General features: G+C 55.5%; 57 protein-coding genes (1 of these 57 only partly in view). 23 read left to right on the top strand and 34 right to left on the bottom strand.

Translation table 11 applies throughout. The features are described 5' to 3' along the window. Positions 1-74: 74 nt before the first annotated feature. A complete protein-coding gene (locus JJL52_RS18920; RefSeq protein ID WP_202054072.1) occupies positions 75-629 on the bottom strand; it encodes a hypothetical protein in 555 nt (184 codons plus the stop codon). Between the two features lie 372 nt (positions 630-1,001). On the opposite strand from JJL52_RS18920, the gene JJL52_RS18925 reads away from it, so the two are divergent. Beyond that, on the top strand, positions 1,002-1,205 hold the full coding sequence (locus JJL52_RS18925) for a hypothetical protein (protein WP_202054073.1): 204 nt from the start codon (positions 1,002-1,004) through the stop codon (positions 1,203-1,205). A 130-nt stretch (positions 1,206-1,335) separates the two neighbouring features. Here the strand turns inward: JJL52_RS18925 and JJL52_RS18930 are convergent, their stop codons facing one another. The 11 genes from JJL52_RS18930 to JJL52_RS18980 form a co-directional block, all read right to left on the bottom strand. After that, a complete protein-coding gene (locus JJL52_RS18930; RefSeq protein WP_202054074.1) occupies positions 1,336-1,848 on the bottom strand; it encodes a GNAT family N-acetyltransferase in 513 nt (170 codons plus the stop codon). Further along, the gene (locus tag JJL52_RS18935; protein ID WP_202054075.1) at positions 1,826-2,023 is read right to left on the bottom strand and encodes a hypothetical protein; all 198 of its coding nucleotides are present in this window, start codon (positions 2,021-2,023) and stop codon (positions 1,826-1,828) included. Before JJL52_RS18935 ends, JJL52_RS18930 begins: the two co-directional genes overlap by 23 nt. Positions 2,024-2,382: 359 nt before the next feature. Continuing rightward, complete coding sequence (locus JJL52_RS18940; protein WP_202054076.1) at positions 2,383-2,943, bottom strand: hypothetical protein; 561 nt, start codon at positions 2,941-2,943, stop codon at positions 2,383-2,385. 86 nt (positions 2,944-3,029) lie between these two features. Then, positions 3,030-3,680, bottom strand: coding sequence for a hypothetical protein (locus JJL52_RS18945; RefSeq protein WP_202054077.1), 651 nt, complete (start codon positions 3,678-3,680; stop codon positions 3,030-3,032). Positions 3,681-3,699: 19 nt separating this feature from the next. After that, positions 3,700-4,098 carry a hypothetical protein gene (locus JJL52_RS18950; RefSeq protein ID WP_202054078.1) on the bottom strand — a complete coding sequence of 133 codons (399 nt, stop codon included), beginning with the start codon at positions 4,096-4,098 and terminating at the stop codon, positions 3,700-3,702. 50 nt (positions 4,099-4,148) lie between these two features. Further along, entirely contained in the window at positions 4,149-4,559 is a 411-nt protein-coding gene (locus tag JJL52_RS18955; RefSeq protein WP_202054079.1) for a hypothetical protein, read from the bottom strand. A 40-nt stretch (positions 4,560-4,599) separates the two neighbouring features. After that, positions 4,600-5,490 (bottom strand): hypothetical protein, encoded by an 891-nt coding sequence (locus JJL52_RS18960; RefSeq protein ID WP_202054080.1) that lies wholly within the window; start codon positions 5,488-5,490, stop codon positions 4,600-4,602. Continuing rightward, on the bottom strand, positions 5,491-5,754 hold the full coding sequence (locus tag JJL52_RS18965) for a hypothetical protein (RefSeq protein WP_202054081.1): 264 nt from the start codon (positions 5,752-5,754) through the stop codon (positions 5,491-5,493). Next, the gene (locus tag JJL52_RS18970; protein WP_202054082.1) at positions 5,754-5,978 is read right to left on the bottom strand and encodes a hypothetical protein; all 225 of its coding nucleotides are present in this window, start codon (positions 5,976-5,978) and stop codon (positions 5,754-5,756) included. Before JJL52_RS18970 ends, JJL52_RS18965 begins: the two co-directional genes overlap by 1 nt. 124 nt (positions 5,979-6,102) lie before the next feature. Beyond that, the gene (locus tag JJL52_RS18975; RefSeq protein WP_202054083.1) at positions 6,103-7,020 is read right to left on the bottom strand and encodes a hypothetical protein; all 918 of its coding nucleotides are present in this window, start codon (positions 7,018-7,020) and stop codon (positions 6,103-6,105) included. Then, positions 7,017-8,090: a tyrosine-type recombinase/integrase gene (locus tag JJL52_RS18980; protein WP_202054084.1), complete on the bottom strand. Its 1,074-nt coding sequence runs from the start codon at positions 8,088-8,090 to the stop codon at positions 7,017-7,019. Before JJL52_RS18980 ends, JJL52_RS18975 begins: the two co-directional genes overlap by 4 nt. A 1,056-nt stretch (positions 8,091-9,146) precedes the next feature. On the opposite strand from JJL52_RS18980, the gene JJL52_RS18985 reads away from it, so the two are divergent. The 11 genes from JJL52_RS18985 (at position 9,147) to JJL52_RS19035 (ending at position 20,093) form a co-directional block, all read left to right on the top strand. After that, on the top strand, positions 9,147-10,688 hold the full coding sequence (locus tag JJL52_RS18985; RefSeq protein WP_236994371.1) for a multicopper oxidase family protein: 1,542 nt from the start codon (positions 9,147-9,149) through the stop codon (positions 10,686-10,688). A 605-nt stretch (positions 10,689-11,293) separates the two neighbouring features. Continuing rightward, on the top strand, positions 11,294-11,881 hold the full coding sequence (locus tag JJL52_RS18990; RefSeq protein ID WP_202054085.1) for a Maf family protein: 588 nt from the start codon (positions 11,294-11,296) through the stop codon (positions 11,879-11,881). Positions 11,882-12,982: 1,101 nt separating this feature from the next. Further along, on the top strand, positions 12,983-13,441 hold the full coding sequence (locus tag JJL52_RS18995) for a lecithin retinol acyltransferase family protein (protein WP_236994372.1): 459 nt from the start codon (positions 12,983-12,985) through the stop codon (positions 13,439-13,441). A 266-nt stretch (positions 13,442-13,707) separates the two neighbouring features. After that, complete coding sequence (locus tag JJL52_RS19000; RefSeq protein ID WP_202054086.1) at positions 13,708-13,932, top strand: hypothetical protein; 225 nt, start codon at positions 13,708-13,710, stop codon at positions 13,930-13,932. Between the two features lie 84 nt (positions 13,933-14,016). Beyond that, on the top strand, positions 14,017-14,352 hold the full coding sequence (locus JJL52_RS19005; RefSeq protein WP_202054087.1) for a phage holin family protein: 336 nt from the start codon (positions 14,017-14,019) through the stop codon (positions 14,350-14,352). A 401-nt stretch (positions 14,353-14,753) separates the two neighbouring features. After that, positions 14,754-16,217: a flavin-containing monooxygenase gene (locus JJL52_RS19010; RefSeq protein ID WP_202054088.1), complete on the top strand. Its 1,464-nt coding sequence runs from the start codon at positions 14,754-14,756 to the stop codon at positions 16,215-16,217. Between the two features lie 57 nt (positions 16,218-16,274). Beyond that, entirely contained in the window at positions 16,275-16,583 is a 309-nt protein-coding gene (locus JJL52_RS19015; protein ID WP_202054089.1) for a hypothetical protein, read from the top strand. Between the two features lie 28 nt (positions 16,584-16,611). Then, positions 16,612-17,211, top strand: a complete 600-nt coding sequence (locus tag JJL52_RS19020) for a c-type cytochrome (protein ID WP_202054090.1) — start codon at positions 16,612-16,614, stop codon at positions 17,209-17,211. 2 nt (positions 17,212-17,213) lie between these two features. Then, a complete protein-coding gene (locus JJL52_RS19025) occupies positions 17,214-18,707 on the top strand; it encodes a cbb3-type cytochrome c oxidase subunit I (protein ID WP_202054091.1) in 1,494 nt (497 codons plus the stop codon). Positions 18,708-18,831: 124 nt separating this feature from the next. After that, entirely contained in the window at positions 18,832-19,593 is a 762-nt protein-coding gene (locus JJL52_RS19030) for a glycerophosphodiester phosphodiesterase (protein WP_202054092.1), read from the top strand. 287 nt (positions 19,594-19,880) lie between these two features. Further along, positions 19,881-20,093, top strand: a complete 213-nt coding sequence (locus tag JJL52_RS19035) for a hypothetical protein (protein WP_202054093.1) — start codon at positions 19,881-19,883, stop codon at positions 20,091-20,093. Between the two features lie 324 nt (positions 20,094-20,417). Here the strand turns inward: JJL52_RS19035 and JJL52_RS19040 are convergent, their stop codons facing one another. From JJL52_RS19040 to JJL52_RS19085, 10 genes are all read right to left on the bottom strand, one after another. After that, positions 20,418-21,275 carry a sulfite exporter TauE/SafE family protein gene (locus JJL52_RS19040; RefSeq protein WP_202054094.1) on the bottom strand — a complete coding sequence of 286 codons (858 nt, stop codon included), beginning with the start codon at positions 21,273-21,275 and terminating at the stop codon, positions 20,418-20,420. A gap of 9 nt (positions 21,276-21,284) precedes the next feature. Next, positions 21,285-23,738 (bottom strand): heavy metal translocating P-type ATPase, encoded by a 2,454-nt coding sequence (locus JJL52_RS19045; protein WP_202054095.1) that lies wholly within the window; start codon positions 23,736-23,738, stop codon positions 21,285-21,287. Between the two features lie 247 nt (positions 23,739-23,985). Further along, on the bottom strand, positions 23,986-24,591 hold the full coding sequence (locus JJL52_RS19050; RefSeq protein WP_202054096.1) for a hypothetical protein: 606 nt from the start codon (positions 24,589-24,591) through the stop codon (positions 23,986-23,988). Between the two features lie 96 nt (positions 24,592-24,687). Next, complete coding sequence (locus tag JJL52_RS21480; protein ID WP_236994373.1) at positions 24,688-24,876, bottom strand: hypothetical protein; 189 nt, start codon at positions 24,874-24,876, stop codon at positions 24,688-24,690. Between the two features lie 345 nt (positions 24,877-25,221). Further along, positions 25,222-25,401 carry a heavy metal translocating P-type ATPase metal-binding domain-containing protein gene (locus JJL52_RS19060; protein ID WP_202054098.1) on the bottom strand — a complete coding sequence of 60 codons (180 nt, stop codon included), beginning with the start codon at positions 25,399-25,401 and terminating at the stop codon, positions 25,222-25,224. 310 nt (positions 25,402-25,711) lie between these two features. Further along, complete coding sequence (locus tag JJL52_RS19065; protein WP_202054099.1) at positions 25,712-25,909, bottom strand: hypothetical protein; 198 nt, start codon at positions 25,907-25,909, stop codon at positions 25,712-25,714. 296 nt (positions 25,910-26,205) lie between these two features. Continuing rightward, complete coding sequence (locus JJL52_RS19070) at positions 26,206-27,246, bottom strand: PanM family protein (RefSeq protein ID WP_236994374.1); 1,041 nt, start codon at positions 27,244-27,246, stop codon at positions 26,206-26,208. Positions 27,247-27,447: 201 nt separating this feature from the next. Further along, on the bottom strand, positions 27,448-27,720 hold the full coding sequence (locus JJL52_RS19075; RefSeq protein WP_202054101.1) for a hypothetical protein: 273 nt from the start codon (positions 27,718-27,720) through the stop codon (positions 27,448-27,450). 59 nt (positions 27,721-27,779) lie between these two features. After that, positions 27,780-29,540, bottom strand: a complete 1,761-nt coding sequence (gene dsbD, locus JJL52_RS19080; protein WP_202054102.1) for a protein-disulfide reductase DsbD — start codon at positions 29,538-29,540, stop codon at positions 27,780-27,782. Positions 29,541-29,943: 403 nt separating this feature from the next. Then, positions 29,944-31,251 carry a sulfite exporter TauE/SafE family protein gene (locus JJL52_RS19085; protein WP_236994375.1) on the bottom strand — a complete coding sequence of 436 codons (1,308 nt, stop codon included), beginning with the start codon at positions 31,249-31,251 and terminating at the stop codon, positions 29,944-29,946. Between the two features lie 151 nt (positions 31,252-31,402). Between JJL52_RS19085 and JJL52_RS19090 the strand changes: the two genes are divergently transcribed. Next, positions 31,403-31,723 (top strand): hypothetical protein, encoded by a 321-nt coding sequence (locus JJL52_RS19090; RefSeq protein WP_202054103.1) that lies wholly within the window; start codon positions 31,403-31,405, stop codon positions 31,721-31,723. 183 nt (positions 31,724-31,906) lie between these two features. Here the strand turns inward: JJL52_RS19090 and JJL52_RS19095 are convergent, their stop codons facing one another. From JJL52_RS19095 to ispG, 7 genes are all read right to left on the bottom strand, one after another. After that, positions 31,907-32,632: an SDR family NAD(P)-dependent oxidoreductase gene (locus tag JJL52_RS19095; RefSeq protein WP_202054104.1), complete on the bottom strand. Its 726-nt coding sequence runs from the start codon at positions 32,630-32,632 to the stop codon at positions 31,907-31,909. A gap of 25 nt (positions 32,633-32,657) precedes the next feature. Beyond that, positions 32,658-33,770, bottom strand: coding sequence for a GNAT family N-acetyltransferase/peptidase C39 family protein (locus tag JJL52_RS19100; RefSeq protein WP_202054105.1), 1,113 nt, complete (start codon positions 33,768-33,770; stop codon positions 32,658-32,660). 7 nt (positions 33,771-33,777) lie between these two features. Beyond that, on the bottom strand, positions 33,778-34,863 hold the full coding sequence (locus tag JJL52_RS19105) for a DUF2817 domain-containing protein (protein ID WP_202054106.1): 1,086 nt from the start codon (positions 34,861-34,863) through the stop codon (positions 33,778-33,780). A gap of 128 nt (positions 34,864-34,991) precedes the next feature. After that, on the bottom strand, positions 34,992-35,702 hold the full coding sequence (locus JJL52_RS19110; protein WP_202054107.1) for a retropepsin-like aspartic protease family protein: 711 nt from the start codon (positions 35,700-35,702) through the stop codon (positions 34,992-34,994). Between the two features lie 43 nt (positions 35,703-35,745). Then, on the bottom strand, positions 35,746-37,206 hold the full coding sequence (locus JJL52_RS19115; RefSeq protein ID WP_202054108.1) for a GTPase family protein: 1,461 nt from the start codon (positions 37,204-37,206) through the stop codon (positions 35,746-35,748). Continuing rightward, positions 37,203-38,465, bottom strand: a complete 1,263-nt coding sequence (locus JJL52_RS19120; protein ID WP_202054109.1) for a YcjF family protein — start codon at positions 38,463-38,465, stop codon at positions 37,203-37,205. The genes JJL52_RS19115 and JJL52_RS19120 overlap by 4 nt, the downstream gene beginning before the upstream one ends. 116 nt (positions 38,466-38,581) lie before the next feature. Next, positions 38,582-39,811: a flavodoxin-dependent (E)-4-hydroxy-3-methylbut-2-enyl-diphosphate synthase gene (gene ispG, locus JJL52_RS19125; RefSeq protein ID WP_202054110.1), complete on the bottom strand. Its 1,230-nt coding sequence runs from the start codon at positions 39,809-39,811 to the stop codon at positions 38,582-38,584. An 85-nt stretch (positions 39,812-39,896) separates the two neighbouring features. On the opposite strand from ispG, the gene JJL52_RS19130 reads away from it, so the two are divergent. The 5 genes from JJL52_RS19130 (at position 39,897) to hpnR (ending at position 46,540) form a co-directional block, all read left to right on the top strand. Continuing rightward, positions 39,897-40,625, top strand: coding sequence for a metallophosphoesterase (locus tag JJL52_RS19130; protein ID WP_202054111.1), 729 nt, complete (start codon positions 39,897-39,899; stop codon positions 40,623-40,625). A gap of 28 nt (positions 40,626-40,653) precedes the next feature. Further along, positions 40,654-41,553 carry a dihydrodipicolinate synthase family protein gene (locus JJL52_RS19135; RefSeq protein ID WP_202054112.1) on the top strand — a complete coding sequence of 300 codons (900 nt, stop codon included), beginning with the start codon at positions 40,654-40,656 and terminating at the stop codon, positions 41,551-41,553. Positions 41,554-41,669: 116 nt separating this feature from the next. Then, on the top strand, positions 41,670-43,643 hold the full coding sequence (locus JJL52_RS19140; RefSeq protein WP_202054113.1) for an acetoacetate--CoA ligase: 1,974 nt from the start codon (positions 41,670-41,672) through the stop codon (positions 43,641-43,643). Positions 43,644-43,787: 144 nt separating this feature from the next. Then, entirely contained in the window at positions 43,788-44,813 is a 1,026-nt protein-coding gene (locus JJL52_RS19145; RefSeq protein ID WP_202054114.1) for a multicopper oxidase domain-containing protein, read from the top strand. 182 nt (positions 44,814-44,995) lie between these two features. After that, entirely contained in the window at positions 44,996-46,540 is a 1,545-nt protein-coding gene (gene hpnR, locus JJL52_RS19150; protein ID WP_202054115.1) for a hopanoid C-3 methylase HpnR, read from the top strand. Positions 46,541-46,659: 119 nt separating this feature from the next. Here hpnR and JJL52_RS19155 read toward each other — a convergent pair whose 3' ends face one another. The 4 genes from JJL52_RS19155 to JJL52_RS19170 all read right to left on the bottom strand — a co-directional run bounded on the left by JJL52_RS19155 (position 46,660) and on the right by JJL52_RS19170 (position 50,849). Then, entirely contained in the window at positions 46,660-47,439 is a 780-nt protein-coding gene (locus JJL52_RS19155) for a hypothetical protein (RefSeq protein WP_202054116.1), read from the bottom strand. A 182-nt stretch (positions 47,440-47,621) separates the two neighbouring features. After that, positions 47,622-48,776: a PrnB family protein gene (locus tag JJL52_RS19160; RefSeq protein ID WP_202054117.1), complete on the bottom strand. Its 1,155-nt coding sequence runs from the start codon at positions 48,774-48,776 to the stop codon at positions 47,622-47,624. Further along, positions 48,742-49,644 (bottom strand): hypothetical protein, encoded by a 903-nt coding sequence (locus JJL52_RS19165; RefSeq protein WP_202054118.1) that lies wholly within the window; start codon positions 49,642-49,644, stop codon positions 48,742-48,744. The genes JJL52_RS19160 and JJL52_RS19165 overlap by 35 nt, the downstream gene beginning before the upstream one ends. Before the next feature lie 125 nt (positions 49,645-49,769). After that, entirely contained in the window at positions 49,770-50,849 is a 1,080-nt protein-coding gene (locus JJL52_RS19170; protein WP_202054119.1) for a tryptophan 2,3-dioxygenase family protein, read from the bottom strand. A 466-nt stretch (positions 50,850-51,315) separates the two neighbouring features. Here JJL52_RS19170 and JJL52_RS19175 point away from each other — a divergent pair, with 466 nt between their 5' ends. The 5 genes from JJL52_RS19175 (at position 51,316) to maiA (ending at position 56,400) form a co-directional block, all read left to right on the top strand. Next, on the top strand, positions 51,316-52,116 hold the full coding sequence (locus tag JJL52_RS19175; RefSeq protein WP_202054120.1) for a hypothetical protein: 801 nt from the start codon (positions 51,316-51,318) through the stop codon (positions 52,114-52,116). 498 nt (positions 52,117-52,614) lie between these two features. Next, positions 52,615-53,670: a 4-hydroxyphenylpyruvate dioxygenase gene (hppD, locus tag JJL52_RS19180; RefSeq protein WP_202054121.1), complete on the top strand. Its 1,056-nt coding sequence runs from the start codon at positions 52,615-52,617 to the stop codon at positions 53,668-53,670. After that, the gene (locus JJL52_RS19185) at positions 53,670-54,785 is read left to right on the top strand and encodes a homogentisate 1,2-dioxygenase (RefSeq protein WP_202054122.1); all 1,116 of its coding nucleotides are present in this window, start codon (positions 53,670-53,672) and stop codon (positions 54,783-54,785) included. Before hppD ends, JJL52_RS19185 begins: the two co-directional genes overlap by 1 nt. Beyond that, complete coding sequence (locus JJL52_RS19190; RefSeq protein WP_202054123.1) at positions 54,782-55,762, top strand: fumarylacetoacetate hydrolase family protein; 981 nt, start codon at positions 54,782-54,784, stop codon at positions 55,760-55,762. Before JJL52_RS19185 ends, JJL52_RS19190 begins: the two co-directional genes overlap by 4 nt. Continuing rightward, the gene (gene maiA, locus JJL52_RS19195) at positions 55,753-56,400 is read left to right on the top strand and encodes a maleylacetoacetate isomerase (protein ID WP_336885089.1); all 648 of its coding nucleotides are present in this window, start codon (positions 55,753-55,755) and stop codon (positions 56,398-56,400) included. The genes JJL52_RS19190 and maiA overlap by 10 nt, the downstream gene beginning before the upstream one ends. 209 nt (positions 56,401-56,609) lie before the next feature. Here the strand turns inward: maiA and JJL52_RS19200 are convergent, their stop codons facing one another. Further along, a protein-coding gene (locus JJL52_RS19200; protein ID WP_202054124.1) for a GxxExxY protein crosses the window boundary here: on the bottom strand, positions 56,610-56,769 show its end. Its footprint extends 221 nt past the window's final position; only the last 160 of its 381 coding nucleotides appear in the window; its start codon lies beyond the right edge, outside the window; its stop codon occupies positions 56,610-56,612.

Below are 56,769 nucleotides of genomic sequence, written 5' to 3' on the forward strand. Positions count from 1 at the left end.
GCTTCGGTCAGCCGACCGCCGACAAGCTGGATAACCGCGATTTCGTCCTTATCGATCATCGCCGCATGCCCCAATTAAGCCGCGGCCTCCGTTACCGGATCACGGTCCGGGTAAAGGGTGGTTCCGAGAAGAAGCTCCACATCGTACCGCGGCGCATCCGCCAAAAACTTTTGGACCGCCTCCATTTCGGCCTGAAGGCCGGCCACGAGCGCCTGCGAGGCGTCAATTTCGCTCTGGGGGACCGGTGGGGCGATGCGATCAATCTGATCCGCCGTGAAGTCCTTTTTTTGCAGTTCGGCAACCTGAAAGTCTCGCACCGAATGCTTGTGCTGCAGGGCCTTTTGTTCGCGTTCGATCAAGGAGGAAATCTCGGCCTGTCGTCTGGCTGCCCGGTTAATCAACTCGACCGGCCGGTTCTGATATTGGGCGTCGCCGCGATCGATCACGCTCTGGTTTTTCGCTCGGTTCTGGTCGAGCAATGCAATGAATTCTTGGGTTTCCGCCCAAGCGGACTCATCGTAGCCCAAGCTTTGCTTGTCGAGGCGCTTTAAGGCGCTGAGTGCCGGGGTGATGTTCGCGAGCGCGTGATGGGCGGCTTGGTATTCGGAAGGGGAAACGGATTTTTGCATGATGGCTGCCTGAAAGTTAAGTTCAGGTATAGCCTAACCCGTGCTTAACCGGGCTTTTAGCGCCGTTTTCCGATTCTGAAAGGGCGACTTTTGCGCGTTTACCGTAATTTTCGGGGGTGAAACGGGCCAGCGGTCCGAAACCCACGCCGGAACGGGTCTTGTGAAGCGTGAAGGGCTGAGGTTATGCGGGTCAAACCTGCCAATCGCCGGTTTGGAAACAGGGCGTCCGCGCCCGTAGGAATATCAGAAGCGGCTGATTTTGTTCAACTCGCCATGATGGCGAGCCACCGCGTAGCCGCCTGAAACGCCCCGAATGCTGAATTTTGCGCGGCCGCGACCGGTCACAGGGTGATAAAAAGACGGAGACCATCCATGATTTCAGAAATCGACTTACTGCAGGAGGACATTCCACGGCTGGAACAGAAGTTTGGCGCACATGACCCTTTTGTGGAGGTATTGAAAGCGCATTTGAACGCGTTACAGGATCAGGCCAAGCCGCCACCGCAAACAAAGTCACATCATCGCAGGTGGGCCAATTTTTTAGGGTTTCTCAGCCGGTGCAGGAAAGCACGTTAAAGCCGGATAGGCGGGATTCCGCCTATTGTTACAAAACAAGGACTTGGATGTGAGTTTGTAGCAGGCACAAAAAAACCGGCAACCTTTTTGGAATGCCGGTTTTGGGGTGTTTAATGCGCTTAGAAATGGCCTAAATGGTCATGAGGTCGAAAAACATTAGCCTCGTTTTCTCTGACGCGTCGCTTTCCAGCAGAAAGGAGAAGCCATTTTTCAGATAGAAATTTATGGTTCTCTCGTTATTGTAAGCGTCGACGATGATAAAGCGGCATCCCGTCTTATTACCCTCAGTGAACCAGAATTTGATGAAATCAAGAATGTCAGATCCAACGCCATTGCTTTGATGCTCGACAGAGGTCCCAAGCCTGCCAATTTTTACCGCGGGCAATGTTGAATAGCGCTTACTGCGGCTGATCCGCCTGCATAGCCGCTTAAACACAGATTTACTCATCAGTTCTCGCTTGACAGCATCGTTTGACACGCTGAAGAAAGCGAGCGTTTTGCCTGATTCAATCCAGGCGTATGTCACAGACACAAGCTCTTTGCAGGCTAAGCGAGAGTCTTTGAAAAAGAATTCGTTAAGATCACTGTCACCACAATCAAAGGTGGCATCACGTTCATCATCAATTCCCAGCCGAACCAGCACGATGACGCTCGTAATCTTCCATACCGTTTACCACGCGAAATTTCTTACCCGCCGCATGAATACGGTCGCGCTCTTCCTGGCTGATCTTTTTCCCTTCGTTTTCTTTCATCAGCGCGTCGAATCGACGCGCATCTTTGCCGGTTAAAATCGGCGTGTCTTTAATCGGTGTAGCCATCCCGGCCTCCCATGCTGGCATTATAGTAGTAGTTTTACCGGTGTTTAGAAGGGGTTTAGCCCTACTTTAGTAGTATAACAGACAGCTATAGATCGTAATAGTCAGCAACGCACAGTAACGAATAGCAATGCACAGTAAAACGCAAGAACCGGCACTTTCGGTGGCCATGGCATTTTATGGCGCAGAAGCAGCGTGCGATACCGAACAGAAAGTAACTCGAGGATAAGGCAAACTGTATTCCACCTCGCTCCCGGGGTTTAGCCGCTCATTGCATCACCTTGGCGGGGATAGCCTACCTATTCCTCGCCAGGACGCCCGGCAAGGAGGCCGGGCGCGGGCTATGGATGCGATCGTAACCACTACGCCAGCCGCTTTTCAGGCGTCTTCAGGAGATCAACTTTACTTCGGACGTAGACCAGGGCCGCCTGCAGCTGCTTGAATTGATCCTCAAAGCCGTCCATCTTGTCCGGGTGGGTTTTCTGCATGAGGGCTTTCAGATCCTTGATGACGGCCGCTTTTTGGAGTTCGTCCATCGGCTCTTCAAAAAAACGGTCTTTGAATAAGAAAAATGTCCCGTGTGCTTTTTCGGCAATTCGGCAGACGGCATTGACCTCTGCGATCAACTGGTTGCGTTCGCGGCCGTCGGCCATCTGCCAATACTTCACTTTCTGCGGCAGTCCTTGTTGCCCATAGGGCTCATCCAGCCGATATTCGAAAACAATCAGGCCCGCGGCATGCAAATCGCGGAGCGTGCGGTTAATCTGGCTGATGCTGACCGGCCGAGGCGCACCGTACCAGTTGTGATTATGCTCCAGCATGTACTGAATCGAGCTGGCCGAATAAGGTGGGGCGCCGCCGCAATCTTCGTTCGGTTCGGTCAAACATTTGATGATGACTTGTCGGTTTCGGGTTTGCTTCATGGACTTCTAATTGTATCAATGCGGGCTGCAACAATTTCTGATGGGCTTCTTGGCTTTCTAACTGTACCAATGCGCAAGACAACAACTTAAACGACCCTCAACTGCGGCGGCATCGGTTTAGCCACCGTCTGGCCATTGGGCAACTCCACGATTTGATACTGCCGCAGTGGATGGCCAAGGCTTTCTTGCACCATTTCTTGCAATAGATTATCTGCAAAATATTGAAGCTCTTTATTGTGTTGCATTGCACGAATGACTGCTTTCGTCACTGCATGATGCAGAACAGCGTCCTGACTGACACAATCGGCGGTGCTGGCGCCATCCTCGACTTTGTAAACGATCAACTCCATCAGGTTTTCCGCTCCATCCGCCAAAGCCCGCTGGACATGAATATGATGAGTGGAGAGCATTGCGCCATAAACGTGGACTGACGCCGGGCCGGCCTCGTCGAACTGCCGGATTAAATTAACCAAAATGTCCTGGATCTGATTTTGATTGGCTTGATTCTCTTTCAACGCATCTTGGAGCTGGCCAATGCGGTTTTGCCAGACTGAATGGCGGTGCTTGAAAAATGGATTATCGGCTGTCAGTTTGATCTGCCGACGGTGATGACGAACTTCATCGCGCCACTTGCGATTAAATTTAAGGTTTTTTCTGTAGACCCGTTTGAATCTAAGAATGAATTTCGCAATTTGCAGTTGGGTCATGTGTGGAGTGGTGTTGGTCATGTTATTCATGGTCGTTTTAGATTGGGTTTTAGATGTCTGAAGTCGTGGAAAGAAAGGTGGTATAGGCAATTTGATACACCTCCTGTTGAGATAACTTTGGGTTGGTCTTAAATATCTGATAACCAACAGATATTCTCGATTTTATTTCAGCATAATCCCTTTCTAAAATCGCGCTTTCATTTAGGGTGTCAACCATCAAGGCAAAGGCCTCGCTTTCCGTCAGGCCGTCCTGGCCACAAACAAATCCGTACAACACGCCAATTCGGATTTCTCGCTTTTTAATTTGTTTGATATAGGTTTTTATTGCTTCCAGTTCTTCCCGGGCTTGGCGTCTTTCTTCCGCCTGCGCCGCGGTTTTGCGTTGTTTGTAAAGGGTTATGGCAATGCCGATCAAGGCGCCGGCTATGATTGCGATAATAATGCTCATTCGTTAATCTCCATTAAAGTTTTTTGTTTGCATCTTTTTGGCGAACCGGCTCATGCAAGCCTGCCGTGTCTAGCCTTCAAACTCGTCGCCATCTGCAAAGCTTTTTGCCGGTATTTTTCTTGCTGCTCCGGATCGAGGTCACGATAGTCGTGCATTTCATCGATCACCGTGTTAAAAAACTCGATTTCGTCGCCCATCCAGAAAATTTGATCCTTCCGCGCAGCGATCACAATTTCCTTTTCCGCCGGCGTCAGCGTTGCAAACTTGCGCGCCAGAAACCCCAGGCGGTTTGCATAGGGCCAATCGACACCGCTCTTGACCGGCCGTTTTTTCTCACTGATATGCTCGGGCTTGAAAAGCCGTTGCCAGAAGTTCAAGGGTTTACTGCCCATGATGAATGGCCGCATTTCGAGCGTATCGGGAAAATATTTTTCCATGTACGCGAACAGGGAAATTTTCATTGGGTCGTCGCTATGGACAACTGGAGATCCGCCAGGGACGTTAAACATCTTTTCGCGAGCCATGGTATTTTTTCTCCGCGATCTTGACGAAGTTTTGCGCGTTGATGATGAAATCGAAATCCGCTGCCCAGACTCTGCCATCTCGGCCTGGCGGCGATCGGCCCATCAGGAACGCACTCTGCGCGATGAACGTGAAATAATTTTTCCAGCTGTCGAGTGTATCCAGTTCGTCTGACCATAGCGCCCTGATGCGCTGCTTCCTCGTCTCGGTGAGTTTGTAAACCTTGGGCAGTGCTTTCAGGATTTCGTGGTAGAGGTCGATGATGTCCTGATACGGCGGAGCGTCTTTTTTCGAATTTATCTTCACCACATTGCTCGTGCTCGGCCCAGGCTGAGCACATGTGCTGTTGTTTTCCTGATCCTGATCCTGATCCTGGTTCGGAAAGGGTTTAGCAAACCCTTCGGGAACCCCTTTCGAAGGGTTTGCTGAAGCCCCAATTAAGCCACCAGAGCTGATTACATGATCCAACTCATCAGGCACAAAGCGCGAGAACTTACGAACAGAAGCGGATACAACACTTAAAACCGGGGATGTCTTGGGTACTTGATCGATAAGCTTTATCAGCGATTTGGCTTGATTCGGATTCTCAATCTGATTAAAACGAAGATAATTCGTTATGCAAACCCATTGAGATGCTGAGTCAAGGGTTATGAAACCGCTGTCGGACAGTTCCTTTAACCCTTTCGAAACCCTTTCGAAACTCCAGTTGATATCAGTAGAAACATAACCGATAGGCAATCGAAACGCCCCCAGCATATTGGAATGCGGACCGGTTAAAAGATACAGCGCAAGCAACCTCCCATCTTCTGAAAGCGATGATGTATCAGGACTGGTCCAGAATGTTGAATGGACACGGCTATAGTCACGCATTTATGACTCCAACATCTCAGCCGCCAGCTTGCGGTGCTCAGGCGTCAAACGGTAGACACCCGGCCGGCACTTTTTACCGTCTTGGTCGATGACCTCAATGATTTCGCAGGTCCAGCGCCATCCGGCGCAGCGCAGGGACGCCATAAGTTGGGGAATGTTGTTTTGGCCGACTTTGATTTGAAGTTGCTTGACGGATTGACCGTCAGACGCCGCTAACGCCGCTAATGCGCGGCGCTGGCGGGGAGTTTTGATGATGGGGGTCATTATGCCCCCCCGTTTTTCCGCTCGATGCAAGCAAAAAATTCGGCCTCATCGATCAAAACCCTGCGTCCGACCTTCTTGAAGGCCGTCGAAAAACCATTGCTGTCTTTGTTGAAAATGAGATGACGCAAACCGCCCTCAGGCGGCCAGCTATGATGATTTTTCCAGTCTGGAACGGGGATCAGGCGAGTTGCGGGTTGTGTAGTCTTTGGTGCTGTTGTAGTCATAGTATGCCCATTCGATTCAGAATTGATGAATCGCCGCGAAGTGTTGTCACTCGCGGCTTGAGCAAATTATCGGGGTTAAAAAATAGGCTAAACGCTGACGGGCGCTATTTTCTGTTATTGGGGCTTATTGTCCGCTATTAGTAGTATATTTCGCCCATCGCTTGGCAAAAGCCGTCCGGCTTAATAGCGGAGCGCCGGGCATTTTTAGATAGTCTTCGCCATTGCAGGTACTGGTGGTGATTTCGTAACCAGCCGGGGGCTTTTCACATAATTTTCCCCATGCTTGCACCTCATTCGGCAATATTTTGAAGTCGGTATGAAAAGCCCGTGTCATATCATCGATTACCTGGAACCAGTCATCCTTACGGCTTGGTTCATTTAATAATCCTGAGTCAGCAATATCATTCTGCCCCAAATATGGACGCACCTTGCCGAATTTTGGATCCCCATCTGCTTTATCCTTTGGCAATGATTTTTGTTTTGCATTGATCCAATCATATAAATGTGATTCATTTGGTATATTTACCCCGTTCTCAGAGCAGAACTTAAGGTGTTGCTCTGGAGATATAAGCGGAATTCCGCGGCAAGAAAATTCTATTTTTAGTCCATCCGAATGAATTCCCTTAACTGACCATATTCTAGGTAAACCATTAATAAAAACCTGCTCAAGTATGCATACCGCTTCACATCCACAAAGATGTAACGATAGATCTTTTACATCACCAACCTTTAATCCTTTGAAAAATTTACCCCATCCAGAATCTGGCGTATGAGATGACGTCATTTCCTTTTCATTCGACCCTCCAACTAGATCGGACAAAACTCCATAACTCCAGCTATAACCAGCCGTAACATCATCAAAATCAAGTAATCCAGCACCTAGAGAATTTTCTAAAAGACTAAACAGTGCTCGTTTTTCATTTCTGCATTCAGCAAAATGAAGGTTGGCAATCTGTAAAATTGTTAATTTTTCCGGCCAATTATCTCCATTCAAACTAGCCTCAATCTGACGGGCCTTATAAAAAGCATATTTGTTTTTCATTTTGCTCCCTCACCAAAAATCTTGGCGTTCATTGATGCCACCACGTTTGAAACATGACCATCCGATAAGTGGGCGTAACGCTTGACCATTTGCAGCGTCTTGTGCCCCAGTATCTCGGCAATCTCAGCCAAGCTGGCGCCGTTCATGGCCAGATAGCTGGCTGCGCAGTGTCTAAGGTCATGCCATCTGAAATCTTCGATTTCTGCTCGTTTTACAGCGTATTCAAAAGCATCACTTAAATCGATTGGTTTGTTTTTGTGTTTGATACCGGGAAATAACAAATCAGTGTCAAGCCGTCTTACCTTGGCATGTTCCCGCAAAAGCTCAAGGCCATGGCCGCTCAATGGAACACGCCGTCTTTCTCCATTTTTGGTTTCATGGAGGACAATATATTCATCTTTCAGGTTTACATCCTGCCACTTCAACCCCATCAATTCCCCTTGCCTCATGCCTGTCGATAGCGACAGAGTGACGCACAGATAAAGCCAGTTATTCTTTGATTTTTTACAGGCATCCAATAATCTCCGGCGCTCATCGTCATCCAAGAAGCGAACTCGGCCCCGCGCTTCCTTAGGCTTTTTCACTTTTCTTACTGGCGAATCTTCCAGCCATTGCCATTCGTTCACGGCAATAGTGAAAGCATGAGACAGAGCCGCCATGTATCGCACTACAGTCGCTGGGCTGCGCTGTGTTCCCCGATAAGTAATACCGCCAGCCAATTCATCGCGGTATTGCACGATCAAAGCCGGCGTGATGTCGGACAGCAAATAGACCCCCATTCGCTCTTTCCACCATTCAATCTGCATTTTCTGCCTAAGTTCTTGCTTAGGCTTGGTCGGCAAAACATCTTTGATATAACGGTCTGCAAGATCGGCAAATGTGTGCTTTTTAGCTTCAATAGTTTTGAAGTGCCGTCCGTCCCGGATTGCACTTTCAGTGTCTTGAATCCACTTTTTTGCATCGGTCAGCCGTTTGAAGGTGGCTGTCTGGCGGGGTTGTCCCCGGAGCCTTATTTCTACGGTATATCGGATTGAACCGTCTTTAGCAGTCCGCTTGTGAATGGTTGCCATCATTGCCCCCCTGGGAAGCAATTCGGCTTTTTTGATATGATGTGCCTAGCCATTGCTTAACCCGACTCGTTAAGTAATTCGGTTAGGGCTTGTGGGTGTGGGTAGCACCTCCAAGCCCGCGTTTTTTCTAGGCTTGCATTATAATCTTTTGTCGCAATTTTGTCGCACTTGACCCCAAAAATAGACAATAAAACCCAACAATAGACAATACGTAATTAAACTAAGCAATTGATATTAATATTGTCATTTATTTTTAATTGTTGTGATTTTTTGACATTTTGAGACTTAAAATCCCTCGGTGGCAACACCGTGCCGGTTCGACTCCGGCCCGACCATCAAATTCAAGGACTTAGGTTTTTAACCAAGTCCTTTTTTATTGTCTTATTGTTTTTGAGGGACTCTAATGGGACACCTCTAATAAATACCGCAACACCTCCCAAAAATTGGGTCGGTTTTTGCCGAAAAATTTCCATTCCCCGCACCGGTTAAGCAGCTAAACTCTTGACTTGACCTCATTCAAAACTAGCCCCAACTGTTTCAGATAGTGATCATCTCAGCCCGATCCTCAACTACCTTTCGCCTGTGATTAGAGTTAGTGTCTGTTCTAATTTACTAAACGGACACTTCAACAATATCCATGCTCATTCAAATCGAACAGCGCTGATGTTGTAAATGATCATTAACCGATTCCGATCGGTAAGGTAATCGGTAACCCAGGACAGACATCGGCATAAAGCACCACCAGGCAATCAAAGTCCGGTGTGTGTTTGGTTCGACCGATTCTGGGGCGAATTCATCTAGCTATACCCATCCTGCCAAGGACAATTTCGTCTAATACAGAGCATGCAATCTATCACGCCATTTGACACTTCATTTGATTGAAAATTGTGTCATTTGCCGCAGTTACTCTAGGAAAAAACCGCTGGCTTATCAGGCTATTCCTTGAAATAAAATACAAATTAGTTTATGGCCTAATTATTGCGCTTCGTTGTCATCGGTATGAAACAAGCCTCTTTGGCTCACCGAGTTAATTAAAACAACAACCACGGAGTCAGCATGAAAAATTTGGCAGTAATTCGAACGGTGTCTGTTCTTACAGGTGTAATCGGCGCATTGGTTTCCCCTCATGTCACCGCAATGGGTATGGGCGGTTGCATGATGGGCTGTACCTCTACTGCTACGATCATTGATCCACCGCGCGGTGCTGCGTTTTCAGACCCCCAAGTGATGCAAAACATCTCTTCAATACAGGGAATTGTAGAAGTCAATCTGGAAGCTAAAATCGCGCCGGTTAATATCAACGGAACTGTCGCCAATCTGCAAACGTATAATGGCGCTTACCCGGCCCCAACCATTAAAGTCAAAAAAGGCGACTTGCTGAAAGTCCATTTCAAAAACTCTCTGCCAGATACAGGTTTGAATATGATGGGCGAACCGCGCGCCGATACCAATCTGCACACTCATGGTCTGCACGTCTCGCCGGAAGGCAAATCCGATAACGTCATGCAACGCTTCGGCCGCACTCAAAGCTTCGATTACGAATACGATTTAGACTGGCATCCGGACGGCAACCTGAATTGGTATCACCCGCATGCCCACGGCAATGCCGCCGAACAAGTCTGGGCCGGACAGGCGGGCGCGCTGGAAGTGGATGACGAAACCCCGGTGCTTTCAGGCTACGAGACCCATATTATGGTGCTCAAAGACATCAGTTTGAGCGGCGGAGCACCGGCGGCTCATACCGGCAGCGACTTCATGAACGGCAAGGAAGGCGATACCATGATGGTCAACGGCAAGGTCAATCCTTTGTTGGCTATGCGCCCAGGCCAAGTGCAACGCTGGAAGATCGTCAATGCCAGCAACGCGCGATTCTACAAATTGAGTTTAGCCAGCCATAACCTGAATGTGGTCGGCACCGACGGTGGTTTGCTCGACAAACCTTATTCGCAGAGTACGGTGCTGTTGTCGCCGGGCGAACGCATCGACGTATTGGTTAAAGCCTCGACCACCAAGGGTTACTACAAATTACTGGCACAGCCTTATAACCGTGGTGCGGGGGCCTCGGCCACCCAGCAAATCACGCTGCTGACCGCCAACATCACCGGCACCAGTTTGATTCAAAGTTTGCCAACCTCGGTCAATCCCAATGCAGTACGTGTTGCAGTGCCAGCCGGTGCTGTCACCCGCAACCTGACGTTGTCCATGGGCATGATGGGTGGGGGAATGATGGGAGGCATGGGCATGGCGACCATCAACGGCATTGCATTTTCCGAAACCAATGGCGTAATCGATGCTTACACCATTCCGTCGTTATTAAATACCTATGAAGTTTGGAACATCTCGAACCAGAGTATGATGGATCACCCCTTCCATCAACACGTTAACCACGCGCAAGTGATTTCGATCAGTGGCGGCGACTCGGCTTACAAAAGCCTCTATACCAACACTCCGGCCTGGAAAGACACCGTTATTGTGCCGGCCATGGGCAGCATCAAATTGCTGGTGCCGGTCAAAGACTTTACCGGTATGACCATGTTCCACTGTCACATTCTTGAGCACGAAGATATGGGGATGATGGGCATTTGGGACATTCAATAACGCCTATCTGGCCTACTTCATACATCACTAGCAATATTCGGAAATTTAGAGCATTTTCGTTTTGGGTGTCCGGTCATCCGCAATGCCGCAAAGTTAGGGGAAACGCGTCATTCCGGCAGGGCGCAGTTGCCGAATCCACAAGCCAGGGACGGCAAGCTTTAAGGCATCCCTGCAGTCTGGATCTCGGCAATCCTTGCCGAGATGAGGGGGCTGGACTTAACGGCATGATCTCCCTAGAGGCGATATGGAAATGCTCTAGATGCCGATAATTTGTATTGAGGTAGGCCGACGCCTTCACTTTTCTCGTTTCACCCTGAAAATGTCATTGCTGATTAACCCATGATGACAACACTGTACCTCATGGAAAATAATCATCATACTGCTTAAATGTCTTCAGATTAGGAAAAAGTTTTTTGCTTATTTCAGGCTGTCAGGTTATTCCATGGAACCGGCCTTTCGGATTTAAATTTTTGATTGATTGGAAAGCTTAAATTGACCGATCCAAGATGATCGGCCGTATTTAACAACTGTAAGTCGAGCTTGAAGCTTATTTCTGAAATGCCAGATTGGTTTCAGATTTCTATAATTTTTAGATACTTATCATTATGACTACCGCCATTAAATTGGTCCTTGCATCGAGTTCGCCGTACCGCCGCGAATTATTGAAAAAACTCGGTCTTCCTTTTGATACGGCTAACCCGGATATCGATGAGACGCCGCTGCCCGATGAAGCGCCACTGCAGACCGCCATGCGTTTATCGCTGCAAAAGACCACCGCACTGGCGCCTAAATTTCCGCAACACCTGATTATCGGCTCGGATCAGGTGGCGATGCTGGAAGACAAACCGCTAACCAAACCCGGCTCCCGCGAAAACACAATTGCGCAATTGGCGGCCGCCTCGGGTAGAACGGTGCACTTTTATACCGGCGTCTGTGTCTACGACAGCCGTAACGGGCAACATCGAGTCGACTGTGATCATTGTGCCGTGACGTTTAGAGTGTTAGCGCGAGAGCAAATCGAACACTATGTCGATCTTGACGAGCCCTTTAACTGCGCGGGCGGATTTAAAGCGGAAAATTTAGGTATTGCCTTGTTTGAGCGAATCGAGGGTGACGATCCGAATGCGTTGATCGGTTTACCGTTGATCAAACTGATCCGATTGCTGGAAGCCTTCGGCGTCAAGGTGATTTAACTTCGGCTCCGGTTCCTATATAAACAAGTCCGTCATTCCGGCAATCCCTTCCGTGGCAGGCTCTGCCGGACAAATCCGCCGGAAGCGGGTTTGCATTGACCCTGTCGGGGGGCTAGGCAGGATAACTCCCGCATAATGGCCATATACGGTAGATCAATTGTAAGCCGAATAAGGTCTTGTACCCTTTTCACTGCGAGGCGTGGAGGCTGCCGGGTCACAGGCATACTCTCTGGACGCTGCCTCCCCGATACGAGTGATTTCCCGGTCTGTTGGCGCTTGATCAAGCTGCTGTTTTCAAAAAGATTGCCGCAAGATTGCCGCGCACCGGGCGCCTCTCATCCTTCCGCTGCCAACGACGCTTAGCAGTCAGCCTATAAACTATTTCTAATAAAGAGAATCTCTAAAAATACCGATAAAAGGTAAAATATGGCAAGCCAACCCCGCTTCGGAAACAAGCGATGACCGCCCAGCAAGATGACTTTTTCGGTTCCCTTTTCGAGCACCGTGACCAGCGCCTCGACCGGTTGGGTAACACGCTTGTGGAACTGGACGCGAATATCGGCTGCGAAGCCTTCCGCCCGTTATTAGATCGACTCGAACCAAGATGCGAAAACCGTCAGCCGGCAGGAAGCCCTGGGACGTCATCTTGATGCTCAAAGTGTTAACCGGCTTCGAAATTGTTCCACTTATTCATGAAATAGGCGTCCAATTTTTTCAAATATAAATCAAACAACTGTCATAAAAGGGATTTTCAAAGTTACCAGTTCGCCAAGCACTGGAAAATTTCAATTCTTGTTAACAAATAAGCCACTGGTTAGGCGAACGAAGTGGATCGTTAACGATGGATACGCTTCAATACATTGTTCAGCTCGTGCTTCTTACTAACCGGATCATTCTTGCTCCAAAACGATAGCCGTAGCACCCTTTCTCAGGTAAACTATTGATCCGGCAAAGCTATTTTGATGGACTGATTAAATCAGCTCAAGCGCATGGAGCCTGCTTTTATCCGTTTTGCAATGGCGGAAAAAGCGATTGCCCCGTTTAACGATCCGTTCAATCATCCGCCTGTTGGAAAATATTGTGCCCTATCGTGCGTTTTTAATGCCCATTTACAATACGGTCGAAAGCATTATCGACGGATGCCGCAATAGAGTCGTCCCCGAAATTGGAAGCGTGCTCTATTGCGATCTGGCTTTTGGCTATATGGATCATTCCGGTATTTATATCGGCGATAACAAAATCGTCCATTTGACGCGATACGGGAAAATTCAAGTCACCACGCCCAAAGGTTTCATTAACGGCGGCACGGCGATCCATATCTATGTGTCGTGCCGCAACGGCATTTCGACCGGCTCTTATGTTTCCGCGGAACGGGCCATCTCGATGGTCGGCGCCTCAAGAAGGTACCATGTGTTGCTAGACAACTGCCATCAGTTCACCTGCGGCTGCCTGACCGGCAATTTCGATAATACCGACAACTATCTGTGGGTGCTGAAGAAAAGGTCCGGCGAACATTTAAGGGCCAATACCTGGCGGTATTGGAATATTGACCTCTTTTAAGGGCAAGCGGGCGTTTTCGGGCTCGCGAACCGCAGCTTCACCCGTATTCGAGCGGAGCGCCGGCCGCTTGGCCTATCCCTTTCAAAATCTCCACCTCCTCTGGGTGCGTTAACGCACCGACTCGGCAGGGTTTTACGTTCAGAGTATTTCCAGACTTCGGTCCGCCCTTTAAAAACACGCTCGCCAAACCTGCGCATTAGCCCAGGTAATTCGCCCCTTTACATGAATCGGATTTCAAGCTTTTTGCCCTTGAAGAGGTAATGGATATGAATAGGATTTCTTCTTCATTGCTACCAGGAAAATTGATATTGGCGGCTTCGAGTACTTTAGTCTTATCAGGCTGTCCGCTCACGGTAAACCTGAACGTGGCGACGGATAAACCCCTTGCGCTCAACATGATTGTCGACAAACCGATCAATGTAAAACTCGATGCCGGGGTTGCCGTCACCAAACTGCCGCCCGTAAGAGTCACCATGGGTAAAAAAGATTAATATAGTTGTAGAAGAAGCATATCGGTAAAGGGAGGGATTTTTTCCTGCCGATTTCCTGTTCGAACCTAAAAGGAGGAGGTAGTTATGATGGCATTTCTGGCACACCTGATCCTGACGGCAGCCTTGCTGCTGCTCGTAGCCCACTTTGTCCGCGGCGTTCAAGTGGAAGGCTGGGGCGCGGCGCTGATCGGCGCGCTCGTTCTCGGCATCGTGAATGCCGTCGTACGGCCGCTGATGGTCGTGCTGACCCTGCCCTTTACGATCCTCACCTTCGGGCTTTTTCTTTTAGTGATCAATGCGTTGATGCTATGGCTGGTTGCCGGACTCGTGTCCGGTATCCGTATCGAAAGTTTTTGGGCCGCCTTGATGGGAAGCGTGCTGCTGACGCTGCTCAATCTCGCGGTTGAAATCATCTTGTAGAAAAATGGACGGAACAGCCGAAGTTATTGGTGAGCGTTAGTTCCTGATCATATCCCCGCCACCCCGCTCCGCCTTGGCCGCCCAGGCTGCCCGCCCAGGCTGCCGGCCGACCGTCCACTCCGCGCTGCCGTATCCGATACCGATCCTCACCGATCCGTAAAACACCCTCAACCGTATTGTAACCCTTAGCGTTTACCCCTCGTTGCGTCGATTCCCGAGCTATCGGCATTCCTTTACTCAAATTCGGAACCGTGAAAGGTTCACCGGTATTCCGCTTTCATGGCCTCTCTGACTCTTTCATTCCCTGCCCCAAAAAAGACCGTCATATTTTTTTCCTTGACGGACCAGGTTCACGACAAGTTAAACTGATGATTCATCAGCGTAATTCTACCTCTTCATTTATGAACGACATGACAAAAATCAAAAACATCGGCATTATCGGCGCCGGCGTATCGGGCCTGGCCGCCGCCCGCTTGTTGAGCCGGGCAGGCTTCGAATGCGAGATTTTCGAAAAGGGCGACAGCGTGGGCGGCGTATGGTCGGCAGGCTATCACACCTTCGGCCTGCAAACTCCCAAGTCGCTTTACGAAATTCCGGATTATCCGATGCCGGACAGCTATCCCCGGGTTCCCAGCGGAGAAGAACTGCAGGCCTATTTCGAAAATTACGCCAAAGACTTCGGCATTTTCGACAAAATCCGCTTCCATACCGGCGTCGACAACCTGCAGCAACACGCCGACGGCAAATGGCGCGTCGAATTTACCGATCAGCGATCCGGACAAAAAGGAGAGAAAACGTTCGATTTTATTGTGGTCGCGGCCGGACTTTATTTCGATCCGTATATCCCGGACTATCCGGGCCGAGAGAACTTTCAGGGTGATGTCCTGCACACGGTCGACTATCGCTCGCCCGCTGCGGTGACCGGCAGAAAAGTGGCGGTCGTCGGCTTCGGCAAAAGCTCGCTCGACGTGGCCGGCGAGGTCGCCAAATTCGCCAAGGAAACGACCCTGATCTACCGCAAGCCGCATTGGCCGATACCGATGGACATCTTCGACCTGCTCGACGTCAGGCGCATTTATCTGACACGCCTGGCCTGCGCTTTTTTGCCGCTCTACCAGCGCCCCGAACCGTGGGAGAAGCGTCTGCATGATTCGTTTTCCTGGCTGGTATCCGCTTTCTGGCGGTTTACGGAGGCCGTAATCAAACTCCAATACCCGCTCAAGGCCAGTAATACGCTGACGGACGAACCGTTTGAAATCGATATTTTCAATCTCGATTTTCTGCCCCGAAAGGAGGTCTATCAACTGATGCGCAAAGGCGCCATCCGCAACGAGCGGACGACGATCAAGGCGTTCACGCCCACCGGCCTGGAACTGGAAAACGGCGGCCGAATCGACTGCGACGCGGTGATTTTCGGCACCGGCTACCGCGCCGATACCGCCTATCTGCCGGAACGCTTCAAGCAAACGCAGGAAGCGGACGGCGTTTATCTGTACCGGCACATCATCCATCCCGACATCAGCAGTATGGCGTTCATCGGCCGGGCCGCAACTTTCTCCAATTCACTGACCTCGCATCTGGCCTCGGTCTGGCTGGTCCATTGGCTGACCGGGCGGTTCCAGTTGCCCGACAAAGCGGCAATGCTGGCGGAGATCGAGTCGATGAAGCAATGGAAGCGGAGCTTCATGCCGGCGATCAGCTGCCGAAGCACGGTCATCAAGCTGCACATGATCCATTATCACGACGAATTGCTGAACGATGCGGCGCTCAATCCGCGCAGAAAACCCAATAAACTCGCCGAATTCCTGCAGGACTACCGGCCAAGCGATTATAGGGAAATCTTAAATTCGATCGGCAATACTTAACTTTTCGCAGTTATTAGTGTTAAATAACCGCTGCCGACTGACTAGGAGAAACAAAACATGGTCGAACCGGTGGCCTTGTCCGATTTTTTTATCGGTTTTTTCAGCGGTGCGCTGATTATTTTGCTTGCGGCGCTTTATGCGGCGCTGTTCGCCTGGGAGAAACTGCAGGGCGGCGCTGGATTCCGCTACGGTTCCTGGCTGGCCTACGGGCTCTTGCTGGCCTGCGCGGCGGTCTTCGCGAAAGTCCTGCATCTGGAAGGGCACTGGAAAATCCTGACCGTATTGATGGTCGTCGGCTATTGGTGGATGCCGCGTTTGATATGGCGCTTATGTGCGGCCACGCACGCGCATGAGTCCGGACGATAACTCTAAAAAATAAAAAATCGGAGGCGTTATGAACGAACCAATTCCCTTCTGGGCTTCGGAAGCGTTTTGGAAAAAAACCGCAATCTGGGTCACGTCAGGCTCTTTCGTCCTGTTGATCCTGCTGACCTTCGACTCGCTGGCGAAAATTTCCGCCGGCGGTTCGAGAGTGCCGGCTTACAGCGTCATCAACAAGGACATCAGTTACCGCTTCGACAAACAATTGCAACGCTACCAGCCGGTGGTGCTCGGCGACGCGCCGCTGTTCGGCAAAATGCTGAACGAAGCCGAAGCGGAGCAGCTGGTGACGCTCGGCAAGAAAACCACCCAGGCGAAAAACTGCATGAATTGCCATACACTGCTCGGCAACGGCGCCTACTACGCGCCGGACCTGACCAAGGCCTGGCTGGACCAAGCCTGGGGCGGCGCCGGGCATGAGACGGCGATGGTGCAGTTTCTGCTCGATCCGGAAAAATACGCCCGCACCTACGGTTCCAACCGAAAGATGCCGAACCTGGGCATCACCGAGGAAGAAGCGCGCGGCGTCGTAGCCTTTTTGAAATGGATGTCCGCCATCGACACCAACGGTTTCCCGCACAACTTTAAAGCCATCGGCGCAGAGGAGGAATGATCATGGCAATGCAAGCGTATCAACAGAAAGCGGCCGGTTTAGCCGCGGATTTACGTTCCCGTTACGCGGTCTTCATGGCCAACTCCCATTTGACCGGGGGACAGAAACTGGCGGTGCACTATTTTACGGCGGCCGTCGTCCTGTTCATGGCGCAGCTGCTGTTCGGCCTTTTGGCCGGCCTGCAGTTCATCTGGCCGGGATTCCTGTACGAAATCCTCGACTTCAACGTCAACCGGATGGTGCACATCAACGCGATGGTCGTGTGGATGCTGTACGGCTTCATCGGCTCGGTCTACTGGTTTCTGGAGGACGAAAGCGGCGTGCCGGTCGTCGGCCTGAAATGGGGCCAACTGGCATTCTGGGTGCTAACCGGGGCGGTCGCGGTGGTGGTGCTGGTATACCTGCTGGTGCAGGTCGGCAGCGGCAACGACACCTCGCTCTGGTTCATCAACGAGGGCCGCGAATATATCGAAGCGCCGCGCTGGGCCGACATCGGCATCGTGGCGGTGATGCTGGTATTTTTCTATAACGTCGCGGCGACCTTCGCCCAAGGCAAATGGTCCGGCATCGCCGGCGTGCTGACGCTGGACCTGGTCGCCCTGGCCGGCCTGTACCTGGCCGGGATGTTCTACGCCACCAACATCAGCGTCGACCAATACTGGTGGTGGTGGGTGATTCACCTCTGGGTCGAAGCCACCTGGGAAGTGCTGGTCGGCTGCATCATGGCCTGGAGCCTGATGAAACTGCTCGGCGTACGCCGGCAGATCGTGCAGACCTGGCTGTACATCGAAGTCGCGCTGATGTTCGGCTCCGGCATTTTGGGCCTGGGCCATCATTATTTTTGGATCGGCACGCCCGAATACTGGTTCACGATCGGCGGCTTTTTCTCCGCCCTGGAACCGATTCCGCTGGTCGCGATGGTGGTGCATTCGATTTACGATTCCGGCGTACATAACTTCAAAAACAGCAATCATCCGGCGCTGGCCTGGATCATCGCGCATACCTTCGGCAACTTTTTGGGCGCCGGCGTCTGGGGATTCATGCATACCCTGCCGCAAATCAACCTTTACACGCACGGTACGCAATGGTCCGCTTCGCACGGCCATCTCGCATTTTTCGGTGCCTATGCCACGATCAACATCGCCTTTTTCTATCTGGCCGTCCAGCAGGCGCGCGGCAATTGCTGGATGGGCGGCGGACTGGCGGACGGCTGGCGCTGGAAATCGGCGCTGGCTTTGCTCAATCTGGGCGTGATGGGCATGACCGTCGCGCTGCTGATCGCCGGCTACGAGCAATCCTTCATCGAACGCGCGGTCGAAGGTTCGACCTGGACGGCTTATTTCGACGCGCAAAACCATCCCTGGTTCGTACAGGCGATGGTATGGCGGGTGATCTTCGGATTGATGACGATCGCCGGGGGCGGCTTGCTGTTCTGGGATTTGCTGGCGATAGGCAAAACCGAGACGAGAAAGGCCGCGGTGATTAATCTTGCGTGACCGTTTTGATGGGCGATTCGGCCGGCAGTTGCCGGCCGCTTTTTTCTGAGCTTCGGTAAAGTTTCCCATCTTCGGAACCGTTTACCGGGTTTTCGAAAAGCCGGAGGGAAAATCCGCATCATAAATGGAGAATCCGATACAGCTACCGATCATCGTCCGGCGTCCGTTCAGGATCATCGCCCATCGCGGCGCCTCCGCCTATGCACCGGAAAATACCCGGGCCGCTTTTCAATTGGCGGTTGCGATGGGCGCCGAAGACATCGAGCTGGACGTGCAACTGTCGGCCGACCACCAAGTGGTCGTCTGCCATGATCCGACACTGGAACGCTACGGCCATCCGGGACGGATCGACACCCTGAGCTGGCCGCAATTAGCGCAGTTCGACATGGGCTCCTGGTTTTCGCCTTATCTTTTTCGCGGCGAAAAGCTCTTGAGGCTCCGGGACCTGTTCGAAACGTACGGAGCGAAAATCACCTACCATATCGAGCTGAAAGGCGCCTCGGATCCGCTTCCTCGGCACGTGTGCCGGCTTATCGCAGACTTCCAATTACAGGGCCGCACCGTCATTACGAGCTTCTCCTTTGAGGCATTGCAACAAGTCAAAGCGATTTCCCCTTCTTTACGGCTCGGCTGGCTGATCCGGAATATCGACGAGAATGCATTAGCGAAAGCCCAGGCACTTGAATTATTCCAGCTCTGCCCCCGCGCCGACCTGCTCACCGATCAAGCGGTAGGCCTTGCCCATACCGTAGTCCACGAAGTCAGGGCCTGGGGAATCCACGGAAATCGCGAAGAAATCCTGGCGTTGATTCTAAAAATCCTCGATATAGGCTGCGATGGCACAACTCTCGACTGGCCGGACTGGATTTTACATTCCGCCCAATAAAGATTCGGGGGATCTTGGCCTCCCCAAATTTTTACTCGACAACGGCTTTCCGTCGTTACTGCGTAGACACCGAAACTCATCATTCGGCAATCCGATCATTTTGGCAGGGAATGCGGCAAATATGTCATTGCATAAAAATTTCCGAAGCGTATAGTGATCTCCACCATAATTCCTTATCGGAAAAATCGGGAATGCGATTTGACAAGAACTGTCGACCGGATCGGCGACAGCCTAGTCAGCCCGCTGGGTTTGGATAAATTTTCACTGAACGAACCGAGGCATTACCCATGAAAACGACAACCGAATACGGCCTAATGCTGGACGAATTTATCGAACGGAGTGCCCAAATCGATAAACTGCTGGCAAAAAATCCGCAAAGCGCGGAGGTCAAACAAGAACTCGAAGCATTGCGTACCAAGCAGAGAGAAACCACCCGGATACTGGAAAAATTGGAAGTATCCAGCAGCAGCATTTGGGAAAACATCGGCTACGGAGGCTAAGCTCCGCAGCCGTTAAATTAAGGATCTGGTCGATCATCACTTCCCCACCTGTAAGTTTTGTGCATTGGGTTACACCCCAGGACACAAGCTGCCGTAGGGTACGCTCGACTGCAAGGGTGCAGGAGATACGAGCCCAAGGAAGGGCGAGGTAGATCGCGTCGGGAACAAGCGATCGAGGGCAACGCATGGAGCAATTGCCGAGCGTACCTTTTCACTCTCTATGGTACGCACAGCGTACCCTACGGCGGAGCTTGAAGGAAGACGTTTTAAAAAGCTGCATACTCTCATTTAGCTGGAGTCACGGCCGGAAAAGCGGTCATACAGCTACATATTCTGAATATTGCCGACCAAATCGCCGAAATACGCGACCAATTGGTGCAAATAAGCCATCAGCTTGTTCACCCAGGCCTGCAGCATGATGTAGTGGTTATGATGCTTGAAATTCTGGTCCAAATAGAAGCTCAAGCCCCGGTAGAAGGTGTTGATGCCCATCACCACCATGATCATTGCGGCGGCCTTGTACATCATCCCGCGAAGGCCTGCGTTGATCCTGCCGAAAGCCAGGCTGATGAATAGCATCATGGGCAAGGTGCCGGCGCCGAACGCGAGCATCAGCGAACCGCCGCCGAGAACGCTCGGGGCGGTGGTCGCCTTCACCGCCATCGCGAAGGTCAACGGGCACGGCATCATGCCGTTCAATAAGCCCGCCAGCAGCGCGCCGCCGAGGGGGCCTTGCCGCCGGGAGACCGCATAGCCTTTGCGCAGCCATTGCAAGGGCAGCAGGCGCAGCGAGCCTTGCCAGGGCAGCCAGCCCAGAATGCCGAAAGCGAGCCCGGTCACCACAAGGCCGATCAGCATCTGCAAAATGCTCTGAATCTTGCCGAATACTCCGCCCGCCACCAGCACCACGCCGAGCAGCGCGGCGGCGACGCCGATGAGGCCGTAAACCGAGATGCGTGCAACCTGATACGACAGATACGGCCAATACGAGCGTTGTTTGCCGGCGTTCATGAAATAGCCGGACACCAGGGCGCCGCACATGCCGAGGCAATGGCCGCTGCCCAAAAAACCCGCGATGAAGGCGAGTGTATAATCGAAACCGCCGGCTGCAGATGCGGCCTCCGCCATGCCCTGCATCGCGCCGTGTCCCATCGCAGCGTGATCCATCATCGAATGATCCATGCCGAAAACCTACTTTTTACTCAAGCGCAGCGAATTAAGGACCACCGAGAGCGAACTTAATGCCATCGCCATGGATGCGATCATCGGATTCAGCTTGCCGATCGCCGCGACCGGAATCGACACCGTGTTGTAGCCGAAGGCCCAGAACAGGTTTTGCTTGATGATGCGGATCGTATCGGTGCTTAATTCGATCGCATCGGTCACTTTACCGATGTCGCCACGGGCTAGCGTCATATCGGCCGACTCGATCGCAATGTCGGTGCCGCTGCCGACCGCAAAGCCGACGTTCGCGGCGGCCAGCGCCGGCGCGTCGTTGATGCCGTCGCCGATCATGCCGACCTGTTTGCCTTCGGCCTGCAGGCGTTGGATGATCGCAAGCTTCTCCTCCGGCTTCGCATTCGCAACAATCTCGACGATACCGACTTTGCGGGCGATAAACGCGGCGGTCTTTTCGGTGTCGCCTGTCGCCATCACGGTTTCGACGCCGAGCCGGTGCAGGCGCGCGATCGCCTCGGCCGCATGCTCGCGCGGCCGATCGGCGATCCCGAATACGGCTGCTTCCTGATGATCGACCGCCATGTACACCGGCGTCTTGCCCTGCTCGGCGAAGCCTCCGGCCGCCGCTTCCAGATTCCGCACATCGATCTGGCGCTGACGCATCCAGGCCAGGTTGCCGAGCAGCAGGGATTTGCCGTCGACGTCGGCTTCGATGCCGCGGCCCGGCTCGCTGTAAAAGTGCGAACATTCGGCCGGGCCGATGCCCCGTTCGTGAGCGTATTCGACGATTGCTTTGCCGAGAAAATGCTCGGAGTTGTGCTCGGCGGAGGCGGCCAGCATCACGATCGTTTCCTCGCCGAAGCGCGAGACGTTCGACAGATCGCTGACTTTCGGCCTGCCTTCGGTGATCGTGCCGGTCTTGTCGAACACGATCACATTCAGTTTCGCCGCCACTTCCAGGCTTTCGCCGTTGCGGATGTAAATGCCTTTCTTTGCGGCCTGGCCCGTGCCGACCATGATCGACGCCGGCGTCGCCAGACCCAGCGCACACGGGCAGGCGATCAGCAGCACCGTAATCGCATTGCCCAGCGCCAGGCCGAACGGCGCGCCCAAGGCCAGCCAGCCGGCAAAGGTCAGACCTGACACCGCCATCACCGCCGGCACGAATACCGCCGAAATTTGATCGACCTGTTTCTGGATCGGCAGTTTGGCCGACTGCGCCTGATCGACCATGTGCACGATGCCGGCCAGCACCGTATCCATGCCGACCGCGATCGCGCGAATGCGCAGCACGCCGTTGCCGTTCACGCAGCCGCCGATCACTTGATGGCCGACGTCTTTGATCACCGGCAGGCTTTCGCCCGTTACCATCGATTCGTCGACCGTCGAGATGCCCTGCACGACTTCGCCGTCGGTCGGAATCTTTTCTCCGGGCCGCACCAACAAAATGTCGCCAACGGCAACGCTTTCGACATCGACGGCGATTTTAAGACCGTCCCGGATCAGCGTCGCGGTCTGCGGCTGCAGATCGACCAGTTGTCGGATCGCCTCGCCGGCCTTGCCTTTGGCGCGTTCTTCGAGATAACGGCCGAGCAGCACGAACACGATGATCGCGGCCGCCGCTTCGAAATACATGTGGCCGCGGCGCTTCAGGAATGAAGATAAACTGAAGGCATAGGCCGCACCGACGCCCAACGCGATCAACGTATCCATATTCGCCGCCCTGTGCCTGGCGAGCCGGAAAGCCTTGTCGAAAAACGGCTTGCCGGCGCCGAACACGACCGGCGTCGCGAGCGCGAATTGCAGCCAGTGCAACGGGCGCGACTTGGCCATCGCCATGCCCAGGATGATCACCGGCGTACTCAGCGCCGCCGACCACAAAAAGCGCCGCCAGGCCGAGCGGATGCGGGCTTGCTCCTTTTCGATCAGCTTCTTGCGCTGTGCCAGGGTATCCATCGGATAGGCCTTGTAGCCCAGGCGCGCGACTTTTGCCGAAACCTCGTCCCGGTCCAATTGTCCCTGCACAACCAGCGTTTCGGTCGCAAAATTCACGCTGGCCTGCTTAATCTTCGGGTCGCGGTTAAGCACCATTTCGATCAGCAGCGCGCAGGAGGCGCAGGTCATGCCCTCGATCGCCAGATCGACTTCCCTCATTTCGTTCGAGAAATCGATCTTTCGACGCGGACCGGACGATCGGGGCCGGCTGGCCAGATTGCCGAGCACCGTATCCAGCATCACCAAGAGATTTGCCTTCGGCAGACGGTGCGAATCGAACTCGATCACGACCGTGCCCAGCGCGGGGGTGGAACGCGTCTTTTTGATTTCGGCGCGCTTTTTGAGCAGAATTTCGAGGATGTAACAGCGCTCGCCGTCCTTTCTCAGCATGGGCGCTTCGATGCGGACCCGTCTTTGCAGTTGATGCAATACTCGAAAATGTTTATAGGCTGGCGATGCGTCAGGGCTCATGAGTCATTTCCATACTTGTTTTCAGTTGCTTAGGATTTGGTCAGTCATCACTTTCCCCCCTGGTTCCCCGCCGAGCGCTCATTGTGACACCCCCTTTACAGCTTGTTATGCCCCAAAGGGCACAACCCGCTGTAGGGTACGTTGTGCGTACCATGAGGAGCTTGAAAAGATACGCACAGCGTACCCTACAGCTGAAGATAATTACGGAGGAACGGGTTTTTAGCCACATCCTTAGGAAAAAGCGCCCTTACCTCGGCCGGCGCGAGCGCATCAACAGATAAATCATATAAAACACCGCCATCCATTCGTAGCGGTACTTCAGCGGCCGGGGAATCCACTCCTTGGTGATATGATCCCAGTGCAACCGGATCAGAAACAGCACCAGCACGTCATTCAGAAAATCGATGACCATTTTTTCCGGATCCTTGAAAAATTTACCGGGCTGGGTGAGCCCCTTGCCGACGATCTTCGCCGCCTGCAAAGTTTCCCTGGCATCGTCGTATTTCCGGCCGAACCAGCGGAAGGCCTGCAAATTTTTGAATCGGGTGCCGACGCGCTGCCTGGCGGCCTGAAGGGCTTTGGGCTTGGCCGCGGCCAACACGTCTTTCTCCAGGTCGCTGACGATCCGGAATAACAATCGGCACAAACCCACGAAATCATGCACCGTTTCCTGATAACGGATGACCAATTTTTTCTGGCTGCGATACACCTGAACCCGGTAAATGCCGTCCACCGCCAGCAGTCTTCCTGTCAACGCTTCCGCAGCCCCTGCCGTACAGAACGCCGAGGGTATTTCAAAACGAACGTGTTCCGAGCCCCGATAGCGCAAAATAAACTCTTTTTGAATAGCCATAGTCAAAAACACCCGGATAAAAAACGGGTGATTCCCGAACCCGGAGAAATCACCCGTTTCTGCGAAAATGGGGAAGGAAAAAAGCCCTGCGCCGGCTCAGCTCTCTTCTTTGGTTTCGGCGACGATGTCTTCCAGGTTTTCTTTTTGCTGCAATACAAAATCCTTGCCGGAATCGAGCGCCTTGTTAGCGGACGCGATGATTTGCTTGCGGTATTTGTATACATAAACGCCGGCCACGACGCCGGCACCGAATACCAAAACGGGATATTTCGCTAATTTGCTCATCAGTTTTGCTCCTGTGTGAACGGTAACGGAAGCCATTGAGCCTTTCATAATTTCCTTGCCCATGGAATCCTTTGCTTTACTCATTTCCTTCATCATGTCTTTGCCATGTACGTGCGCCATCACGAGACTCCTCTTGAATTGAATCCAACCTCACCGCTCAGACAATGCCGCGCGGCAAGGAGACAAACGGTTTAAATTTTGTTTTGCTGAAAAATCTTTATTAGGGATAAGAAACCCTGAATCTCGGTCTAGCGCCGATGTTTATCCGGAGAACCTGAGCGCGAAGATTTTTGGCCAATCCAAACCTGGAATTTCGCCAAGTCAGGCTCTACCTTAAAGAGCGTTTCAACCGTTGGGATCGGCCTCGTCGGCCGCATTGAGGGCTTCGTCTTCATGCAGCACCTGGTAGATGCCCATACACCCCTCGCAGCAAAACGCTTTGTCCCCGTCTTTCGTGCGCCACTTGAAATCTTGGTTCAATACCGGCAACCCGCAAAGATCACAGGCTTTATCGTTTTCGCTCATGATAATATCAATTTATTATTGGGTATGAAAATGCTACTAAACTCGGCAACGAGGCGCAATGTATTTATAAAAATTCCGAGGGGAATAAAAAAACCGATTCGCCGAAACCGTTGCGGAGGGCGAATCGGGCGAGTATGTATGACGGTGAAGAGCGGACGGATAATTCGTTACACGGGCTGCCACCGCCTCCCCATCTTCCGGCAGCTTATCTAATCAACCGGCGCAGGGGCTTGTTTCAAGCGTTAGCAGTATAGCACGGCCGCCGACTGCGCCTCCTCAATCGGCGATTTCGGCCTCCGCAGTCCGAATATTAGCGTCTGATCGCCTGATTCCCGGCTTTCATCAGCGCCATCCTGAGCGCACCGGTCAGACTTGCGCCCAAGCCGATGCGGGTTGCCAGAGCGGGAATCAAAATCATCGATGCCAATGCCAGGCCGGTTCCTACCAATAAGGCGCCGTTGCCGCCGGAAGGCTGTGAGATGGTGTGTTGTGCTAATTGTTGACTCATTGCTGCGACCTCCAGGGAGTGGTTCTCCTTTATTAGAGGCACAATCAATGCCAAAACTTCAAGGAAATTCCAGATTTTCGAGCCGTTTGGCGCAAATACCGTAATGCATTGATTTTACTATCTCTAATACCGCTCTATCCGAACCGGCCCCTTGCCGCCGTCCGTTATCGTTGCCGGATGCCCGCTTCTATTGGCTGCTTTTCCGCTGCCGTTATGTGATCTAACCTATTCGGGCTGCGTTAAATAACATAGTTTATTTAACCCTTGAAAAGTCAGAGTTGAAGACTGTTATCCGTTCAAACAGTTAACCGGACTTTTGCAAAACCGCCGTTTTCGGTCCGCAAGTTGGTTACCTGCCCTTGATAAATCCGCGCGGCCGCGCCGAGGATGCGGTCGCGGTATACGAACAGCCGGTAATCGGTCTTGAATGCCTGCCGAGGCGCGCCCGGTGTCATCGACGGTGGAATCCGGCGCTGGAGCAACGTGTCCTCCGGATCAAGCTCGGCCAGTTTATGCCGGGTCAGCTTTTCGCCCACATACACCCCCCGGCTTGCATAGCCGGTATCGGGTTTGAACACCCATTGCTTACGGGTCCGCCAGGCCTCCTCGGCCGTCAATTCCCTTAACAGCAAGGTTTCGGGTATCGTCTCCGTCAGGATCGAAAGCTCCGCCTCCGAAAGCCCGAAGCCGCGCATGAGGGCGGACCGGCACCACAGCATCATCCGGCGCTTGTCCGCCAGTAAACCGTAAGCGCGGGGATTCGGGCTCAGGCACACCTGCTTTTTCAGATAGGCTTCGCGTATGTGATCCAACGGGGAAGCGTTCAAGTAAAAATCGCAGTGCCGGTTATAAATCATTTCGACCGGCTTGCCGCCGAGAGCAAGTCCGGAGGCTTGCGCTTCGATGGCTTCGGGCGGAGCGATCACCGCCTCGATGCCGGCTTTTTCGAACAGTAAGGCGAAAATCCGCATTTCGGAATACAGCGGTTGCCCGGCCGGATTTTCGTCGAGAATCACGATCCTTTCGGGACACACCGCCGCATTCCTCCGAAAACGGCCATAGTCGTCACAAAAGGTTTTAAGCAGCTTCGACCCCACCCGCTCGGAAAATTCCACTGCCATAGGGTCATGGCTCAGGTTTGCGTACCATATCCCGCCGGCGTTGGTGTTCACTTCGATCAGCTTCGGGCCCGTTTCGGATAAATGAAAATCATACCCCATCATGACCGCCTGATTGCCCGGATCGAAGCGGGCGCTGGCCGGCAACAGGCTTTCCAGATAGTTTCGATAGCCGGCATTTTCGCTCAACTTGTATAACAGGCGGACAACGTTGATCATGCGCCTTAAATCCCGTCGGGATAAGTCGGCGGGATAAGGACTGATAGGCAATGAAGAGGGGGACATACCTGTCGACAGGAGGGCGATCAATAAAGGAGAAAGGTGCGCATTCTATCGGAATATACGCGAACGGGTTCGGGAAGTTGAGGCCGGCCGGATTCAATCCGGGGCAGACGAAATATTAATAAACCAAGTCCGGCCTCATGGATCCTCGGACTGGAAAGGCAGCAGGTTTTTAGATTGATGCTGAATCTGTCTGGCCGTGCGGATAATCTTTTTACGGTGCCGGTGCGCATACGCGCCTGCCGCCATCCCGAGGCCAAAGACCAGCAGCGGGTAGCGGGCGGCGCGATGGATCACCTCGGTGGCAATCTGGGTGCCGACCGTAATCAGGCCCAATTTGATCAGCGCGCCGGTTTTGGTGCCGGCATCCTCTTCAGTGAATATCTCTTTTTCGTTGCGTTCGCTTTGCATGCAGTTTCAGTTCCCATAATTGATGATTGCCAAAATGTATGGCGACAGAGAGCGATCGCCTAGCCGGCAAACCGCTTGATCTGCGCCAGAAAGGCCTCGCTGTCCATATAGCCGACGATCCGCAATGATTTTCTTTCCCGCCGGTCCGGGCCGAAGAAAACGATCGCCGGAGGCCCGATCAGGCCAAAGCGGCCCAGCAGCGTCCGTGCCGCCGCGCCTTCCTCGGTCACATCGGCCTGAACCAGCGTTAATGCCGACAATGCCGCCCGTACCCTGGGATCGGCAAACGTCGTGTTCTGCATTTCGAGACAGGTAGTGCACCAGTCGGCATGAAAGTCGAGCATCAGCCATTGGCCTTTCCGTTTCGCCTCGACGAGGCGTTGCTCCAAATCGGCGGCAGTCTCGACTTTTTGGAAGGGCAGCGGTTCGACCTGGCAGGCAACGGCGGCCGTGCATAAAAATCCCAAATAATCGCGTTGCGGCCGGGTTAGGATGCCCACCGCCAGCACAATGCCGTACAACAAAGCCAGAACGCCAAAAGGCTTCCAGAGTTTTTGCCGGGCAAGGTACAGAAACGGTACCATGAACAGTACGCCCCACAAAACCGGCATGACCGAAGTCGGCAGAATGCGTCCCAGCAGCCACAGCGAAACGGCCAGCAGCCCTATGCCGAAGACAATCTTGGTCGCATGCAGCCAGGCGCCGGCACGCGGCAGCCATTTGCCGGCCGACGCGCCGATCAACAGCAGCGGCAGGCCCATGCCCAAACCCAGCGCGAACAGTGCACTTCCTCCCAACAGCGCATCCCCGGACCGGCCGATATAGATTAAGGCCCCGGCCAAAGGCGCAGTCACGCACGGACTGACCGTCAGCGCCGACAGCATGCCCATGACGATGGCGCCGAGCCAGTTGCCCCGCCGTTGACGGGAACCGAGAGAGGCAAGGCGGGACTGGATGAAAACAGGCATCTGCAGCGTGAACAGGCCGAACATCGACAGCGCCAGAAACACGAAGAGAAGGCTGGTCCCGACCAGTATCCAGGGCTGCTGAAAAAAGGCCTGCAGATTTTGTCCGAACAGGCCTGCTAATACCCCGAAAACGGCATAGGTCAGCGCCGAAGCCAGCACATAGCATAAGGACAGCATAAATGCGCGCCGCATGTTCGGTTCGGCGCGGTCGCCGATGACGATGCCGGAAATGATCGGAATCATCGGAAACACGCAGGGTGTAAACGCCAGGAGCAGTCCGAAACCGAAAAAACTCGCCAAGGTCAGTCCGAACGGATGCGCGGACAACTCTGCCGCAATGCGGTCGGGCTCCCCGAAGCCCGAGAAAGCCCCGCTCGCCGGCGCGGTAGCGCCCGCACCGGCCCTGTCCGCTTCCGGCAGGTCGAAAGCGAGGGTCTTTACGATCGGCAAATAACAGACGCGCGCTTCCGCACAACCCTGATAGCTCAGGTCGATCAGCAAGCGCTTCGCCTTGGTATCCAACCGCCTGAGCGGCAGCTCTACCGTCACCTTGCCGCGGTAAATTTCGACTTGGCCGAAAAACTTGTCCTTTTTGGCCTCGCCCTTCGGAAATTGCGCTACGCCCGTCTCGATGCCGGCGGTTTTCGAAGCGAATTTAAACTTATGCCGGTACAGATAATGGCCGTCGGCAATCGACCAAGAGAAGGTCAGGGTTTCGGCATCTTTGACCGCCGAAGTCAATACGAAGGCGGTTTCCGGATCGGGCAGCCCGTCATCGCCGGCCGCAAAAACGGCGGCTGCCGGCCACAGCCAAAGACAGCACAGCAGAATGGAAATATACAGTTTTTGCATGCCTTGTTCTTTGCAATTAACTCAGAGGCAGCTCACCACACCGTTCCCCGGATCAGGCCGCGCTCACTACAGCTATATGGGCGGCAGGCCGGCTCGATGCGGCGCGAGAAATCTAGAATCCTGCGTAAGCTCTACATATTTAAAAACTTGGAAGGACTCTCTATGACTAAAAAAAGCACGATACGTGCCGGAGGCGAAATCGGATGGAGTTTCAATTTGTTTTGATTGAGTGCTGTCGGGCGCCGGCACAAAACTATGTCATATGACGCACAAGGACGTGTCATATGACGCATACTCATGCGGATTCGAGAAGGCAAGCAGCAGGCAGGCTATCGGAGCACCGGGAAGTGCCCACATTTTTTTGCAATAACCCTTGGCAAGCCTGTCGTTCTCTCTGTCGTCTTTATCCGCGCGTAAACCAGCCGCGAAAATAGGACACGATACCTCGCCATACCGCCTCGAACTCGCGGACTAGCCGCTCCCCGTCGGGCCCTTTGTCCGCCTGCGGCGCCGGTTGCGCTGCCGGAGGGGTTTCCGCCGCCAGCGCTGCTTTCGGCGCCGGCCGGTCATCTACGACAATGAAGGTGCCGGGAATCATACCCATCCAGCAGCTCCAGGGCACGACCCCGCTTTCCTTCGGCGTGAATTCGACGGTTTGTTCTCCCGCATGCAGTTCGATCTCCAGGCCGTACTGCGGCACCACGATCGCCTTGTTGCATTCGTTCAATTCCTTGCCGTCGATCACCCATTTCACAGGTACGCCCTTGCGCAGGGTGAATTTGTTCGGCGAAAAACGGTTTTTCAACACATCCATACGGATGATTTGCTCCTTGCCGCTCAGCGGGGCTTCGGCTACGGTCGGGGCCAATTCTTGCGCCACGCGCGCCACCAGCGTGTTGAAATCCGCGCCGCTGCCGGTCACCGCCAGGCCGCGGTTCAACATGATCGCACCCAGGGCCATGACGATCGCGCCGGATGCTTTCAGCAGCTTGGGCGTCAGGTTCTTCGACAGCAGACTGGTGAGGAAGCCGAAGCCCAGCAGCAAAGGCAGCGTGCCGACGGCGAAAAAGAACAGGATGCTCGCGCCGCCAGTAAAGCTCCCCGTGCCGGCCGCCATCACGTACATCGCCTGTAGAGGGCCGCAAATAATCATCAAACCGTTGAGCAGCCCGATAAAGAACGGATTGTGGTGTTTGCGGTATTCCTTGCCGATGAAGCGCATCAGGGCCGGCGGCATCTTGAACTGGAAATGCCGCAAGACCGGGAAGACTTCCAGCATGTGCAGGCCGAACAGGATCAGGAATACCCCCGCGGCAATGCCGACCGCACCCTGCGTCCTGGGCGTAAAGGCGACGAACGAGCCGAAGGCGCCGAACAGCGCGCCGATCAATGTATAGGAAAGGGTTTTGCCGACGCCGTAGAGCAGGTGCGAAGCATACGACTTGTAGCCCTTGCCGGCGTTTTTTGCGGTATAGCCGACGATCAGCGGCCCGCACATGCCGACGCAATGGAAGCTGGTCAAAAATCCGACCAAAACCAGCAGGCCGTAACTCATATCGCGGCCGAGTTTGGGCATGTCGGCATGATCCATGAACCAGCTGTCGAGCCAGAGAATGAAAGCGATGCCCGACAGCGCCAGCGTCACGGCAAAGGCTCTTTTGAAAAACGTGCGCCAGGGATGCGGCGCCGGGAGTTCATGGACGGTGTTCATAAGCGGCGTTATTGTCTATGCATTCGATAAACCCGTATGCCCCGGCACGGCATGGGGGCGTGCTCGCCAAGCCGAGCGTCGAACCACTGGTGCAGTGCGAGGATGAGTGCCGAATTTGGGCTGTGTAGGGCCGTAGGATGTGCTGAACGAAGTGAAGCGCATCGTTCGCGATGATGGGCTTCGTACCTCAGCCCATCCTACCGTGCTGGAAAACCACCTGCATCTGATCGCCCAATCGCCCAACTTGCCGGCCGAAATCGCCAGCTTCAAATCATGGACCGCCAAACGCCTGCTCGAAGTGCTGAAAGAACAAAGGGCCGAGCACGTCCTGAAACAACTGGCTTTTTATAAAAAGACGCATAAACACGACCGCGACTATCAGGTCTGGGAGGAAGGCTCGCATCCCGAGCAAATCCAAAAGCCATGCGATGATGCTGCAAAAAATCGAATACATCCACCAAAATCCGGTTAAACGCGGTTATGTCGACAATCCTGTGCATTGGCGCAATTCCAGTGCCCGTATTTACGCCGGCGAAAACGGGGTATTGAAGATTAATAGGGAATGGTAAGGGTAAAGCGCGACGCTGGCGCGTCTTCTCTGCATTCCCACGCAGCGCGTGGGAACGAGAACGAGGCGAAAGCCTCCGGACGAAAATCAATATTCCCAACCGCCCGAAACCGGAATCAGCGCACCGGTGATAATTTCAGGGCTGTCGTAAATCAGCCAGGCGACCGTTTTGCCGATTTCCTCAGGTCTAACCGGCCGGCCGTAAGGGATCTGCGCGGCCATCGCTTGCCGTTCCTCGGCGCCGATGTCCTGGTCTTCGGTCAGGCCGGGACAGATCGCATTGACCCGCACCTTATCCGGCGCCAGCGCCGCCGCCAGGCTTTTGGTCAAGGCCGCGACGCCGGTTTTGGCGGCCGAGTAGCCGGCCGACATCGGCCAGGGCTTGATGTTGTCGACACCGGAAAACGCGAAATTGACGATCTGGCCCCGGTTAAGCCGCAACGCGTCCAGCGCGTAATGGCAGGTATGAAAACAGCTGTTCAGGTTCAGGTCGATGTCGGCCAGCCAGTTCTCGGGCGTGACGTCCAGAATGTTTTTGTAAACGTAAGGGCCGACCACGTTGATCAGCCCGTCGAGCCGGCCGAAGCGCTCCAGCGCATGGTCGATCAGCGCCTTCGCATTGTCGGGCCGGGTCAGATCGGTTTGATAAAAGCTATACTCGCAGCCTCGGGCGTCCAGCCAGGCGGCCAGCGCGTCGGCTTTTTGCCGGTTCCCATGATAATGCAGAACCAGGCAAGCCCCGCGTTCGGCCAGCGCCTGGCAAACGGCCAGGCCGATTGCCGAGGTGCTGCCTGTGATCAATAGCGTTTTCATTTTTTACTCACCCAATAGCGTTTGCTCACTCCGGCCAAAGAATCACCGCGGTGCGCAACCGGTTCTTGCCGAAACAGGACATCCGGTCGAAATCGTCCCGCGCGATCGGCACGAACTGGCAGTCCAGCTCGCTCCGGTGATCCTCCTCGGGATCGGGATCGTGCATGTACAGGCAGGTCTCGTCATAGCCGCTCATCACCACCCAGTGCGGCGCTTTTTTCCGGTCCAGCTGATAGGTGCTGATCAGGATCACCGGAATCGCGCCGCTATTAAAGGCCGCGATCAGGTCGTTCTGGGTGACGTTCGCATAATGGATCGGAATGTCCTGCGCTTCGGCATCGCGCTTGAACGAATTGTCGACCAGCTCCAGTATCTGCTTCTTCTCTTCACTGCGCACGCCGTCGATGAACAGCGTCTCAAGCCGCCGGCTGATCCAGACTTCGACCCGGAAGGCGCGCCGCTTCGCCGCCAGCGCCAGGCCGATAGGATGGCAGCCGCCGTGGCCGGAGGTCATGAAGATCGTCGTCGCTTCGCGCCACAGATTGATCTCTTCCTCGCGCGAAGGCTGATACGCGTCGTTCAGCCCGTGCATCGCCATCATCAGGGAGGCGGGGCCGCAGGTAAACGGGGTTGTTTGCCGAAGCCAGGGCACGGGTTTATGCTGCCAGGTGTCATGATAATGGCGGATCGTTTTCTGGAAGCGGATTGCGTCCTTGTGGTCCTCGTAATAGTCCCGGTAGAGGCCGAACTGCTGGAAGCCCAGCCTTTCGTAGAGGCGGATCGCGGACGTATTGTCGACGCTGACTTCGAGCCTGAGATACAGTCTGCCGCTGTCGAGCGCGGCCTGTTCGCCGGCCGCCATCAGCATTTTCGCAATACCGGTACCTCGGAGCCGCCGGTCGACCGCCAGCGAATAGACCCGCGCCAGCCAGGTGCCGGGATGGTAGATAATCAGGATATAACCGGCAACCCGGCGCTCGACCTCGGCGACCAGCAGCGCCCGATGCTCGGCCAGTATCCAGTGCCGGAAACTGCGGCGGCTCAGCCGGTCGGTTTCGAAACTGTCGTTTTCGAGTTTGACGAGGCCTTCAAGATCGTCGAGATTGGCCGGCCGGATCAGGATTGCTTCGGTATTCATCCGCCTGTCATCCTGCAAAAGCCTGTGCGATTACCTGACGGGCACGGAACAATACCATTTCGCGCCAGGCCCGGTCGGCCGGGCAAAAATGCTGCAGCATCACCGCGCTGTGCCGCCTGCGCAGTTCGATCGGCGCCGGTTCGGCCCATAATTGGTGATCCCTGAGCAGCACCTCGAACAGCCGGTCGGTGCTGTAACTGCCGAATTCGAGCGTGACATAGCAGCTGCGCGCGTTCATGATCTTGTGCCAGGCATAATCGAGCAGGCCGGATTTCGGCACCGAGCTGGACGTGCCGAGCAAAGGCAGCGTAACCGAATCGCCGTACAGGCGCACCGCCTCCGCGGTGCCGGCGCTGTCCGGTTCGTGGTCGCAGATGATCTCGCCGTAGCCGTACGCGCCGAGGCCGGTATGCAGATCGATCACGCTCAGGTCGCGCTCCGGAAGCGAATGGACTTCGAACAGTCGTTCGATCACCTGCCGCCCGTGGCTCGGCTTGGCGCCGCCGTAAAAAGGGCCTTTTGGGTCGTGATACTGGCCGGCGCTGACGGCTTTTTCGAGCGCAATTCGGCCGTGGCGCCTTTCAAAATCGGCCAGCCATTCCCGCCTTTGTTCGGGATCGTCCAGAAAAAACGCCTCGCGCAGCTCCCTATAGCCGTCATTTTCGGGCAAGGGCTCCGAAAAATCGACGAAATTGCGGTTCAGGTCGATTCCGTCCGCGTCGCAGCGCCGCCGCCAGGCATAGCCCCAAGGGGTCAGCGCATGAACGACCAATAACGCGGTCCGCGCCGGCAGCGCGATATCGCCTGCGGCCAGCATCTGCAAATGGTCGATTTGTATCGCGCTGCCCGCATAACCTTCGATACCGTGCGTGCCGCCGAGCAGCACAATGACTCTGTCGGCTTCCTGCGGCCCGATCCAGACGCCGTCGGTAAACAAGGGCTCGCCCTCGGGGCCGGCGCCGGCACACGGGAAAGCCCGATGCCCGACATCCGGCAATCCCGACAGCAGCGCCAGCCAGCGCGCTCTGGCAGCGGCATAGCTTTGAGGAAAAATCTCCGTACTCAGCGGCACCAACGGTAAACGGTAAGACATGCAATCCGCAGCGATTTTCAGTTTCGAAGGCGTTATCGTATCACGCCGCCTTGCCGCCTTCCTACCCGAAGCCGGTCTCATGACTTAACGGCAGGACAGGGCCGGCTTCTCCGCAGGAAAAGCACGGACTATTTCCTGATCAGCGTCACCAGCCGGGACTCGTTATCGATCATCAATTTATAGCGTCCGAGCGCGCTCATCCCCAACAGGCTCTGATGGTTCAGCAGCGTGTCGTCCACGAACGCGGCTTCCACGTTTTCGAGATGTTCTCCCTCGATCCTGACACCCCGCAACTTACCGACCAAGGCATCCACATTACCGTTCGCCGTCTGCATGACCCGCGGAGCCAACGCAGTTTCATCCATACCCAGCTTCGCAATCATCGAAGCCGGCAGCACCATCAGGTCCGCGCCGGTATCGACGATCATCTCGAGAGGTTCCCAATAATCGCCGCGGCCCGAAACGGCAAGCGAAACGATAAAGTGCCCGCCTTCGAAGCGGGCCGGCAGCACGATCCGGCCGCTGTCGGTTTTCTGTTTTTTATTGATGATCACGACTTTTTCGATCTTTCCTTTGGTATCTCTCGTGATCGCATGATTGTAGGACGACAGGGCCTTTTCGAGCTGCTGTTCGAGGCTGCCGCGCGCCCGCACTTTCGGTTCGTCGCCGATGTTGTCCAGGCCGACAATCTGAATCTGCATTTGAGTTTGCAGGGATTCGAGCTGGCCGTATAAGTCTTCGCCATTGTCGGCTTCCTGCGCCTCGACGCTCAGCGCGACGGCAACGCAAAGCGCGCAAACAAGTTTTCTGATCGGATGGAGATAAAATGATCGGGTCATGAACAATGATCGATTGTATGTGAAAAAAGACGTGCGCCTTCCCTTACCGTATGCCCAGCTGTCCCAGCAGCCGCATGATTTTTTCCTTACGCTGTCCTTCGGACAAGGTGCGCAGGTATTGAGTACGCAGGCTCTCCGGCAGTTTTTTCACCATGCCGGCCAGCACCGCTTCGATATTGTATGCCTCCGCCGAGGCCGCCAGACAGACCGGCAGGCAATCCTCGGGCGCCACCTGCAGCGATTGCGCCACCGAACCCACCGCCTCCCGAATGCTTCTAGCCTTGACGTTGTCCGGATTGTCGATGTCATACGGCGGCTGCCATTCCCGAAAAGGCCGCAGTTGATCGATATGGGTAACGACGGCCAGCACCGGAGGCATCCGCCGCTCCAGATGGGCGCCGTACCAGTTGCGCAATTCGCTCAAGAAACGGCCGTCGGCCTCGCGTCCGGCCTGCACGGCCGAACAGACCACGAGCACCAGATCGAAATTGCCGAGCTGCCGGCCGCTCTTGCTAAACCGGAAATCTTCTTCGCCGTAGCCCGGACTGTCGTAAAGCAAGACTTCGTCGATGTCCGGATGCCGGAGTTTGTAAACCCGCAATTCGTCGGCGACCGGCAGCACATCCACGGTGGTTTTGAGTTCGCCGAGCAGTGCGTTGATCAGGCTGGATTTGCCGGCATTAGTCTGGCCGGCGACCAGCACCCGCAAGGGGCGTTGGGGCAAGGCGCTTTCTTCCGGTTCCGGGCCGGGCGCCACCGACGAAGGCGGCAGCAGGTGGCCGCTGTAAAGCCCGATCGCATAATAACCGATCTTTTTGACGATCGTCTGCAACAGCCAGCGTTCCAGCAGGCCTTTCGGGTAATCCGCAATCTTGCCGGTAAAAAAACGGCTCAACTCGGCAGGGATCGCGGTGAAAGGCGAAGCGCCCATCGCCAGCGTGCGGCGCAGAAAGTCGATCTGCCGGAATTTTTGCCGCCATTTCCAAAGCTGCAATCCTTCGCGGACCGTGATCAGATGGCTGAACGGCACTTTTTCGTCCAGAAGCTCCCGCATATCCCGGCAGACCTGCTCGACGATGTACAGAATATTGCGCAGCGGCACGTCGAGTTCGGCGTGCCCGGTTTCGGGACGGAAATGTGCCGCCACTTGAACGATCACGCGCCGGGCAAGACCGGTCAGCCGGTCCGGATCGGTCAACGGGTAATCGGCAGGATTCAGTTCCTTGGCCAAGGCATCGATCTTGTCCCAGATTTCCTTCGCGGCCGGCGACCAGCGGTCGTCCGGGTCGACGCCGGGCAGCGCCGGCGGCACCGGCTCGTCCTGCTGCAATTTCCGGCTCAGCAGCCAGGCGATGCCGTAGAGCGACACCAGCACCGGCGCCGCCTGCAGCAGATAATGCTGTTGCCATAGCCAGACCACGCCGAGAACCACCAGCGCCAGCCAGGGCAAAACGATCATTAGGAACAGAATGAACAAGAGTATCGGCGTTTTCATCACTTTCATTCGGGCGCCTGCCGGCCCTTGACCGCATCACGCAGCAACTCGCCTCCGCGCATGAACTCCTGTTTGAACATCGCATTCAACGCTTCGGGACTCAGCGCTTCGCCTTGCTTCGTGTGACTGAAGTAAAAGCACAAAGTTTTACCCAGCGCATAGCTGACCGCCGCGGTATACAGCCCCGCCATGCCAGCCGCGACCGTCTGTCCGTAATAGGGCACCAGTTTCAACAGCTCGCGTCCGCCCATGCCCGACAACACGCCGAGGCCGATCGCGCTGACGATCTCGCTGATGCTTTGCTTGGTGAGAGGTAAACCATAGACACTGGCGATGCTGTGAAACATCTTGCCTTGCAGGATCACCACAGTGCCCAGACTGGCGACCGGCAGCGGAATCGCCGCCGCGCAGCCGGCCAGAATCGCATAGCTGACGATATGCGAATGCGCCGCTTTCAAATACACATCGTTGATCCGGCCGATGTCCAGCATGGCGCGGAGGCCAATCGGCAACGCCGCCTCGATCGCGGTCCAGAGCGCGTCGATCCCGTAATCGGCCGGCTCGTAGCCGTCCTCGGGAAAGGTAAAATCGATCGGCACGAAGCGCGCGTTCAGCCCGGCCAAAACCTGCCGCTGCTTGAGCAGCGAGAAGCGCAGGTCGGCCGGCACGGCAGAACCGATCTCTTCGTTTAGGAAAGGATAAGGTTGCGGATGATTCGTCGCCTGGCCCGGATAGCCTTCATGCAGGGATGTTTGCGCGACGATCAGCGGCCAGTCCGGATGCGCCTTGCGAATCCTCCTGAGCGCGGAAACCAAAGTTTCCAGCTGATGGTCCATCGCCTTCACGACCACAATCAGAAGATGCGCCTGGCGCTCGCACCAAGCCATGTCTTCACCGGGATCGTAGCCGGCTTCCGACAGGCCGCGCGTATCCAGAAAACGCAGCAGTGCCGATTCGCTGTCCGGATAGTCGAAAAACATCGCAGTCTTCGTGCAGGGCTTGAAGCCGTTGCCGACTTCTGCGGCCGTCGAATGGGTCAGCGTCCGGACGATCGCGCTTTTGCCGCTCTGGGTCTTCCCCAGCAGCCAGAATACCGGCATCGGCAGGCTGGCGTGGATGGCTTTGATCGCCTGTTCGGCTTCCGCGTCAACGCCGGGATTCAGGATTTTGGCCGTATAGTCCCGGCGATCGGCAAACGGCTCGTTCGGCTTGGGATTCCGTTTATTGCGGGACTTCCATTTGGAAAACAGGTCTGACAGTTTGGACATACAAGATATGCCACCCTAAGCCAGGGCGGCATCGGAGAAGAAAGCGGCCGAAATCGAGCGATGCCGGCAGTTTATGGCCGTTTCCCGCACAGGCAGGGAAACGACGGGAACACATTCTAAGCCTCGGCCTTTTCGCCATAGTGCGATTCGATATAACGTTCGACGATCGCCTGAAACTCCTCGGCAATTCGGTCGCCTTTCAGCGTGACCGTTTTCTCGCCGTCTTCATAGACCGGCGCGACCGGGGATTCGCCGGTGCCGGGCAGGCTGATGCCGATATTCGCATTCTTGCTTTCGCCGGGGCCGTTCACCACGCAGCCCATTACCGCGACTTCCATTTCCTCGACGCCGGGATATTTGGTGCGCCAGACCGGCATCTGATCGCGCAGATAAGTCTGGATTTGCTGGGCCAGCTTCTGGAAATAGTCGCTGGTCGTGCGCCCGCAACCCGGGCAGGAAATCACCATCGGGGTGAACGAGCGGAAACCCATCGTCTGCAGAATCTCCTGCGCGACGATCACTTCCTGCGTTCTCGACGAGCCGGGTTCCGGCGTCAGCGAAATCCGGATCGTATCGCCGATGCCCTGCTGCATCAGCACCGACAGCGCGGCCGATGACGACACGATGCCTTTCGAGCCCATGCCGGCTTCGGTCAGGCCCAGGTGCAGTGCGTATTCGCAGCGGCTCGACAGGTCCTGGTAGATGCTGATCAGGTCCTGCACGTTGCTAATCTTGCACGACAGGATGATCTTGTCCTTGCCTAGGCCGATTTCCTCCGCCTTCGCGGCGCTTTCGAGCGCGGACATCACGATCGCCTTGCGGGTCACCGCGGCCAGCGGCTCGGGATTCTTTAACGCCCGGTTCTCGTCGAGCAGGCGGGCCAGCACCGCCGGGTCCAGACTGCCGCCGTTCACGCCGATACGGACCGGCTTGTTGTACTGGCAGGCGAATTCGATCATCTGCTGAAACTGCGGATCGCGGGCCTTGCCCCGTCCCACGTTGCCCGGATTGATCCGGAATTTGTCGAGCGCGGCCGCGCAATCCGGATATTTTTCGAGCAGGCGGTGGCCGTTGAAATGGAAATCGCCGACGATGGGTACCGACTGCCCTTTTCTGTCCAATTGGTTGCGAATCTCCGAAACCGCCTTCGCCGCTTCTTCGGTATTGACGGTGATCCTGACAATTTCGGACCCCGCCTGCGCCAGCTCGATGATCTGGTTGACTGTCGCGGTCACGTCGGCCGTATCGGTATTGGTCATCGACTGCACGACGATCGGCGCGCCGCCGCCCACTTTGACATTGCCGACCGACACCTGATGCGTGATTTTTCTGAGACTGATGGACATAAATTAAACTTTCGTTAAAGGATGGCTAATTCAAAATAGTGATCTATATTATACGCCTAGAGCGTGTCAAGGGCAGAGTGAAATCGTGAGGATCAATTATTTTTCTGACATCCATTTGGAATTCGGCGATCTGGCAGCCCCGGACAACGGCGCCGACCTGATCATCGCCGCCGGCGATATCGGCATTTGCGAGCAGGGCGTGGCCTGGTTGAAAAATTTGGGCAAACCGGTCATTTACGTGGCGGGCAACCATGAATTTTATACGCATGAATATCGCGAGGCGCTGTTGCTGATTCGCGAGCAATGCCAGGGATCGAATGTGCAATTTCTCGAAAACCGAAGCTTTATTTTCCAGCAGGTACGTTTTTTGGGATGCACGCTATGGTCCGATTTATATGCCGAAGGCGAGGAAAAAACCGAAAGCCTCAAGGAGTCGCTGAACGATTTCAAGAAGATCCGCTTTGGCGGAAAAAGACTGGATGCTGAGACGTTTACCCGGCTCCATCAACAATCGAGAGCATGGCTCGAAAACGAACTGGCGCAGCCGTTCGCGGGCAAGACGGTAGTGGTCACGCATCACGCGCCGTCGGAATGGAGCTGGAACGAAGCGCCGAACGCGGTCAAGAAGCTGGCCTATTGCAACGACCTGAAATCCCTGATGCACCAACACGAGATCGCCGCTTGGTTTCACGGCCATACCCATAGCCAGGTCGATTATCGGATTGCGGGAACCCGAATCCTTTGCAATCCGCGCGGTTATACGGGTTACAAAGCAGCGGATGGATTCGATTTGAACAAGACGGTGGATATCTAGACCGACTTCAAGCCCCGGAGCGAACGGAATGCCTGATTTAACCCCTCCGATCGTTGCACTGCTGACGCCGTTCGACCTCGACGGAAAGATCGCTTGGGGCGCATTCGAATCCTATTTGAACGGCCTTTCTTCCTGGGGCGTAAAGTCGGTCATCGCCAATGGTACGACCGGTGAATTTCCCTCTTTGACGCTCGACGAACGGCAGCAGGTTAGCGCATTCGTCAGGCGGCACTTCAAAGGGACCCTGATCGACAACGTCAGTTCGACTTGTACCGACGACGTCAAACAACTGATCGCAGGTACAAACGGCGATGCGGTGCTGCTGCTTCCTCCGTACTATTACGCCGGCGCTTCGGCTGAAGGGCTATGCCGTTTTTTCGAAACCGCATTGTCCGAAAACGCCTTGCCCGCCTTTCTTTACAATTTTCCGAGACACGCCGGCAACCGGATCGATAATGCGCTGATCGAAAGGCTGCTCGGTAAAGGCATCCGAATCGCCGGCGTCAAGGACTCGAGCGGCGATTTGCGGAATGCGCTCGCCTACCGTACGCGTTATCCCGAGCTGAAGGTATTTTTTGCAGACGATGCCGGATGTCTGGCGGCCCTGCAAAACGGCCTGCACGGTTCGGTCACCGGCGGGGCGAATCCGCTGCCCGACTATTTGCTCGCAATTCAGAAAGCCTGGATAAACCGGAGCGATAAGTCGCTGGCCCTACAGGCCGCGCTCGATGCCTGGAACGCGTTTCGCTCGACAAGCGCCCTGACGGAAATCCCGCTGGTCAAGGCCGCGATGGGCGCACGGATCGCCGGTTTTCCGCCCTATGTCCGCCCGCCCTTTACCACCGCCCCGGCCGAAGCCGCCGGCCGAATCCGAACGGCCGTACTCGATCGCCTCTCCGCCCTGCATACCCTCCTGAACGCCCCGTAAAAAATTCCCGCGGCGCCGCCTGCGTTCAAAAGCCCTCCCGACAGCGGTTTTCCCAGCCTGAACTTCCCTGCCCCAGCCTCACTCTGAGAATATGGAATCGGCCATCGGAGAGCGACGTGAACCCCGTGCTTTGGCAGCCTTCGGCGGAAAGGCGGAAAAATGCGAATATCGCCCGTTTCATCGAATCGGTGCGGAACGAATACCGCGCCGAAGTGGACGATTATCCTGCGCTTTACCGATGGTCCGTCGACAACCCGGAAGCCTTTTGGGGTTTGCTCTGGGATTTCGCAAAGATCAAGGCCGCCCGCAAAGGGAACGCCGTCTTGGCCGATCGGCATAAAATGCCCGGTGCCCGCTGGTTTCCGGAGGCCCGGCTCAACTATGCCGAAAACCTATTGCAGAGCCGCGACGAACGCCGGCCTGCAATCCGCTTCCGCAGCGAAAACGGCGACACCTGCCGGCTTTCCGGCGGCGAACTTTACCGACGGGTTTCCCAGACCGCCCAGGCGCTGAAGAATGACGGCGTCGGCCCCGGCGACCGCGTGGCCGGCGTGCTGCCCAACATTCCCGAAGCGATGATCGCGATGCTCGCCACCGCCAGCCTCGGCGCGGTGTGGAGCAGCTGCTCGCCGGATTTCGGCGTCCCCGGCATCGTCGACCGCTTCGGCCAGATCGGCCCCAAAGTGCTGTTCGTTGCGGACGGTTACTTTTTCAACGGCAAGGTCTTCGACCGTACGGATCAGCTTGAACCGCTAAGGCAGACATTGCCCACGGTGCGGAAAATCGTCCTGGTGCCTTATTTGAAAAACGCCTTGATCCACCCCACGCAGGCAATCCGCTGGCAGGACTATCTGGCCGCTTTTCCCGAAGACCGTCCTATCGATTTCGAGCCGCGGGCGTTCGCCGATCCCTTGTTCATCCTGTATTCCTCCGGCACCACGGGGCCGCCGAAATGCATCGTGCACGGGGTCGGCGGGACGCTGATCCAGCACCTGAAGGAGCATATTCTGCACACGGACCTCCATCCCGGCGACCGGCTGTTTTATTACACCACCTGCGGCTGGATGATGTGGAACTGGCTGGCTTCGGGGCTGGCGTCCGGCGCGGAACTGGTGCTTTACGACGGTGCGCCGCTTTATCCTAGGCCGGATGTCCTGTTCGACCTGATCGACGATGATGGCCTCGATATTTTCGGGGTATCGGCTAAATACCTCGACGCGATCAAAAAAGCCCATGCCAGCCCCAAACAAACGCACAGCCTGGGCTCGTTGCGGACGATCCTGTCGACCGGTTCGCCGCTGGCGCCGGAAGCGTTCGACTATGTATACCGGTCGATCAAATCCGACGTCTGCCTGTCGTCGATCTCCGGCGGCAGCGACATCATCTCCTGCTTCGTGCTCGGCTGCCCGATCCTGCCGGTGCGGCGCGGCGAAATCCAGTGCCGGGGACTCGGCATGGACGTCGACGTATTCGACGAAGAGGGCCATCCCCTGCGCGGAGAAAAAGGCGAACTGGTCTGCAAGTCACCGTTTCCGTCGATGCCGGCCGGTTTCTGGAACGATCCCGATCAGCGCCTTTACCGTGCCGCCTATTTCGAAAAATATCCGGGCGTGTGGTGTCACGGCGATTACGTTGTCCTGACCGAGAGCGGCGGGATGATCATTTATGGCCGCTCGGACGCGGTGCTGAACCCCGGCGGCATCCGGATCGGCACCGCCGAAATCTACCGGGAGGTGGAAGAGATCGACGAGGTGCTGGAAAGCCTGGCCGTCGGACACGACATCGGCGGCGACTGCCGGATCGTCCTGTTCGTGATCCTGCGTCCCGGCCTGGAGCTGTCGGAGGATTTGCAGGCGAAGATCAGGCAGCGGATCAAACTGAATGCCTCGCCCCGCCATGTCCCGGCGGAAATCCGCCAGGTAACCGACATTCCGCGCACCAAGAGCGGCAAAATCGCCGAGCTGGCGGTGCGCGACGCCCTTCGCGGACAGCCGGTAAAAAACCGCCATGCGCTGGCCAATCCCGAGGCGCTGGAACAGTATCGCCGGTTGTCCGGCGGTCACGGTCTCAAAGATCTTAAAACCGGCTAGCGCCACGCAAGATACCGGATGCCCAAAGGCAAAACAGGCAGCGACACTCCGCTGTTCCCTGTTACGCCATGAATTGCGCTTTATCGCAGTGCCCGCGCCGACATAAAACTTCATGCTGGAGCTCGATTTTCAATGGAGGAAAAAATGAAAATCAAAAAAATATGGAAAATTCCGCTGCTCTTCCTCGCCGTGGCAAATATAGGAGGCCTGCCCGCAAAATCGCAAATACGGCATTATTATATTGCCGCTGAGGACAGTGTCTGGGATTTCGCCCCTTCCGGCCAGAACCTGGTGCATTGTCACGAGGCCGCGCCTTGCGCGATTCCGGAACCTTGGGCCGACAATCATCGATTTCCGGCAACGCGCTACATCCGGTACACCGACGCCACCTTCGCAACCCCAATGCCTCAGCCCGAATGGCTGGGCATCCTGGGCCCGGTCATTCGGGCCGAAGTCGGCGACACCGTCATAGTCCACTTCTGCAATAAGGCGGAGGGTATCTACAGCATGCATCCCCACGGTCTTCGTTATACCAAGGAGAATGAAGGGGCGCATTTTTTCGGCGCCAATTCCGGGAGTTTGCCCGGCTTCGGATCGGAGGTCATATCCGGCCAATGTTTCGATTACACCTGGGTTGCCGACCGGGACAGCGGCCCGGCGGAGGGCGAACCGAGTTCCAAGGTATGGTGGTATCACTCGCACATCCATGAAACCGCCGAGGCGAATAAAGGGCTGTTGGGACCGATCATCATCACCCGTAAGGGAATGGCCCGCCACGACGGCAGCCCGATAGACGTGGATCATGAATTCGTGACCGCTTTCTTCATATTCGACAAACTCGGCGGCGAGGAACCTGGACTGATGCACAGCATCAACGGCTATATCTTCGGAAACCTCAAAGGCCTGGTGATGAAGAATGGGCAAAAGGTGCGCTGGCATGTGCTGGGGATGGGCAATGAAGTCGATCTTCATACGCCGCACTGGCACGGCAAAACGCTCAAGACCGGGCAGGGAAATGCGGAGCAGCGCACCGACCTCGTGCAACTGCTTCCCGGCGGCATGGTGACCGCCGATATGGAAGCCGATAATCCGGGCGAGTGGCTGTACCACTGCCATGTAGCCGATCACATCGCGGCAGGGATGTTTACGACCTATCTGATCAGGGAATGAGGGTGTGCAGGCCGAAACGTCGAATCAGACGGCACTTCCCAAGTAAAAACAGGTCAGTAGATTGAACACCTCCAGGAATTCATTCGCTTCCTTCCGGGAAAGAAAATGATCACGGGCCTGTCCATGGAATGCGCAATAAGTATCGCTTTTGCACCGTAACCATAAAAGTGAGGATGTAAGCCATGAAGTTCCTTGCCGTTCATCCCAGTCCGCTGATGTATACGCGGGTATTTTTGCGCCTCGAACCTTTGGGGCTAGAACTGGTTGCCGATACGGTCAGGCGCCTGGGTCACGAGGTTTATCTAATCGATCTGCAGGTCGAGACGCATCGTGATTTTGTGCGGGTATTGGGCACCTGGCGCCCCGACGTCGTCGCGTTCTCGCTGAATTATTTGGCGAACGTCCCGGAAGTGATCGATCTGGCGAAGTCCGCCAAAGACCGCTTGCCGGAAAGTTTCGTTTTTATCGGCGGCCACAGCGCTTCGTTTACCGCCGACGAACTGCTGGAACACGGAGAAGGCAAAATCGATGCGGTGCTCCGGGGCGAAGGCGAGTCGGGAGTTCCTTTATTATTGCGGGCGCTCGCGGAAGACCGGCAAAACCTCCATACAGTGCCGGGCGTCACCACAGTCGACGGAACCGGTCCGCAGCCTTCCTTCGTTCCCGACCTGAACGATCTCAGCCCGGCGCGCGACCTGCTCCGCCGGCGCCGCAAATATTATCTCGGGATGCTCGACCCCTGCGCCTCGATCGAATTTTCCCGCGGCTGCCCGTGGGACTGTTCGTTCTGCAGCGCTTGGACTTTCTACGGCCGCAGCTATCGGGTGATGCATCCGGACAAGGTCGTCGAAGAATTGCAGAAAGTCCGGGAGCCGGGGCTATTCATTGTCGACGACGTGGCGTTCATTCAGGAAAAACTCGGCCTGGAAATCGGCGAAGCGATCGCGCGCAAGGGCATCAGGAAAGAGTATTACCTGGAAACCCGCGGCGACGTGCTGCTCCGCAACAAGGACGTGTTCAGGCTCTGGAAGCAGTTGGGGATGAAGTACATGTTCCTCGGCGTCGAGGCGATCGACGAAGAGGGGCTGGAAAAATACCGGAAGCGCATCTCGCTAAGCAAGAATTTCGAGGCGCTCGAATTCGCCCGCTCCCTGGACATCATGGTCGCGATCAACATCATCGCCGATCCGGACTGGGATCACCGCCGCTTCCAAACGATCCGCGAATGGTGCATGGAAGTTCCCGAAATCGTCAACATCAGCATCAACACGCCTTACCCCGGCACCGAAAGCTGGCTGACCGAAGCGCGCCGGCTGAGCACCCGCGACTACCGCCTGTTCGACATCCAGCATGCGGTATTGCCGACGAAAATGCCGCTGGAAGAATTTTACGCGGAACTGGTAAAAACACAGAAAGTGCTGTTCACCAAGCACATGGGCTGGACTGCGGTGCGCGATACTTTGTCGACCGTTGCCGGGCAGCTGGCGCGCGGACAGACCAATTTCGTGCGCAGCATGTTCAAATTCGACAGCGTCTTCAATCCCCAGCTGCAGCTGGCCGATCACCGCCTGCCGGTCCAATATCGCATGGCGCCGCCTCCGCCGTCGCAGCAACGCGTCGACGCCAAATCGATCTATATCCACCAACCGCTGGGCCGCCGCAGCCGGCAGCTCGACGATGCCAGCGAACGCTTCGTCGACGCCGGGCGCAGCGGTTCGGAAATTTAGCCGGCAGATTGAGTTGCGATTTAGATCCGTAGGTTGGGTCGGCGCCAGCCAACCCAACATCAAACTGATCCCGATCCTTGTTGGGTTGCGAAAAAGCCGCAGCCCAACCTACAAGTTTCCTAGCGCCGGCTCAGCTTAATAGCGCGGGATGGACTCGCCGCACCGAAAACCGAATTTCCGGCTTTGGCCGAGATATGCTGGTATTTGGCGTAAGCGCTCGCGGCGGCGCCGCGCAGTTCCGCTTCGTCCGCCTGGTCTGCAAAACCGCGCGCCACCGCTTCCAGCACGTAAGCTTCGGGCGCCATGAAACTGAACGTGGTGACGACGGGCTGAGAACCTGCTGCCTGCAGATGTTCCGCAAAATACTCGTCGCTCAGGCAGGCAAGTACCACGGCCTGTTTGTCATGCTGCGCATGTTTCGGAAAATGTTCGACGATGGGCCGGCTTGCTTCGTCCATCAGGCCGTCATGGCCGATGAAGACCACCATTTCCCGCTGCGCCGGATCGGGCGGCGTTGCGGCCACCTGCATGAAGTCCAGCATCGCCCGGTCGATCCGGCTGCCCCGGTAAGCCTCGGCGGTCACTGTCAGCCTGTCTTCCCAGGCGAACCGGCAACGCTCCAGGATTGTGTCGCTGACTCCGTTTTCGCACCCCAGCTGCCGCCAACCCGGCGCCCTGCTCAAAAAGGTCTTCACCCCGTAGGCCGCACCCCAATAAAGATTGTGATGAATATCGTTGCCGTTGCCGATTTTCGCGGGCACCGGCACGATACCCTGCGAGACATTGTCGACCAGGGAGACGATGACATGGATATGCGGCGTCGGTGCAGCGGCGGCCTGGAACGGCAGGCCCGTAAACATCAATATGCCGGTGAAACAAATCGATCGGGGATGAATCATCAGAAGGAACTCAGCGAAGACAGTTAAATTTCATGGGATAGGTCCTTGTTTCAGGCTGTCCGAAGCAGGAAACCAAGCATCGGCATAGGACAAGCTTCAGCGTACGGCCCATTCTCTGACTCTCGCCCGACCGGAAGGTTCGAGCTATTCTTGCAATTATTTTTACCCCGAAACCGAATCTTTTACAATTTATAGGCTTCGGTTTCCCGAATCATCTGATTCAGCCACTGCATGTAAGGCGTGCCCCCGGTGCCGCGCGGGTCCTTCACACGCTTGTGGATATATTCGTTGGCCCAGCCGTAATGCACCTTGCGAAATTCGATCAGGTTGTCGAGTATCGCGTTGAACGGCTCGCGGTATTCGGGCCGCCGGATGCTCGGCAACGCGGCGACCTGGTCGATATACAGGCGGTGCCGCTTCGGCATGTAGCGGCGCATGTCGTTCAGGTGCTCGGTCAAGATCGATGCCTGGTGCGGGATTTTCAGGAACGCGATCAGGGTCGGCACGATGCTGCTCTGGGCGCCGGTTTCGCCGCGAAAATCGATCGCATCCTGCGCCACGCCTTCATAGACGACATGCTCGAAAAAGCGGATATACGGACGGAAGGTCTTGTAATAGAGCCTCGGGTCCATTTTTTCCGGAATCCTCTTCAGGACCTTGACCTGGCTTCCGACCGCCTCGGCAATTTTCCACAAATCGGATCCGATATCGGGCTCCGGTGCGGTTTTCAGCGCGGTATCGATCCGGGCGATCGCCGCCAGGATGTCGGCCGCGATCGCTTCGATTTCCACATGCACCAGGATAAACCAGTACTCGTCGTACAAATGGACGAAATTCTGCAGCGTATCGATGTTACCCAATGCGATGGGTTCGTCAGGCCGGAAACGCCGCCAGTTGTACAGGGCGTAACCGTCGTAGCTCAGAATCGGCGGCCTTTCCAGCAGCCGGCAGGCCTTCGCCAGCGGCACCGCGATATTGGCCGGCAACTCGTGGTTGACCGCCTCGCCGACCTGATTGATATAGGCGGAGGCCAAAAATCCCAGACGAATGTAGTAAAGCCGCAGCGCCGGCAGGTTTTCGGGCTCGGCGCCGCCCTGCCAGTGCGGGATTTTCAGCGTTCTCGCATAACGCCGAAATCCGCTGTCGTGCAGCAGGCTGGGCAGGTCCCGGCCGAGTTGATCCAATGTTTTGTAGGGGGATTCTGCCGGAAAGGCATCCATCGGGTCCGGCTCGGGCAGGAATCCGCGAATGCCGTAGCCGGGAACATGGATTTCACTCCCGTTCTCTTTCGGGTCTACGGGCTCAGTGGGCGGCCGCCAGTTCTCGCCTTTGCGCATCCAGACCGTCCCAAAATGCGGCGACTCCGTCCAACATTTCGTTGCCGTAACGAATGAACCGGTCTTCGTCCAGGTCCAGGGTGAAATACAGTTCTTCGAGTTCTTCCTGGGTATGGGCCGCGTGCTGCGACTCGAGCCGGTCGTGCCAGATGAAAAAGCCCAACGGCAGGTCGGTACCGTTCTTTTCGTTGAACCGCTTGAGACCGTCGATCAGCTGCGTCCAGAAGCCGGCGGCAGCCCAGTTTTCGACCGCATAACTGGCGGCCTGCGAAATCTGATAATCCTCGCCGCCGTAAAGCCGGATCAGTTCATTGCAGAAGAACAGGGTGGACGCGGTTCCATGCTTGGGTTGACCGATTTCGGCGAACGACAGGCCGAGTTTTTTAGCGATCTGATACAGCCATTCGAAATGGCCGGCGCGGAAATGAAAGGTGCCGCCTTCGATGCTGCCTTCGGTCGAGCCGAGAGACTCTCCGGCATGTGCCGACACGGATGAGTTGAAACGGACGCCGATTTCGTTCGCCAGAATTTCCTTGGATGATCGCATGCTTTCCAGGGTTTCGGCATGAATCATCTTGTTCAACTGGGCGATCAGGAACTGATTCGAAAACACCGAGAATTGCACTATAAAAGCCTTGATCTGCGCCAGGCTCTGACTCCCCTGCTCGAACCAGGCGGTATAGGGATTCGCAATAATGACGCGATGTTGGAGCAATTCTTGATTGATACGGCTTTGAAATTTGAGAAATCGTTTGGCTTTGTCAATCGAATAACCCTGCTGCCCTTCGCTGAGCGCCACCAGCGACGGCACGGTCAGGCTTTCGATATGATGCTTTTGCGCAAAATCGACTAAGGGTTTGTCTTGCATGGTGCACCTCTGATGAAGGTTGCTAAACGCCTGTTGGACATCCCGGGCAACGGATAAGTTTCTGAGGTTGTGTCTGTGCAAAAAACTCTTGCGCTCGGGTTCATCGGGCAATGCGGCTTGCCGAATCAATGACGGTCCCGATAGAACCCCAAATCGCGAAGCAGCGATTCGGGCAGATCCGGCAGCAGCGAGCGGGGAATCAGGTAAGTCGACAAATTGAACAAATCGTTGAAGATCCGTTTCGCGCTGATGGTCGCCTTCAGGTAATCGTGACCGCTGGAGCCGCCGGTGCCGATTTTGGTTCCCAGCATCCGCTGTACCATCAACGCATGGCTGCTGCGCCAGTGGGTCAACTGCTCGTCGATATCCATCAGACGGGTCAACACCCGAAAAGGAAGCTGCAGCAGGGGCGCGTCGCGGTAGAGTTGAATGAAAAGGGCCGCAAGGGTGGCTTTATGGCTCAATTGGACGCGCCCCTGTTGCCGGTATTGTTCATAAAGTTGATGATCGAACAGGCTGGCAAAGCTTTGCCGTGTGGACTCATGCTCGGCGATTTGCTGCTGCTTTTCCTTTTCGCTCAACAGCGGATTGGTTCGGATGATTTCGGCGTCGCTGTCGAGCATCCTGTCGACTGCCCGGCGATAGCTGTTCCAGAAACTGTAGCCTTCGCTTTCGAGAAACGGCGTTCGAGACAGCCAGGCCTCCACCTGTTCGAACAGCGACGGTTCCTCCGCAATCCGCTCCAGATACGCGGCATCTTCCGGGTTAAAGCGTCCGAAACTGACGTTGCTCAAATGGTGGGACAAGCCCAGCCTTAATTCGATTTCGCGGAATTGCCGGCTTTGAAACCCCGAGGCCGGGATCAGGACATTGCGGAAATCCAGAAAATCCAGCGGCGTCATCGTTTCCAGAATGCCGATCTGCTGGTTGATCACCAGCTGTATCCGAACGATTCGGTCGAGACGTACCGCAATGATGTGCAGCCTTCTCTCATCCAACGGCGTGGCGGAGAAAAGTTCCAGCACCGACATCAGTTCATGCAGGATCTGCTTGAACCACAGTTCATAAGTCTGGTGCGTAACAATGAACAGCATCTCGTCATGCGCCTCCTGGCCGTACTTGCCGCTTTCGGGCATCTGCGCGTTCAGCAGCAGGTCCAGATTCAGGTAATCCGCATAATACAGGGGCTTGGTAAGCTTGTTCATGGAAAAAATCCTCTTTACCTCTAAACAGAAAAAGAGTGCGCTCGATCTTCTAACATAACAAATCAAATGTACCGCAACAAACTGACGCTAATCCTGCATTTTCAAGTGAACGGCTCACCGCTCAATTAAGGTGTCGAGTGCCATGCCGGAATAAAAGGTTAAGGATGTCCTTGCTGTACCGGCAGATACGGGGCAGCGGCAGTTCATGAGAAAAAGAAGCTGTCGCTATGCGCAATGGCAGATACCGAGATTCATTTCGAAACTCTATTTCTAAATCAATGTGGCCCAACGTACAGATCAGGTTACGCGTTGTCGATAAGGTTGCGGCTGATACTGAGCCATTGCTCTTATCTTTAAATGATCTACGGAAGAGCCAATAGTTCACGCCGGCCAAATCAACCGGCATATGCCCGTGATTGCCAGACGGCAATTTTCTATTACTTGTTCATGATCAAAAGGAAATGATATGTCCATGTATTTCAATCTATTCATGTTCTTGACTGGACTGACTTTAATCATACGACTGACACGCCAGCCCGGCCTGATGCTCATATCTAGACAAGGCGGCCGATGCTATAAGGTACAATTCATCGGTTTAGGTTTAATAGGTGCGGTAATGATTGGAGTGTTCCCCAACATTGCCAAAGCTGCGGTGAATGTCGATAAGGTGGTCTTTGCCGAGGTGCGCGGCCGGGCGACAACGTCGGCGTTTTCAACCACCGCCGCCAATGAACTGCTGTTGGCCTTTGTCGCCTCCGACGGCCCGACCACGGGCGGACAGACCGTGACCGTGACTGGGGCCGGCCTGACCTGGACGCTGGTCCGCCGTACCAATACCCAGTTCGGCACCGCCGAAATCTGGCGAGCCCTCGCCCCGGCCGTGCTGACCAATGTGACCGTCACGTCGACCCAGTCCAAAACCACCTTCGATCAGTCGCTCACGGTCGTGGCCTTTACCGGGGCCTCCGGCGTAGGGAGCAGTGCCGGCAACGCCGCCTCCACCGGCGCTGCCAGCGTCACCCTCACGACCACTGGAGCCAACTCCCTGGTCTATGGCGTCGGCAATGACTGGGACCGCGCCATCGCCCGCACCTTCGGCAGCGGCCAAAGCCTCGTCCGTCAATGGGTAGACGCCGCGGTCGGGGATACTTTCTGGAGCCAGCGCTTCACCGACCCCATCGCGGCGGCGGGCACCCCGGTGACGCTCAGCACCACCGCCCCGACTTCCGACCGCTGGAATTTCACCGCCGTCGAGATTACTCCGTAGTCGCTTTTAACTTAAAACATCATATTGCACAGATGAGTTCACATGATGGGCTCATCTGTGCAGTCTTCAAGTCATGTTTCGTTTTTGCTGTCGCGCGGCAATACGTCCAAGCGGGAGATGTCATCTCCGGATGATTACTCGAAAACTTTCCAGCGTCAATAGCTTAAAGCTCTGCCTCATGCAAATGGAGGCATCAATTTCTATCAGCATGAGAAGAACTCATTCCATGATATTCGTTTTGTCGATCATCGAGAGGTTTCAAATTGGCCAAACCCCAAAAGTTCAAGCACTTGTCTAATAAAATCATTCTCCAATTTAATAGCGCGGTATCGCATTCCGCTTGGCCCACCTTCCGCATCGTGGACTGGTTAAAATGCAATAAGGATTTGGAAAATCTCTAGCCAACTCGCCACATCCACTAGGATGCAAGATCAACTGTGAAACTAATCGATCTCGATGGGGGTCGTAATGATGCATAGAATGAGACGGAGTAGTGCAATGCTCAATGCATCGAATCCGGCCGGCACCGACGGCTTCGAATTCGTCGAATATACTGCACCGGATACCCGAGAACTCGAACGATTATTTAATCGAATGGGATTTACTGCGGTTGCTAAACATCGCTCCAAGGACGTGGTGCTGTATCGGCAGGGCCAGATCAATTTCATTATCAACCACGAGCCGGACAGTTTCGCGCAGGCATTTGCGAAGGTGCACGGGCCTTCGATTTGCGCGTTTGCGATCCGGGTCAAAAACGCGGCCGAGTGTTTCGATCGCGTCGTCAAACTGGGCGCCCAGCCCTACCACGGCCAGATCGGTCCGATGGAACTGAACATTCCGGCGATCCGAGGCATCGGCCGCAGCCTGATCTACCTGGTGGACCGCTACGGCGAGAATTGCTCCATTTACGATGTCGACTTCATCCCGCTGCCGGACGCCGACCCCAATCCCCGGGGGGCGGGCCTGACCGCGATCGACCACCTGACCCATAACGTGTACCACGGCGGCATGGACAAATGGGCGGATTTCTACGAGCGCCTGTTCAATTTCCGCGAAATCCGTTATTTCGACATCCACGGCAAGGCCACCGGCCTGAAATCCCGTGCGATGACCAGCCCGTGCGGCAAAATCCGGATCCCAATCAACGAACCGAGCGACGATAAATCGCAGATTCAGGAATATCTCGACGCATACCACGGCGAAGGAATTCAGCATATCGCGCTCGCCACCGACGATATCTATACCGCAGTGGAACAGCTGCACGCGAACGCGATCAAGTTCATGGACGTGCCCGACACGTATTACGGCGCGGTCGACGCACGGGTGCCCGGCCACCACGAATCGATCGACCGGCTGCGCAAAAACGGGATATTGATCGACGGCGCCCCGGAGCGCGGCGCGGGGCTGTTGCTGCAAATCTTCACTTATACCGTGATCGGCCCGATTTTTTTCGAAATCATCCAGCGCAAAGGCAACCTGGGTTTCGGGGAAGGCAACTTTCAGGCGCTCTTCGAAGCGATCGAGCGCGACCAAATGCAAAGAGGAGTGATCTAATGCCGTGGATTTCGATACCCAAAGTGGAAGGCAACGCCTCCCGCCAGGCGCATGTCGGCCTGCCTGACGGTACCTACGAACGGGAGCTGGGCAAGGAAGGCTTTTACGGTCCTTCCACGCAGATGCATCATCGCCACCCGCCGACCTCCTGGAAAACGGTCGAAGGCCCCTTGCGCCCGCACGCGTTCGATACCCGGAAACTGGCCTCTTCGGAAGCCTGTCCCTGGCAGGGCGCCCTGCTGTTCAGCAATCCGCACATCCGGATCCGCTTTCTGAAGCTGGAAACCATGATGAATCATCTGGTGCGCAACGCCGACGGCGACGAACTGATCTTCATTCATCGGGGCGCCGGCGACCTTTACTGCGATTACGGCCATCTGGGGTTTAGCGAAGGCGATTACCTGATGCTGCCGCGCGGCACGATGTGGCGTCTCGAAGTGAGAGAACCGGTCGCCGCGTTGCTGATCGAGGCGACCGGCGACAGCTTCCGGCTGCCGGAGAAAGGCCTGGTCGGCCAGCAGGCGATCTTCGATCCGGCGGTCCTGGAAACGCCGAAGATCGACGAGGCTTTCGCCGCCCAGCAGGGCGATACCGAATCGCGCGTGGTCGTCAAAAGACGAAATTGCCTGACCACGCTCACCTACCCGTTCAATCCGCTGGATGCGGTCGGCTGGCACGGCACGCTGATACCGGTGCGCCTGAACTGGCGCGATATCCGGCCGCTGATGAGCCACCGCTACCATGTACCGCCTTCGGCGCATACTACCTTCGCCGCCGGCCGCTTCGTCGTCTGTACGTTCGTGCCGCGGCCTTTCGAATCCGACCCGAACGCGCTGAACGTGCCATTTTTCCACAGCAACGACGACTACGACGAGCTGATTTTCTACCATGCCGGCCAGTTTTTCTCCCGGGACCATATCTATCCGGGCATGATCACCCTGCATCCCGGCGGAATTACGCACGGCCCGCATCCGAAAGCGCTGCAGAATGCGGAAAAAAAGCGCGGCACGATGACCGACGAGGTCGCGGTGATGGTCGATACCCGCGATGCGCTGGATATCTCTCCCGAAGCCCAAGCGGTCGAATGGGCCGGTTACGTAGATTCCTGGAAATGAAGCTTGCCACCCTGAAAACGGCGGCCCGCGACGGCCGCCTGGCCGTCGTGAACCGCGAACTGACCCGCGCCCGATCGGTGCCCGAAATCGCGCCGACGCTACAGGCCGCGTTGGACGGCTGGGCTTTGATTGAACCCCGGCTAGCGCAGGCCTATCGTGAACTGAATGGCGGCGAATGCGAATCGGAGCCGTTCGATCCCCGGCAGGCGGCAGCGCCCTTACCGAGGGCCTATCAATGGCTGGACGGCAGCGCCTACCTGAGCCATGTCGAACGGGTCCGGAAAGCGCGCGGCGCCGACATGCCGAAGCGCCTCTACGATGATCCCCTGATGTATCAGGGCGCCTCGGACGTAATGCTCGGCGGCTGCGATCCGATCATGGCCGCCAGCGAAGACTGGGGCGTCGATTTCGAGGCCGAGGTCGGCGTGATCACCGACGATGTGCCGTATGGAATTTCCGCCGACCAAGCCGCTTCCCACATCAAATTGATCGTCCTGATCAACGATATTTCGCTCCGCCATCTGATTCCGGACGAACTGGCCAAAGGCTTCGGCTTTCTGCACGGCAAACCGGCCAGCGCCTTTTCGCCGGTGGCGGTAACGCCGGACGAACTGAACGACGCCTGGTGTGATTCCAAACTGCATCTGCCGCTCACCGTACACTGGAACGGACGGCTGTTCGGCCGGGCCAACGCCGGCGCCGACATGCAGTTCGATTTCGCCAGGCTGATCGCACATGCGGCCAAAACGCGCAAACTGGCCGCCGGCACGATTATCGGCTCCGGCACGGTCAGCAACGATGACCCCGTCGCCGGCTATTCCTGCATCGTCGAAAAGCGCGTGGTCGAAACGATCGAAACCGGCGCCGCTTCAACCGAATTTTTGCGCTTCGGCGACCGCGTTCGAATTGAAATGCTCGATTCGAAAGGTCTGTCGGTTTTCGGCGCGATCGACCAGGAGGTCAGGCCGTGTCGATAACGCTGTACAGTTACTTTAGAAGCTCGGCCGCGTACCGGGTACGCATCGCGTTGAACCTGAAAAACATCCACTATCTGATCCGCCCGATCCACCTGCTCAAACACGGCGGCGAACAGTTCGACCCCGATTATCTCGCCCTGAATCCGCAGGGCCGGGTTCCTGTCCTGGTAGTAAAAGACCGGGTCCTGACCCAATCGTCCGCAATCATCGAGTACCTGGAAGAAGTGTATCTGGAGCCGCCGCTGCTGCCCGCCGATCCGCTCGATCGCGCTTATGTCCGCTCCCTGACGCAACTGATCGCCTGCGACATCCACCCGCTGAACAATCTGCGGGTGCTGAACTACCTCAAGGAAAACCATCGGCTGGAAGATAAGACCGGCTGGTACCGCCATTGGCTGCGGGAGGGCTTTGACGCGTTGGAGAAACTGCTGCTGAATAAGGGTAAGAAAGGGCGCTTCTGTTTCGGCGATACGCCCGGCATGGCCGATGCGTTCCTGGTGCCGCAAGTCTACAACGGCTTGCGTTTCGATTGCGGAGTCAGCGATTTTCTGCTGATCAGCGACATTTATTGGAACTGCATGCAGGAGCGGGCCTTTATCGAGGCGGCGCCGGAAAACCAGCCGGATGCGGAGATGTAACGTGGAGGCTCACGGAAATTACGTCTTGTCCACGAAAAGCACAAAAGGCACGAAAAATTTTATAAAACAATCCTTTCAACGGTGGCCTTCGGATAGCAGCCGAAATTGACCAGGAGCGTAGGATGGGTAGAGGCGCCAGCCGAAACCCATCGATCGAAAACCATCGCCGAGCTTCTTGTCCACGAAAAACACGAAAGGCGCGAAAATTTCTATAGCACAATCCTTTCAACGGTGGCCTTCGGATGACAGCCGAAATTGACCAGCAACCCCAAGCGCATCCCTGTCGCTTTCAGGTAATTCAGTACTTGCGCCTTATGTGCTCCGGTTGTGGCGGAAAGCGCTTTGAGTTCAACAATAACGGAACCATAA

It is taken from the genome of Candidatus Methylomicrobium oryzae, from assembly GCF_016745425.1.
Taxonomy (GTDB): Bacteria; Pseudomonadota; Gammaproteobacteria; order Methylococcales; family Methylomonadaceae; genus Methylomicrobium; species Methylomicrobium oryzae.

Excerpts from the sequence above, each read along its gene's own strand:
- JJL52_RS18920 (WP_202054072.1), bottom strand. The coding sequence starts at position 629 with ATGCAAAAATCCGTTTCCCCTTCCGAATACCAAGCCGCCCATCACGCG.
- JJL52_RS18925 (WP_202054073.1), top strand. The coding sequence starts at position 1,002 with ATGATTTCAGAAATCGACTTACTGCAGGAGGACATTCCACGGCTGGAA.
- JJL52_RS18935 (WP_202054075.1), bottom strand. The coding sequence starts at position 2,023 with ATGGCTACACCGATTAAAGACACGCCGATTTTAACCGGCAAAGATGCG.
- JJL52_RS18940 (WP_202054076.1), bottom strand. The coding sequence starts at position 2,943 with ATGAAGCAAACCCGAAACCGACAAGTCATCATCAAATGTTTGACCGAA.
- JJL52_RS18945 (WP_202054077.1), bottom strand. The coding sequence starts at position 3,680 with ATGAATAACATGACCAACACCACTCCACACATGACCCAACTGCAAATT.
- JJL52_RS18950 (WP_202054078.1), bottom strand. The coding sequence starts at position 4,098 with ATGAGCATTATTATCGCAATCATAGCCGGCGCCTTGATCGGCATTGCC.
- JJL52_RS18955 (WP_202054079.1), bottom strand. The coding sequence starts at position 4,559 with ATGAAAATTTCCCTGTTCGCGTACATGGAAAAATATTTTCCCGATACG.
- JJL52_RS18960 (WP_202054080.1), bottom strand. The coding sequence starts at position 5,490 with ATGCGTGACTATAGCCGTGTCCATTCAACATTCTGGACCAGTCCTGAT.
- JJL52_RS18965 (WP_202054081.1), bottom strand. The coding sequence starts at position 5,754 with ATGACCCCCATCATCAAAACTCCCCGCCAGCGCCGCGCATTAGCGGCG.
- JJL52_RS18970 (WP_202054082.1), bottom strand. The coding sequence starts at position 5,978 with ATGACTACAACAGCACCAAAGACTACACAACCCGCAACTCGCCTGATC.
- JJL52_RS18975 (WP_202054083.1), bottom strand. The coding sequence starts at position 7,020 with ATGAAAAACAAATATGCTTTTTATAAGGCCCGTCAGATTGAGGCTAGT.
- JJL52_RS18980 (WP_202054084.1), bottom strand. The coding sequence starts at position 8,090 with ATGGCAACCATTCACAAGCGGACTGCTAAAGACGGTTCAATCCGATAT.
- JJL52_RS18985 (WP_236994371.1), top strand. The coding sequence starts at position 9,147 with ATGAAAAATTTGGCAGTAATTCGAACGGTGTCTGTTCTTACAGGTGTA.
- JJL52_RS18990 (WP_202054085.1), top strand. The coding sequence starts at position 11,294 with ATGACTACCGCCATTAAATTGGTCCTTGCATCGAGTTCGCCGTACCGC.
- JJL52_RS18995 (WP_236994372.1), top strand. The coding sequence starts at position 12,983 with ATGCCCATTTACAATACGGTCGAAAGCATTATCGACGGATGCCGCAAT.
- JJL52_RS19000 (WP_202054086.1), top strand. The coding sequence starts at position 13,708 with ATGAATAGGATTTCTTCTTCATTGCTACCAGGAAAATTGATATTGGCG.
- JJL52_RS19005 (WP_202054087.1), top strand. The coding sequence starts at position 14,017 with ATGATGGCATTTCTGGCACACCTGATCCTGACGGCAGCCTTGCTGCTG.
- JJL52_RS19010 (WP_202054088.1), top strand. The coding sequence starts at position 14,754 with ATGAACGACATGACAAAAATCAAAAACATCGGCATTATCGGCGCCGGC.
- JJL52_RS19015 (WP_202054089.1), top strand. The coding sequence starts at position 16,275 with ATGGTCGAACCGGTGGCCTTGTCCGATTTTTTTATCGGTTTTTTCAGC.
- JJL52_RS19020 (WP_202054090.1), top strand. The coding sequence starts at position 16,612 with ATGAACGAACCAATTCCCTTCTGGGCTTCGGAAGCGTTTTGGAAAAAA.
- JJL52_RS19025 (WP_202054091.1), top strand. The coding sequence starts at position 17,214 with ATGGCAATGCAAGCGTATCAACAGAAAGCGGCCGGTTTAGCCGCGGAT.
- JJL52_RS19030 (WP_202054092.1), top strand. The coding sequence starts at position 18,832 with ATGGAGAATCCGATACAGCTACCGATCATCGTCCGGCGTCCGTTCAGG.
- JJL52_RS19035 (WP_202054093.1), top strand. The coding sequence starts at position 19,881 with ATGAAAACGACAACCGAATACGGCCTAATGCTGGACGAATTTATCGAA.
- JJL52_RS19040 (WP_202054094.1), bottom strand. The coding sequence starts at position 21,275 with ATGGATCATTCGATGATGGATCACGCTGCGATGGGACACGGCGCGATG.
- JJL52_RS19045 (WP_202054095.1), bottom strand. The coding sequence starts at position 23,738 with ATGAGCCCTGACGCATCGCCAGCCTATAAACATTTTCGAGTATTGCAT.
- JJL52_RS19050 (WP_202054096.1), bottom strand. The coding sequence starts at position 24,591 with ATGGCTATTCAAAAAGAGTTTATTTTGCGCTATCGGGGCTCGGAACAC.
- JJL52_RS21480 (WP_236994373.1), bottom strand. The coding sequence starts at position 24,876 with ATGAGCAAATTAGCGAAATATCCCGTTTTGGTATTCGGTGCCGGCGTC.
- JJL52_RS19060 (WP_202054098.1), bottom strand. The coding sequence starts at position 25,401 with ATGAGCGAAAACGATAAAGCCTGTGATCTTTGCGGGTTGCCGGTATTG.
- JJL52_RS19065 (WP_202054099.1), bottom strand. The coding sequence starts at position 25,909 with ATGAGTCAACAATTAGCACAACACACCATCTCACAGCCTTCCGGCGGC.
- JJL52_RS19070 (WP_236994374.1), bottom strand. The coding sequence starts at position 27,246 with ATGATCAACGTTGTCCGCCTGTTATACAAGTTGAGCGAAAATGCCGGC.
- JJL52_RS19075 (WP_202054101.1), bottom strand. The coding sequence starts at position 27,720 with ATGCAAAGCGAACGCAACGAAAAAGAGATATTCACTGAAGAGGATGCC.
- dsbD (WP_202054102.1), bottom strand. The coding sequence starts at position 29,540 with ATGCAAAAACTGTATATTTCCATTCTGCTGTGCTGTCTTTGGCTGTGG.
- JJL52_RS19085 (WP_236994375.1), bottom strand. The coding sequence starts at position 31,251 with ATGAACACCGTCCATGAACTCCCGGCGCCGCATCCCTGGCGCACGTTT.
- JJL52_RS19095 (WP_202054104.1), bottom strand. The coding sequence starts at position 32,632 with ATGAAAACGCTATTGATCACAGGCAGCACCTCGGCAATCGGCCTGGCC.
- JJL52_RS19100 (WP_202054105.1), bottom strand. The coding sequence starts at position 33,770 with ATGAATACCGAAGCAATCCTGATCCGGCCGGCCAATCTCGACGATCTT.
- JJL52_RS19105 (WP_202054106.1), bottom strand. The coding sequence starts at position 34,863 with ATGTCTTACCGTTTACCGTTGGTGCCGCTGAGTACGGAGATTTTTCCT.
- JJL52_RS19110 (WP_202054107.1), bottom strand. The coding sequence starts at position 35,702 with ATGACCCGATCATTTTATCTCCATCCGATCAGAAAACTTGTTTGCGCG.
- JJL52_RS19115 (WP_202054108.1), bottom strand. The coding sequence starts at position 37,206 with ATGAAAGTGATGAAAACGCCGATACTCTTGTTCATTCTGTTCCTAATG.
- JJL52_RS19120 (WP_202054109.1), bottom strand. The coding sequence starts at position 38,465 with ATGTCCAAACTGTCAGACCTGTTTTCCAAATGGAAGTCCCGCAATAAA.
- ispG (WP_202054110.1), bottom strand. The coding sequence starts at position 39,811 with ATGTCCATCAGTCTCAGAAAAATCACGCATCAGGTGTCGGTCGGCAAT.
- JJL52_RS19135 (WP_202054112.1), top strand. The coding sequence starts at position 40,654 with ATGCCTGATTTAACCCCTCCGATCGTTGCACTGCTGACGCCGTTCGAC.
- JJL52_RS19145 (WP_202054114.1), top strand. The coding sequence starts at position 43,788 with ATGAAAATCAAAAAAATATGGAAAATTCCGCTGCTCTTCCTCGCCGTG.
- hpnR (WP_202054115.1), top strand. The coding sequence starts at position 44,996 with ATGAAGTTCCTTGCCGTTCATCCCAGTCCGCTGATGTATACGCGGGTA.
- JJL52_RS19155 (WP_202054116.1), bottom strand. The coding sequence starts at position 47,439 with ATGATTCATCCCCGATCGATTTGTTTCACCGGCATATTGATGTTTACG.
- JJL52_RS19160 (WP_202054117.1), bottom strand. The coding sequence starts at position 48,776 with ATGCGCAAAGGCGAGAACTGGCGGCCGCCCACTGAGCCCGTAGACCCG.
- JJL52_RS19165 (WP_202054118.1), bottom strand. The coding sequence starts at position 49,644 with ATGCAAGACAAACCCTTAGTCGATTTTGCGCAAAAGCATCATATCGAA.
- JJL52_RS19170 (WP_202054119.1), bottom strand. The coding sequence starts at position 50,849 with ATGAACAAGCTTACCAAGCCCCTGTATTATGCGGATTACCTGAATCTG.
- JJL52_RS19175 (WP_202054120.1), top strand. The coding sequence starts at position 51,316 with ATGTCCATGTATTTCAATCTATTCATGTTCTTGACTGGACTGACTTTA.
- hppD (WP_202054121.1), top strand. The coding sequence starts at position 52,615 with ATGCTCAATGCATCGAATCCGGCCGGCACCGACGGCTTCGAATTCGTC.
- JJL52_RS19185 (WP_202054122.1), top strand. The coding sequence starts at position 53,670 with ATGCCGTGGATTTCGATACCCAAAGTGGAAGGCAACGCCTCCCGCCAG.
- JJL52_RS19190 (WP_202054123.1), top strand. The coding sequence starts at position 54,782 with ATGAAGCTTGCCACCCTGAAAACGGCGGCCCGCGACGGCCGCCTGGCC.